Source organism: Paenibacillus sp. sgz302191, assembly GCF_057749925.1.
Genome location: NZ_JBYLHY010000010.1, coordinates 57,672 through 115,342, shown reverse-complemented (window position 1 = coordinate 115,342; position 57,671 = coordinate 57,672). Strand labels below are relative to the sequence as shown.

Here is a 57,671-nt window from a genome sequence, read left to right as displayed (position 1 = left end):
ACTGCTCAATTCCAATTCGATCAGCCATGAAGCGGCCCGTTGATTACTGGAGCGATTTTACTCGGTAATTCTCACTGCTGGCGGAAGGAGTCTTCCAAGTAACGCTCAAGTATAGATTCGATGAACACCGTGGCCCGGCGCGGGATACAGTGCTGCACGGCGGGTGGTCATGCGGCGGCTTGGCGGGCTGGTCCGGGGTGAAAACTGCGAAAGTCGCGACACTTTGTTAGTGTTAGGGGAACCAGTTGCGGCTCCAACGCGCACCTCTCCCGATGGAGGTCGTGGAACTGCATAACTGGGCAGGAAGCGGCTTGGCAGGGAGAAAACCTGCAAAAGTGCAGGTATTTCCTACGAAATAGGCTTGTTTTGGCGAAAAACCTGCAAAAGTGCAGGAATTTTTGCTGAAAGTGAGTCTGTGTCCCTGTATTCGGTGAAAAGCCTGCACTTTTGCAGGAATTCTTCGTGGCCAATGATCAAGGACGCAAATTCATGTATTTTTGCAGGTTTTCTTCGTTCATCTAGGCAGACTGCGGCAGGGGATTTCGATAATGGCAAAAAGCCTGCACAAATGCAGGAATGTTTCGTCTTCAGCGTAAGACCGAACGAAAATTTGCACTTTGCGGGCTTTCTCCGCGCAGCCAGGCAGCCAGGCCATCCGGCTCTGCGCGCGAGTTCCACTGCCTGACTTTCGCTGATTTTACGCGCTCAACTGACAGCGGGCAAGTTTTTAGAGAGTCTCTTTTCTGCGAATGGCTGGTGATATTGGTCATTCACAAGGTTTTTCATACTATGCCGGCGATGCCGGTCATCCATTTCCGGTCACCCGCAGGGCCGGATGTGGTCGACCGACCGCCGTCATGCAGCGCAGCACCGCACGTTGGGAGCTGCGCGCAGCGCGTCCGAGTCCGCCAGACCCGTACCGGTTTTCCCTGCGCTTGCAGGGCAGGGCGGACACGACGGTCCTCCGGGCGAGCAGCCACCCCCGCCTAGACGGCGAACGGCTCCAGCTTTTCCTTGACGGCCGGCCATTCGTCCGCAAGGATGCTGAAGAACATCATATCCGCGCCTTGGAAGGACTTTCGCAGCGTGCCTTCGCAGACGGCTCCGATTTTTTTCAGGGCCTGCTGCGAACGGATATTGCCCGCCGCCGTGCGAAATTGGATGCGGATGGCTTCCGCATCTTCGAAACCGTGGCGGAGCAGCAAGTATTTGCAGGTCTGATTGAGGCCTGTTCCCCAAGTAGAGGGGGTAAGCCAAGTGAAGCCGATCTCGAAGCTGCGGTGCTCGGCGGACGGGTTCAGGATGCTCGTACTGCCCATAACGGAATCCTGCTGCATAACCGTGTAGGTGATGCGATGGCCCCGTTCCGCATCCTCGATCGCTTGCCGGACGATTCTGCGCATATGGTCCGGCGTGGCTGCGCGGAAAGGCAAGTGATTCCAGATTGCGGCATCGGAGCCGGCTTCGAACAGCGCCTCGGTATGGGATATGTCAAGCGGAACGAGCTTAACGCTGCCGGCGGCAAGCGGAGTTTGCCTGATCGACATGAGCATGCTGTTTAATCCCCTCTCCGTGTTATGTATGACAATGATGCGGCTTATTCCATGACCGGTTCTTGAACAATATAGCCGACATTGCCTGCTATAGCCTTGGAAATGACGCAATTAGAGGAACAGCTTCTCGCAAGCTGACGCATCTGTTCGCGTTGTTCTTTGCTGCCGTCTACGGCAATGGTGGGATATAGGCGAAGCTCGGAGATTCGCACTCCGGAACGGTCCGACACCATGTCGCCTTCAACGGTGACTTCGAGCTTCGACAGCTTGATATTGGCCTGACTCGCAGCAATGTTCGTCGTAATTAAATAACAGGCAGCTGCAGCACCGGCGAGCAGCTCGCCCGTCCCCGTATTCTCGGGGACACCGCCCCAAACGGTGGGAAGGGAGAAACCGGTGTCAAGCGCGCCGGAAGACCCGCTCAGTTTCCCGAGAAGGGGCTGGAATTGGCTGATCGAGCTTTGAACTTGAAACGTATGCATGAACGCTTACCTCCTTTTTTTAAGCCATGGTGAACCGGCCTGACAGTTTGATTCGCCCCGCCTCGTCCGCAACCGTCCATACGCCTTCAATCAGATCGCCGGAGCGATCCGGCGGAATGGATTGATAGGAGCCGCAGACATAAAGCCGTTCGTCCGCAAAAACGAAGTCCACGAACGCGGCATGCCAGAAGCGGAGCTTGCGCCCGGGAAACCATTCGGTCAAGGCATGGCCGGACATGCCCATCACGAGCATTCCGTGGGCGATGATGCCTTGAAATCCGCTCAGGCGCGCGGCGTCGGGATCCGTATGAATGGGATTGAAGTCGCCGGATGCGTGAGCATACTCCTTGATGCGGGACATGCTGACGACCGGAAGCGGGAGGGTGGGAAGCCGAACCATGGATTCCGTGTTCATTGTCCCGCCTCCCGTCCTTGTTCAGCCAGTTGGGAACGGCTGACCAGAACAAGCCCTGACTCGCGGTTCGTCCAAACCGTCTCGAGCGTGAATGTCTTCATCCGATTTCTGGAGAGCGCCGAGACGACGCTTGTGACTCCGGTAAGCTCGTCGCCGGCGCACACATCGCCATGCCATTCGAACGATTGCCGGACATGCAGAGTTTGCGCCGGTTTCAGGCCCAGCCGCCGACAGATTTCGGCTTGGCCTGGGCCTGCCGCCATCTCGAGAACGAATGCGTAGGTCGGCGGTGCGGGAATATTCCGGTAGCCGCATTGCTTGGCTGTATCGCTGTCCGAATAGAGGGGGCTCGGGTCGTCGATCGCCTTCGCAAAAGCGCGGACCGCCGAAAGGTCTACACTGCAATGGAACGGTTCGAACACTGTACCTACAAGAGATTCTACGCCGGAAACATGCATTCCTTCTTTATTTTCCATTTTTTCCTGAAATCGATAATGAATCTTTCAGCACACGATCCAACTGACGTTCGCATTCGCGCTCCAACTCAATGATGGCCGCCAGCTTGCGAAGGTGGGGGGCGATATCCGATCTACCGGTCATTTTGGCTTTCATGGCGCCGTTGCGGAAGGAGTACCACATGTTGATCGTCTCATAAAGCGTGTCGCAGAACCGGCTGTCCAGGATGCGGCAGAACGTCTCGTCGTCCTTCATGGAATGAATAAATTCGGTAAACCCCTCGCGCGATTCGACCACATCTTTCATTCGATCCCAGATAGATACAAGAAAGTCGACATCCGGATTCATCTCCTGTACATCCTCGTACATACGCTCCAGCCCTTTGAGACCCGATGCATATTCCTCTCGAATCTCGCCGCGCATGTGGTTCAGGCAGCTGCGCAGCTGCGAAACGAGGAGTGCCTCGTCCAGAACCGGTACGACGGGCGCCGATAATTCATAGCAAAATCCTCTGTACTCATAACCTTTTTCGATAGTTTCGGCATCTACCCACCCGACTTGATGCGGCGACCAATCGACGATATGGAACCGGTTCGTCTCCTCATCGATGCCGTTGATCACAAAGAAATGGGTACCGAAGCTCTCAGAGCCGTAAAGTGCGTGCCAAGGCAGAAAATGCATGCGTGCCATCGTATACAGACAAGTGCCTCTTCCAACGATGTCCCGGACCAGCGGCTTCAGCGGCTCATCTTTGTAGCGAATGGCTTTGACCTGGAAAAATCGCTCCAAGTTCCGCCAGAGGTCGGACTGATGGTAGGTTTCGAGATTGCTTCTGCGCGGTTTGAGAGACGGCGACGAAGCGAAACTGTCAAGAGAGTGGTAATAAAAATTCCAGCTGTCTGAAAACAGCCATTTAAACGGCGCACCGTTCGCCTCCAGAAAAGACATCATCAATTGTTCGTTGCAATCCAGGAATTGCGCAACTTTCATAACCGGCGGTGAAAGCGGAAGTGTGCTTATCATGTCTGCTAACCTCCTAATGATAAGATCGGTTTCGGCAGTCGGGCGGCTGGGTCGATACCGGACGATCTATTTGTATGGGGAAATGTGAAGGACAATTACAAAAAATGTTATTTTTTATATTGGAATGATTTGGATATATCCTCATAGTCTAGACAAGGACAAAGAATTTGGAGGGACTGCCATGCTTGACGGAAAAATCGCCCTGGTGACGGGCGCCTCGCGGGGAATCGGGCGGGCCATTGCGCTGGAGCTTGCCTCTGCGGGTGCAGACCTGGTCCTGAATTACGCTTCAAGCGAAGCGGCTGTCCGCGAAGTGGTAAAAGAGATCGAGGCATTGGGGCGGCAATGTCTCCCAATTCAAGCGGACGTCGGATCGTCGGAAGAGGTGGAACGCATGATGAGCCGGGCGACGGAGTTTTTCGGCCGTATCGATGTGCTGGTGAACAATGCTGCCGTGATCCGGGACGGGCTTTTGTTAAGAATGGACGACTCCCAATTCGATGAGGTCCTCCGTACCAATTTGACCGGAGCTTTCTACTGCATCCGTTCCGTATCTCGCCGTATGCTGCTGCAAAGGCAGGGCAGTATCGTCAATTTGTCTTCAGCGGCAGGCTTCCTCGGGAGCCGCGGGCAAGCGAACTACGCCGCCTCCAAAGCGGGGCTCGCCGGATTGACCAAGACGGCAGCCCGCGAGCTCGCGCCGCTCGGCATTCGCGTGAACGCGGTTTCGCCGGGCTGGATTGATGCCGGTATGGCCGGCGACCGGGACGAAGCATGGCGTCAAGAGCAGGAGAGAAGCATTATGCTCGCGAGGCCGGGACGGGCGGATGAGGTCGCAAAGGCAGTCCGTTTTCTCGCCTCGGACGAAGCGTCCTATGTGACGGGACAGACACTTCGCGTGGACGGCGGTATGGTCGTCTAAGCGAACTTAGCGGAACGGGCGAATGTTCGTGTTGCCGTTTCGGACAGCAGTGCCTTATCGAGGAGGAGGAAAATGAAATGAATGAGACCATGGTTGAACAGTTTTTGTTTGAGTTCCTGAAAGGAAAGCTGAACCTTCCCGCCGAGCGGAGTCAAATTAATCCGGAAACGAAGCTTGGCATAGGCGGGCTGCAAATGGAATCGCTGGCGATTGTAGAACTTGCCGTCAATCTGGAAGCCCGATTCGGCATCGCGGTGCCTGACGAAGACCTGGACCGCATCTCGCGCTTCAACGTTGCGGAATTGACGGCGTATTTAAGCGGCAAGCAAGTGACGGCATAGTCGGCATGCGGCAGATGGATATCACGAAGGAGCAAATCAAGGAACTGCTGCTTGAGCGCAACCTGTTCAGAACGGTAACGGACATTCTGGCCTACGATACGGAGCTCGTGCTGGATTCGTTGACGCTTGTTTGGTTTTTGAACGGACTGGAGACCCGATACGGTTTGAACCTGCGGCTCGATGACGAGGATTGGGAGCAATTCCGTTCCATCAATGCCATCCACAGGCTGCTCCACCGAAAAAGCAGAGAAGCGGAAGGAGCTGAATCGCATTGAAGCAGCTGAGCCGGCCAGGCCGGCGGGTCGCAATTACCGGATTCGGCTTATTGACGCCGTTCGGTTATGGTGAAGAGGCCGTAAGACGTCATTTGTTTCGCGGTGAAGACCGGTTTGCGCCGGTGACCCGGTTTGATACAGACAAGTTCAAAAACGCCGTGGCAGCGGAATCCCGCTTTACCGGAAGGTTTCTGGAGCTTGGCATGGAGCTTGCGGAAGCGGCGCTGCGCATGGCTCGTCTCGACAGCGGTCATGTCGCAATTATGCTGGGCACAATGGGCGATTACGGCGAACTTAACCGCTTTTGGCATGAGCAGTTAGACGGAAATATGGAAACGAGAGGCGGCATGGAATGGCTGCCCGCCTACCATCTCGCAGCGATGGCGGAACGGTTCAAGCTTCATGGCAGACAGTGGGCGTATACGAATGCGTGCATCGCATCAAGCAGCGCTATCGCCGCCGCTTGCGAACTCATTGCCCAGGGCAAGGAAACCGCGGCGCTTTGCGGCGGCTACTCGCTCGTTACCGAGGAAATTTTTGCGAAGTTCAATTCGGGAAGGGCGTTTTCCCGGGACGGTAAAGTACGCGCGTTCAGCAGGGGTCGGACCGGCATGCTGCTTGGGGACGGCGGAGCGATGTTCGTGTTGGAAGACTTCGATCATGCCCGGCATCGCGGAGCCGATATTTTGGCGGAAATCGCCGGTTGGGGCGTTGCGAACGACGCTTTCCATGTTTGCCAGCCAGACCCGGAGGGAGGAGGCATGGCAAGAGCCATGATGAAGGCGATTCTGAGAGCGGGCGTCCATCCGGAATCCGTTGATTACATCAATGCGCATGGCACGGGTACGCCTCTCAACGACGCGAGCGAAACAAAAGCGGTCAAGCAAGTGTTCGGCTCCGCCGCTTACCGGATCCCCGTCACCTCCACGAAAACGATGACAGGCCACATGCTGGACGGTACCGGCGCAGTTGAGACGGCCATTACGATGATTGCCATGAATGCGGGCATCGTTCCGCCGACCGCCGGCTTTACCGATACCGATCCGGCTTGCGATCTCGACTACGTCCCCCATGCCGCGAGAGTGTCCGAGATTCGCTGCGCGGTCAACCTGAATGCGGCTTTCGGGGGCTTCAACAGCGCGATCTTACTTAAGAATGTCAAGGAAGGAGGGATATGGTGACCCGGCTTGCGATTACTTCGGCCGTTTGTCTGGGGCCCTGGGGCGACGATGTCAGTCGGCTCGAAGGGCGGAACTGGCAGGAACAGGCTCCCGCCGACGTTCCGCCCGTACCCGGATTCATCGAGTCGGCCTTTAACCCGCTTGTATATGCCGTCGTCAAACGCCTCTTTGATACTGGAGCTTTCTCCGCGGGAGAGCGGACATCGCTGCTTCTGGGCAGCTTGTTCGGCGACGCGACGACCAACGACCTGGCCAGCAAGCTGTTGATCCAGGGCAAACCGGACAATCCGATGCTGTTCTACCAGTCGGTTATGAATTCCATTGTCGGCTACATTGCGCGCGACATGGGCATCAGCGGAACGACCCTGTGTATGGCGGCGTTCGGGAACATGACGTCTGCGCTCTTGGAGCAGGCGGAACTGCTGCTTGCTTCCGGAGATGCCAGGCAGGTCATTATCGTCGGCGCTGAAGTGTCAGGGAGTGTGAAGACGGATAAGACGTGGAGCCTGCTTGACCCTTCCGGTACCGGGCATGACGCAGTCGTTGACGCAGCCGCCGCATTCGTCGTAGAGCTTGCAGCCGATGCGTCTGTGGACGGTCGCCCGATTCTGGCTGTCCTTGAGCTGGTCGGGTCAGGTGTTTCCGACTGCGCCGAAACCGCAGGCAATGCGCATGAAGCGCTGCCGCTGCGCCTTGGCGGCATACAGGGAATGATCGGCTTGGCGCTTGCTTTGCAGCGGCTTAACGATCTGCCGGCCCCGGCAAGCGTTTTGTTCCGCGACTACAGTATGGGAGGAGACCCGTATGACATCCGATTGGCACATCCCGCCGGATTGGGCTAAATCGCTCATTGCCCGGACCGACCCGGACCGACCCGCTCTGATTGCCGGGCAAACCGTTTCATACGGCCGGCTGCAGCGCGAGATCAACACATGGATTCCGGAACTGGAGAGACGAGGAATCGGCCGGGGGACAACTGTCGCCTTGCAGGTTAACCGATCGTTCACCTATCTCTATCTGGTCTATGCGCTCTGGAGTCTTGGCGCCGGCATCATAATCATTGATCCACGGCTTCAGCAAGACGAAGCGGATGAACTGCTGGACCGGTTTCGCCCGGGCTACCGTATTCGTGACAGGCTCAAGTCCGGGGGCGTGCCGGTTTTTAGGGAAGAGCTTGACGTTGACATCACCGCTTACGGACAGGATTACTGCCAAGGCGGGGCTGCGGTTAGGCCTTACGCGATTCTGCAATTCACTTCCGGTACGACGGGCCGCCCCAAGGCCGTCGTCCGTTCCGCCGCCTCCATTCTCGCGGAGCTGGATCGGCTGGCCGCGATCCCAAACGGCATCCGGCCGGACGATACCGTGGCCGTTCTCGCCTCGCTGCACCATTCCTTCGGACTGGTCGGCGCCGTCATGACGGCCCTTTCGACAGGTGCGGCTGTATTAATTCCGCCGGATCTGCAGGGCAAGCGCATTGTGCAGAGCATGGCGGCTTCGCGGACCACCGCACTATTTGCCGTACCGTTTCATTTTGAACTGCTGGCCGGCTTGGCCGAGACGGACGTCGGCAGCTTGCGAATCGCCGTCAGCGGCGGGGAGATGCTGCCGGAAACCGTGGCCGAGAAGTTTCGCGAACGGTTTGGCGTGCGGATAGGTCAAGCCTACGGAACATCCGAAACAGGCATGCTGGCCGCCGATTGGCATGGCGACTTTCCGGGTACTATCGGAGCATGTCTGAACGGCATCGAGTGGGAAATTCGAGATAGAGAACTGCTCATCGGGCTTTCGCAGTCCCCCTATGCGGACGAGGCAGGCAACGAGCGCTACAAGGAGGGCTGGCTGCATACCCGCGACGCGGTCGAGGTTGAGCCCGGCGGCAGGCTGCTTCACTTGCAGGGAAGGCTCGACTCGATACGGATTATCGGCGGGCTCAAGGTGGACGCGGTAGAGACGGAGAACAGCATCGGCCAGCATCCGGAGGTTGAGGAGGCACGCGCGGTTTTTACGGAGGATCAGCGGCTGGAAGTGTATCTTGTCGGGAAGCCGGGACTCGACATGTCCGAGCTGCTTCGGTGGTGCGCCGGCCGGATGGCCGCCTACAAAATCCCGCAAATGTTTCACCGGGTCCATTCGCTTCCCCGCACTGCCAGCGGGAAGCCGGTTCGCGATCCGGCAGCATTGGCGGGCTTGCCCCCCTGGCACGCCCCGGGAATAACGGAGTAAAGGAGGAGAGCTCATGTTTGAAATGGAATCGCGCACGAAGCAAATGCGCATGATGCGGTTGTTCAGCCGCAGCGGAGAGCGCATGTTTATGGTCCCGCTCGACCATGCGGTGACAAGGGGGCCCATCAGCGACTTGGCGGGCATGGCGGCGCTCAACCGAGCGATTGCCGCGAACGGGGCCGATGCCGTCGTTCTGCATAAGGGGCGCGTCCGGTTCTTCGATCCGGCCTGCTTCCAGCGGCTATCGCTTGTCATCCACATTAGCGCAAGCACCGTTCACGCCGAAGACGTCAACGCCAAGACGATTGTCGCATCGGTCGAAGAGTGCATTCGTCTCGGGGCGGATGCGATAAGCGTGCACGTCAACATGGGGGCGCCGACGGAAGCGGCGCAGCTGTCCGATCTGGCCAGAACCGCAGATGCCTGCAGCCGCTGGAATATGCCCCTGGTCGCGATGGTCTATCCGCGCGGCCCCCGCATCGCGAATCCGCAAGAGCCCGGCCTTGTCGCCCATGCGGTCAATTTGGCCACGGAGCTTGGCGCGGACGTCGTCAAAACCGTCTATACCGGCTCGGTCGAAACAATGAGCCAGGTCGTCCGGTCGTGCCCGATCCCGATCCTGGTGGCGGGCGGAGAAAAGAAAACCTCCCTGAACGACGTCGTTCAGTTTACCCGCGATGCGATCAAGGCAGGTACACGAGGCGTGGCTATGGGGCGCAACGTGTTCGAAGCGGGGCAGCCCGAAGAAGTCGTCAGGGCCGTGTCCGAGGCCATCGACAGCACGGCCGGCTTATTGCAGTGGGTCTAAAGGAGGAAAGGGAATGAAAGCCATTACCAACGAAATCGAAATAAGCATCGCCAAAAGTGCCGATCACATCTCGATCAGGAGCGGCACATCCAAATTTGCATGGTTTGATTTGCGGCAGGCCGGGGGTCCATCCGATCCCGATCCTATTCTTTCTCTCCTGTCGCACCTGAAATTCGACGGTGTGATCGCCGATGAAGCCCAGCTTGACCGGATTCCGGCCGGCTTGCGCAAAATTGTGTTCACGACAGGCATACCGACCGCCGAGGAGATCGAACGCTACAACCGGATCGGGGACGCCGTCCTCATTCTCGAACCGGAGGCCGTCGAAAGCGGCTGGTTCAAGCAGCATCGACATTCGATCGGCGTTACGGCAGGGACATTCGTGAACGTTACCGATCCTGCATCGCTGCAGCGGGCGGTCGCGCTCACGCACGAAGTGCAGCTGCTCATCGTAGAGTTCAGGGACGATACCAAAATTCCGCTGGAGATCGTACTGGCCGATGCCCAGAATACGGGCTGTGCTGTCGTTATGAAGGTGAGGGACAAGTTGGAGTCCAAAGTTGTATTCGGCGTGCTCGAATGCGGGGCAGACGGCGTCATCTTCGCTACGGACGACTGGAACGAGCTGTACGCGCTGCACGATGTCGTCCACGCGAATCGCACCCGGCCGGAGCAGCGGGTGGAGACACTCACCGTGGTGAGGACGTCCCATGTCGGTATGGGCGACCGGGCATGCATCGACCTGACGACTTACCTGGGCCTGGACGAAGGCATCCTGCTCGGCTCGTTCTCGAACGGCGGGCTGCTTGCCTGCAGCGAAACCCATCCTCTACCGTACATGCCTACCCGGCCGTTTCGCGTGAACGCGGGAAGCCTGCACAGCTACGTTCTCGCCCCTGACAATCAAACCTGGTATTTGTCCGATCTCCGCGCAGGCATGGAAATACTTGTCGTAGCCACGAACGGCAAGGCTCGGCGGGCCGCGGTAGGGCGGGTCAAAATCGAACGCAGGCCGCTGTTGTATATCGAGGCGGAAGCGGCCGACGGCACGCGGGTCAATACGATCATGCAGGAAGATTGGCATGTCCGCATTTTCGGCGCGGAGGGGCAGCCGCTCAACATTACGAATCTGCGCCCCGGCACGAAGGTGCTCGGCCATACGATGGCTTCGGGCCGTCATGTAGGCGTCAAAGTCGATGAGTTTATTCTTGAACAATAGGGAACGAAAGGAGTGGATGACGGTGAGCGAGACTTTTGTACCGTTGGACGTCCGGGAACGATGGCAGAACGACGAACGGCTGGGCTGCGGCAATTTTCTTTCCTTTGCACTTGAGGGAAACCCCGCGCCGGACCATCCGCTATTATGGCTGCACAAGCCGTTCGCTGCGTATGACGGCGCTTCCTATGAAACGCTTAGCCTGCGGGAACTGGAGGCGTTGGCCCGCCACTACGCGTCGCTCTATCACCGGCTTGGGGTAGAGTCAAGAGATTGCGTCGCCGTATACCTGGATGAGGGCATCGGCAGCATGGTTCATTATTTGGCGTTAACGTCATTGGGAGCTATTCCGGTGTTGGTGAACGGCGCGATGAAGCCTGAGATCGCGGTCCGATTCATCGGCCGCATCGGCGTCAAGGCGGTGTATGCCGATACCCGGCGCCATGCCGCGATTGCAGCCGACGCAGACGAGTCATGCGGTCTGCTGATTACCGACGAGATCGCGGCAAAAGCGGAAGGGGGATGGCAGGATCGAAGTCTGCCGCCCGTCTACCCTTATCGCCACGCGCCCCGGGATCCGGTGCTGATCTGTCATTCCTCGGGAACGACGGGAATGCCGAAGGCGATTACGTTCGAGCATCATCAATTTTTTGCCGGCATCCGCACCCGGCTGACAGTCGGCCGGGACTCGGAGCGCGTCCTGTCCGCGCTTCCGCATTCGCATTCGGCGGGCATTGCTTTCCCGATGTACTATATGCTGGTTGGTTCACCTCTCCTGATTATGGCCGATTTGTCGGGAGAGGCAGTCCTTGAGCAGGCTGAATCGTTCAAGCCGATGACCGTAATCGCCTTTCCGCAGACGTATGCGGAGCTCGCGGAGCTTGATCCGGCCAGCCGCAATACCGAGTCGATCGAGGTGTGGATGAACACGGGCGACAGCGCGCATGAGCGTCATATCCGTCCTCTAATCCGCGCCGGCTCGCACATCCGGAACGGCAAAAAAGAGAAAGGCTCGACCTTCCTTGACGGTCTGGGCTCATCTGAGATGGGCTTCACCCTGTTCCGCAAAATCCACTCTATTCGCACGGAAATTTACGACCGCTGTGTCGGCTATCCGAATGAATTCGTCGACGCGGCTGTGCTGAACCCTGAGGGAGAGACGCTGCCGCCGGGCCGGGTCGGCATGCTGGGCATCAAATCTCCGACGGTTACAAGCGGATACTGGAACCAATCGGAGCTTACTTATCGTTCTCGCCTGAACGGTTACTGGCTTACCGGCGATATGGTGTATAAGGACCAGCAGGGCATGTTCTACCATGTAGACCGAATCCAGGATACTATCCGGGGGAAGAACGGTCCGGTCTACAGCTTGCCGATGGAAGAAACGGCGCTCAACGCGCACGTTCTCGTCCGGGATTGCTCTGTCTTCGGCATTTCGGCGGAAGACGGGTTCGAACGGCCGGCGGCCGTGCTTCTCATAGCTGCCGGTTCCGGCTTATCGCCGGACGGATGGCTTGCTCTCGTCAACAGCACGCTTGAAAAGGCCGGACAAAGCCGGCTTGCGTTCCTGGCCGTAACCGAGGCCAAGGAAGACCTTCCGTGCGGCCCGACGGGCAAAATATTGAAGCGCGCGCTGCGCGAACGGTTTCGGGACGCGCTCCGGATTCCGAATGTGCTGCCGTCAGGGGACGCCGTCGCGTTCGATCCGGCCGACTCCGGCAGGCATGCGGCCTCGGCGGCGGAATAGGATACGTGCGAAATGCAGAAATATTTTTATTTCGCGGTAACGACGTTCAAGAGCATGAACGTGTATAAGCTCGATTTGGTGCTCAAGGTGGCCGGCTCCATCATATTAGTTACGGCCATGCGGGAGATTTGGCTGTCCATGTACAAATTTACGCCTCGTCTTGCCGCCGATACCGGCGTAGATGCCAAGACGATGGCCACTTACGCGATTGTATCCGTTATCGTCAGCATGCTGCTTGCACCGAACATGGCGGGCGAGATGGGACACAAGGTTTCAACCGGCACCATCGTGACCGATTTCATGAAGCCCTGGAACTGGATGCTGATGTATCTGGCGAAATCGGCCGCAAGTGCGGTGTTTTCCCTTCTTTTTGTCGTCGTGCCGCTTGGTATTGCGCTTTGGTTTATTTATCCGATCGACATACCGGACGCGGGACGGCTGATGCTGTTCGGGATCAGCGCCGCCATGGCTTTTATGCTATCGTTCTGCATTAATTTTTGCGTCGGCATTCTGGCTTTCCGCTTCACCCAGAGCTGGGGCTTCGATGTCATCAAGGAAGGCTTGGTCCGCGTCTGCTCCGGATTTCTGGTACCGCTCTGGTTTTTCCCGGAAGCCATCGGGGCCTTCCTGCACTGGCTTCCGTTCCAGGGCATTTATTATATACCGCTGTCCATCTATATCGGACAAAAGACCGGCGGGGAATTGGCCGGCGCTCTCGGCTTTCAGGCGGCATGGATGATGGCGCTCTTTCTGTTCGGCCAGGCCATGCTGTACTTCGAGAGGCGGCGGCTGGCCGCAGCGGGAGGGTAGTGCGGGTGATCATGTATGTAAAGCTGTACATAACGCTGCAGTGGGCAAATATCCGTTCACGAACGGCATACCCGGCCAATTTTTTGATCGGGACGATCAGCATCGCCATCATTTGCTTGGTCGACATGGTTCTTTCATGGGTACTGACGCAGCGCGTCCCGCAGATCGGGGGCTGGGGCTTCCATGAACTGCTGTTTATGCTGTCCGTCTGGAGGTTGACGCACGGTCTGTATATCGTCGTGTTCCAGCAGATTTCCGATCTCGACCGGACCTTGAGGGAAGGGGAGTTCGACCGCCTTCTGGTCAGGCCGCTGCCGCCGCTCTTCCAATATTTCACCCGGACCGTGGAAATCGGCGGGCTCGGCGATCTGGTCGTCGGCTGCGGCGGCTTGGCCTATGCGCTGCGCTATTTCGAAGGCTGGAACTTGATGCATATGGCGATGCTGATCGTTATGATCGTAAGCGCCGCAGCGATTGAATGGGCACTGTTCACACTCATTGCCTGCACGTCGTTCTGGACGCTTCAATCGCAGGGATTGCGGGGGATTTTCGACACATTCCTGTTCCAGTTCAGCAAATTTCCGTTAACTGCATACAGCAAATGGGTGCAGGTGCTGCTTACCTTTGTGCTGCCGGTCGGCTTTATTTCGTACTATCCGTCGCTGCATTTTTTTCAGGACAACAAGCCTATTCCGTTCTACACGGGACTCGTCTACGCGCCTCCGGTCATAGCCGTCCTGCTGTGCGGGTTGACGTATCTGGTGTGGCGCAGAGGCATCAATGAGTATAAAGGAGCGGGAACATGAGCGAAGTAATCGTGGCGGACCGATTAGTCCGCGAGTTCAAGGTTCCGGCTGCAGGAGGGGAGAAAAATCGGCAGACACGCGGCTTCGCCGGGTTGTTCGGATCGCGTAAAACCGTCAAGCGTGTCGTCGACGAGGTTAGCTTCTCGATTTGCAAAGGGGAATTCGTCGGCTACCTCGGTCCGAACGGAGCGGGAAAGTCTACGACGATCAAAATGCTTTCCGGCGTTCTTGTTCCGACCTCAGGCTCTGTCCAAGTGCTGGGCAGAGAACCTTACAAGCACCGGCAGGAAAACGCGCGCAGCATCGGCGTCCTGTTCGGCCAACGCTCCCAGCTGTGGTGGGATCTGCCGCTCGTCGAGTCCTTCCGCCTGCTCGCCAAAATTTATTCCATTCCTCGCCGGATTTATGAGGACAGATTGGCTACGTTCACGGACGTTCTTCATTTGGAGCACATCCTGCATATGCCGGTCCGGCAGCTCAGCCTCGGCCAGCGGATGTGCGGCGACATTGCCGCTGCGCTGCTGCACAGTCCGGAAATTTTGTTTCTGGATGAGCCGACGATTGGGCTCGATATCGTGGCCAAGACGAATATTCAGTCGTTTATTCGCAAAATCAATGAAGAACTGGGCATCACGGTCATTTTGACGACGCATAATTTGGACGATATCGAAAAACTGTGCAAGCGGGTTATCTTTATCGATCAGGGCCGGGTGATCTACGACGGCTCGACTTTGGAAATGGTGAGAGAATTTGGCGAGCACCGGTATCTGGTCGTCGATACGGGCGGTTGGAAACTCGGCGAGCCTGAGTGGCACGGACCCGAGATCGTCAGGACCGAAGAGCGAAAGCTGTGGTTCCGAATCGAAGACGACGCCCATATCGCACCGATGATCGGTATGTTGAACGAGCGGCTGCCGATCGTAGACCTCACGATCAAGGAGCCGGGGATTGAAGAAATCATCAAGCATATATACGAACAAAAAGCGTATCGAAACGCGTAAATTCAGGAGGTTATTCCATGAATGGGACGGAAAATCATATTTGTGTCGATTTGACGCCAACTTTCAACGGCAAAGGGATCACATGGGAAAAACTCGGCATCGAGGGCCGTTTGGACTTTCAGGGGCTGCACATTCACGGTGACATCGTCCCGAACGGGGAGACTGTGAAGGTAGGGGATACGGCGTTTGTGTTTCCAAAAACCGACAGTCCTGACAATGACCACATCAGCTGCGAGGGGCAATTGTTGGAGTTGGATGCCGTCCGCTGCAGACAAGCGGCGTTCCTCGGATTTTGTACGTGGGGGAATTTTAAAGGGCAGGCAACAATCCGCTATGCGGATGGGACGGAAGAGAAAAAAGAGCTTGCATTGTCGGACTGGATCCAGCCCCAAAAAGCGGAGACCGGATTTTTCCACGACGAACCGGCCTTCACATTCCCGTACTGCCATGAAAAAGAGATCAAAATAGACCGGGTTCACGGCTTTTATGTGGACCGGATTAAGCTGGATGAGACCCGGGCGATCCGATCGATCGAGCTGCCCGACAATCCGAACATGTACTTGTTTGCCATGACGCTTGAAGGAGTAGAGCCCCGTTGAGGAAGAACGCCTCAGGGCCAGGAGGACCCTGATTTTACCGGAGTGGACCCTGGATGATTCATTCCTTATTAGTTAAACCCTGGCTGTTACAGCCAGGGGTTTTTCTTTTTTCGGGGGAAGGGATAGGCTAACTTTGTTTCGGCTGAAAAGCTGCGAAGGCTTGATACTGTGCGGTTTTATTCCTGTTTATGGTCAAATCTTTTATTATTCTTTCATTTGGCTGTAGTATACTTAAAAAAGTTACGATTCAGAGATTTGAAATCACTAAAAATTCAGTCAAGAGGAGTAAAACAACAATGCTCGTAACAAGAATAAAGAAGGGGTTATTGCTGAAGTTCGCCATTATTTTAGCCGGGTGTGCGTTATTCTCCGTATTATCGCTTTTCTCTCCGCTTGCGTCCCCTGCGTCGGCAGCGTCTCCGCCTCCATGGACCTACTGTGCCGCCGACGGGAAATATTGTTCGTTTACCGGCACGAAACTCGTGGAATATGGTTCGACGTCGTTAATAGATGGCCAACAGCGTTACATAACTAAAAAGCTGACTTCCAAAACGTATACGCTAGCTGACGGTTCGTCTGTTGCAGGCGTATTTTGCGGTGAAAGCGAGTTTGCTCATGTAGAACCAGCAAATATATTTGGCAATGGTTGCTTATATCGCGACCCTGGCCCGGAGCTTGATGCCGCGTGGTCCGCATCTGTCGGCGAGGGCAATAAGACGGTTACGGTTTCTTTTACCGTTCCGGAGACGCAAGTGGGTACGCTTGCCGATCTGAAAAGCAAAATCAGCGTCAAAAGAACGGATGAGGCGATCTTTAAAGCGCTCGATTCGGAGGATTCCATCAGCAACTCCACATCAGGCGGGGCCAGCAAGCTTCAAATCAATTTTAAAAACCCGCTGATGGGGTTGGGCAACCAGATTAGAATAGAAGCAGGCGCACTTGCGGATATCGTAAGGGAACCTTTCAATGGGCCGATAGAGATCAACGATCTCGACGAGAATGACCTGGGCAGTTGGCAGTACGTGGGCAACAGAGGCTTATCGGTAGGCAAATCGTTTCAAATATCCCTGGCGTTCATTGACGGCACTCCCTATATGGCTTATGTCGATGGCATTAGCATCGGCGACGGGCTAGGCGGCAAACTTTACGTGAAAAAATACGATGCAAACACAAACAGTTGGACGCTTGCCGGGAACGGCGCGCTTTCTACAGGCTCAGTCAACTCGATGGCCACGTCCGTCTCGGACGGTATCTTGTATGCAGCTTATAACGATGCGGCAAACGGAAATAAGTTGTCCGTAAAAAAATACGATGGTAGCAGTTGGCTGCCTGTAGGCAGCGGAGATATTTCGACAGGCCTAGCGAGCGGGATTTCCTTGAAGGTCTCTAACGGCACTCCTTATGTTGCGTATGAGGATGGGTCAAAAGGTTATAAAATTACGGTGAAAAAATACGATGCAAGCAGTGGCGGTTGGGTGACGATGGGCAGCGAGGGATTTTCGCAGGATACCGTGTCGCAGATCTCCTTGTCGGTCTACGACGGCACCCCTTACGTGGCATATCGAAACGAGAAACCGGATCGCATACATGTTGGCGGAATATGGCAGGATATCACCGTTTACACAGGTGTGGCCAAAAAATTCGACAAAACGGGCGGAAGCTGGGTCGCTTTGGGCCAATTTGCCGATGGCGGAAATCAAAACACGTCCTTGACCGTAGACGGCGGCATCCCGTATGTTGCTTATGTGGATTGGCTAACCGGCAATAGCATCACGCTGAAAAAGTACGAGGGAAACGGTTGGACGAGGATAGACAACGGGAGTTTAAAAATAGTGGGAGATGGCGGGAATTTTGTAAATTACACTTCCTTCTATTTTTCCGGGGGGACTCTCTATGTGGCTTATGCGGGAAGTGACGCTAAAGCCACAGTGAAGAAATTTAACGGAAGCAGTTGGGTAACGGTGGGCGTCTCGGGGATTACGGAAAGCACGGCGCTTGGAAACTCTCTTTACCTCGATAACGGCGTTCCCTATTTGGCGAATTCCGTATTTATTATGGGTGGAGATCCCGCTATCGACAGGAAGCCGGGAGTTCAGAAATTTCTTTTGACACCGCCTGCGTTGACGGCGGATACGACGAGCAATGACACGGCAAGCGCGATCGACATTACGTTCCCGGATTTAGCGGCTTGGCGCAATGAAATTACTGCGGTGAGAGACGGAACGACCGTGATTTCGGCGGCGGATTATACGGTTAGCGCCGGGAAGATCACGTTGGGCCCGGGCGTGCTGGCAAAAGGAAACCATACGATCACGGTATCGACGAGACATTATGCGGATGCGACATTAAGTCAGATGATAACACCGAGATCGCCGACGTTAACGGCGGACACGACAGGCAACAATGCGGCGAACGCGATCGACATCACGTTCCCGGACGATGCGGCATGGCGCGGAGCGATTACGGCAGTAAAAGACGGCGCGGCAACAGTGCCGGCGGATAGTTACACCGTAAGCGCCGGGAAGATCACGATAGGCGCCGGCGTGCTTGTGGAAGGCAATCATACGATTACCGTATCCGCAACCGGCTATGCGGACACAAGCGTCAATCAGACGATCCAAGCGAACACAGCGGATTTGAGCGGCTTGAGCGTAAGCAGCGGTTCGTTAAGTTTTGCAGCGGCAACGACGAGCTATACACTGAGCGTTGCGAGCAGCGTTGCGAGCGTGACGGTCACGCCGACGGCGGCGGATGCAACAGCGAGCGTGACGGTTGCAGCAAATGGGGGAGCGAGTTCGGCTGTAACAAGCGGCCAGCCAAGCGAAGCGATTCCGCTGAGCGTAGGAGCGAATACGATTACAGTAGTTGTAAAAACGCAGAATGGCGCCATCACGAAAACCTATACGATCCATGTCATCAGGATCAGCAACGATGCGCTGCTGTCCGGCTTGACTGTAGATCAAAGCACGATTTCACCTGCGTTTGCGCCATCGGAACTTGAATACAGCGTGAATGTGCCCAACGCCGTTTCAACTCTCAATTTCACCGTAACCAAGGCGAATCCGGATCAAACGCTTACGGTTACAGGCGCGGCGAACGGCACAGTTACGGGCAACGTGTATACCTATACTTTTTCCAACTTGAATGTCGGGTCTAACCTGATCCCAATTATGGTGACCGCGCAGGACGGCATGACGATGAATACGTATTCTCTCACTGTGAACCGTGCGCCAATGGCAAGCAGCAATGCGGACTTGAGCGGTCTATCGTTGTCGAGCGGAGCGCTAAGTCCCGCTTTCGCATCCGGAACAACGGCCTACACTTCCAGTGTGGATAACGGCGTATCGAGTCTTACCGTAACGGCGAGCGTATATGACAGCAGGGCGGCGATGACCGTGAACGGAATTTCGATATCCAGCGGTCAAGCGAGCGGAGCTATCAGCCTGAATGTTGGCCCTAATCCAATCGCCATCGTTGTAACAGCACAAAACGGCAGCAGCAAGCTGTATCAGGTTACAGTGACGCGCGAGGCACCGGTTACTGCGCCAAGCGGTGGTGGAAGTGATGGAGGTGGTAGTGGTTCAACAGCACCAAGCAGCAATGCAGACTTGAGCGGTCTATCGTTGTCAAGCGGAGCGCTAAGTCCCGCCTTCGCATCCGGAACGACGGCCTACACTTCCAGTGTGGATAACGGCGTATCGAGTCTTACCGTAACGGCGAGCGTATATGACAGCAAGGCGGCGATGACCGTGAACGGAATTTCGATATCCAGCGGTCAAGCGAGCGGAGCTATCAGCCTGAGTGTTGGCCCTAACCCGATCGCCATCGTTGTAACAGCACAAAACGGCAGCAGCAAGCTGTATCAGGTTACAGTGACGCGCGAGGCACCGGTTACTGCGCCAAGCGGTGGTGGAAGTGATGGAGGTGGTAGTGGTTCAACAGCACCAAGTAACCCGCCGGTAACTTCCGCTGACGGTCATTTAACGCTTCCGATAGGAACAGCGGGCGAGGTTAGTTTGCAAAGCGAGGTCACGGTCTCTATCCCGGCAAATGCTTCAGCCCAAGAACTGAAAATAACGATAGACAAATTGCTAGAAACTCACAACCTGCTAACGAATAAAGAAGTTCCGGTCAGCCCGATTTTCGAGATTTTGAAAAATTTCTCAGGTAACTTTAGCAATCCGGTAACGCTGACTTTTGCTTTCGATCCGACAAGCTTGAGCAGTGGCCAAAGGGCCGCGGTATTTTATTTTGACGAAGCGAAGAAGGAATGGGTGGAAGTCGGCGGCGTAGTAAACGGCAATCACATCCGTGTAGAGGTGGAGCACTTTACGAAATATGCGGTGTTCGCTGTAGGTCAAGCGGCGGCAGGGCCAAAGAAAGATTCTTTGACCGGTACGAAACTGAATTTTAGCGATATATCCGGACATTGGTCTGAGGCCAGCATCAAGCGAGCGGTTAGCGGCGGAATCGTAACGGGTTATTCGGACGGCACATTCAAGCCGAATCATACCGTTACGCGTGCGGAATTTGCCGTCATGCTGATGAACGCGCTGAAGCTGCAAGGAGAAGGAGCGCCGCTGACTTTCACAGATGCAGCGAAGATCGGAGCTTGGGCGCAGCAAGCAGTCGCGCAGGCGGTGCGAGACGGCATTATTAAGGGCTATGAGGATGGCAGCTTCCGTCCGGATAAAGAAATTACGCGAGCAGAGATGGCGCTGACGATCGCTAAGGCACTGGGCAAATCTGTCGAAACGAATGCAGCAACAGGCTTCGCGGACGACAAGGACATTCCGGCATGGGCGAAGGACAGCGTTGCTTATGTGAAGCAAGCAGGTATTGTGCAAGGGAAAGGCGATAACGCATTCGCCCCTCAAGACCCTGCAACAAGGGCAGAAGCTGTAACGATTCTATTGAATATGCTGGCACAAAAGAGCAAGTAAAGTACAGTCTTCTTCAAAAGGCTTCTCCTATGCGGCAATAAGCCATAAGGAGAAGCCTTTACATTGCCATGATTTTGAGTTAATTGTACCGTGCATGCATGCGGGCTATACATCGGTCATGATTGATGCTTCCATGCACGCTTTTGAGGAAAACGTAAAGAGGACGAAAAAGGTCGTTGAAATAGCAAAAGCCCTGGGATTCATGTTAAAGCAGAACTGGGAAAAGTCGGCGGGGTAGAAGATGATATTGTGGTTGAAGAAGCGGATGCTATGTTGGCGGATTCGAAGGAATGTGCAGAATTTATTGAATTGACGGGAGTTCCTACATTGGCTCCAGCGATTGGTACGGCACACGGGATTTATAAAGGTGAACCGAGGATTGCCTTTGACCGGATTGCCGAGATCGCGAGGAGCGTATCGGTTCCACTTGTATGGCATGGGGGCTCCGGTATTCCTGCGGAACAAGTGAAGCAATGAGAATGATCAGGGAAAATCTCCGCTCTGCAGGCTGCACTAAATCTCTCGCGTCAGAGGCGATAGCCACAATCTGCCTGGCTGCACGAAGAAAACCTGCAAAAATACATGAATTTGCGTCCTAAATCGCTGGCGAAGCTGAATTCCTGCAAAAGTACAGGCTTTTCACCGAATAGATGGACTCCGGTTCACTCTCAGCGAAAATTCATGCGCTTTTGCAGGTTTTTCACCAAAATAAACCAATTTCAAAGAAAAAACCTGCACTTTCGCAGGTTTTCTCTCTGTCAGGCTGATTCCTGACCAGTTGCGCAGTTCCATAACATGCGCTAAGAGAGGCGCGCGCCCGGAAAAAGCGGCTGTCCCCCTAATTAGGGTCGGGCAGATTAAAGAGCGAAAAAGTTTCCGCTCTTTTCTTTTGCCGGGAGCGGAGCTTGGTATACCGAGCCCTCGAAAATTGCCATCTCAGCCCTGCAGCGGGAGTTCTCTAACCCAAGAGGCGATGGAGCGGATATCGTCGGGTGTGGTACGGCAGCAGCCGCCGATGATCCGGGCTCCCTGGTTGTACCAGGTTTGTGCGCTATCGCCGAAGCACTGGTCATCGGATGTCCCTTGCCAGCTCCGTGTGACCGCAACGTATTGCTCGCCGGAGTTGGGGTATACCAGAATCGGCTTGGAGGTATGCTGGCGGATTTCACGAATAAGCTCCGCAATGTATTGGGGCGATGTGCAGTTTACGCCTATGGCCGCGATTTGATCGCAGCGGTCCAGCCATTCGGCGCATTCGCCAATGGTGTCCCCATTGCTGATATGTTGTCCATCCTTGGCGCTGAAGCTGACCCATGCGTATGCATCAGGAAATTGCTGCAGCGCGGCGGCAATTGCTTTGGCTTCCGTCAAGCAGGGGATGGTCTCGCATGCCAGAAGATCGGCTCCGGCTTCCAACAATGCTTTCATACGAGGACGATGAAACTCAGTAAGCTCCTGTTCGTTCACCGAGTAGTCCCCGCGATACTCCGAACCGTCCGCCAAATAAGCCCCGTAAGGGCCGACTGAAGCGGCCACTATCGGTTTCGGCCTGCTGTTTTTATGCTCCCATGCCTGCCAAAAACGATTCCTGGCCTCTACGGCAAGGCGCACCGAAGATTGAATAAGCGCAACCGCTTCCGCTTCGCTTAAGCCGCGTTGAACAAAGCCGCCAATCGTTGCCTGATAGCTGGCGGTAATGGCGCAGTCGGCACCGGCCGCGAAATAGTCGAAATGAACCTGCTCTATGACACCGGGGTTCTCAAGCAGGATTTTGGCGGACCACAGGGAATCGTTGATGTCGCAGCCGCGGCGTTCCAGTTCTGTGGATAAAGCGCCGTCCAATATCATAACGGGAAACCGGTCAAGAATATGTCGTATCGGGTTCACTATCTACACCTCACCAATGGACAGAATATGAACCATCGTAACAAATATTTATACAATATACAATATATAAAAAGTAAAAAAACCAGCATATCGGCTGGCCCGATGTACTGATTTTTCTCATTCTAAATCATATCCGTATAGTCGATTTTCCAATGCACGTTCTTGATGAACGCTTCAACTCCTTGCGCATCCTTCGCTTTGAAATATTGGATGATTTGCCTATGCTCTTCATTCATCTGGGAAAGGACGGAAAACAATTTTTCCTTGTCGCTGCTCAAATAAATTTGTCTTACAAAGCTTTGCTGCAGCGAATGCAGCAGTTCGACCAGGGAGCTGTTGTTGCATTTCAAATGGTATACATGATGAAATTGATTTTGATAAAGCTGATATTCGGAGTAATCCTGCTGCTGAATGGCAAGATCGATTTTATCGACCAATTGGACCATTTGGGCAATGTCCTCATTTGTGAGATGCGCAGCGGCCAATGAAGCGGCCAATCCATCGAGCGCGGCGACAATTTGGAAGACGTCCAGCTTCTTCTTGGTATCCAGTTCCTTGACGATAAAGCCTCTTCGCGGCATGTTTTCGAGCAAATTTTCCGATGCCAGTTGAATGAGCGCTTCTCTGACCGGCGTACGGCTGACACCGAGCTTTTCACAGATGGAGGCCTCATTTATTTTCTGATTGGGAAGAAGGGAGCCGTTCTGGATTTTCTCCGCAATATAATTGTAGACGTGATCCTTCAAAGATTGATAGCGGTTGGCCGAAATGATCATTCACCCTCTCATGAAATTACAAATAATACAATATACGATATACGTAAGTTCTACGATCCATAGTAACATTGTGAATTGCTTTATTCAAGTGGAGTCAAACCGATTTGAAAACGCTTTATTTTTTTGTTGATTTTCAAAATACGGCGTGCTATGATCTAAATCACAGAGAATATAGTATATTGTATACAAATTTGCAAAAGCTAAAATTACCCTATATATCGGGAAAAGGCTGTGTAATGAACATATGTTGTGCGCTATTTTGTATACAATATATTTTAAAACATTCAAAACATAAGCGAGGGTGAGCGACGTGCGAGAGGAATGCGATATGCAAATAAATATGGGAACGAAGGCGGTATGGGCCGGGGAGAGAGATTTTAGAGTCTACGGGGCAACGCAAGTCCCGGTGATGATGAGCGTTGCTTACGATTATGAAGATGTGGACGAATGGTATGAGGTGGCGATGGGCCATAAACCGGGCTATACGTATAATCGGATGTCCAACCCGACGGTCCGCTCCTTGGAAGAGAAGGTAAGGCTGCTGGAGGGAGCCGAGAATGCGTACGCTTTTTCCTCGGGTATGGCGGCGATTAGCAGCACATTGTATACATTTTTGAAGCCCGGTGACCGGGTCGTGTCCGTTAAGGATACGTATGGGGGAACGAATAAAATTTTCACGGAATTTCTGCCGCGTATCAATGTGCAGGTGACGCTCTGCAATACGGGAAATCATGAAGAAATCGAAGCGGAGATAGCCAAAGGCTGCCAAGTGGTTTATCTCGAGTCCCCGACGAACCCGACGTTGAAGATAACGGACATCCAGCGTTTGGCTAAGGCTGCAAAAGCCGTAGGCGCATTGGTGATGGTAGACAATACATTTGCTACGCCAATTAACCAAAATCCGCTTCGCCTCGGTGTCGACCTGGTCATCCACAGCGCGACCAAATATTTGAGCGGACATGCGGATGTGCTGGGCGGCGTCGTGTGCGGGTCCGAAGCGCTGATGGAGAAAATCTACCATTATCGCGAGATTAATGGGGCGACATTGGATCCGTGGTCGGCCTTCCTCATCATTCGCGGGATAAAAACCCTTCATCTGCGCGTACGGCAGCAGGCGCAAAGCGCGATGGCGATGGCGAAGTTACTGCAGCGGCACCCGCTCGTGGAGAGCGTGAATTACCCGGGTCTCGAAACGCATCCACACCATGATATCGCCAGGCGTCAGATGAAAGGGTTCGGCGGCATTCTGAGCATTGTGCTCAAGGGCGGGATGGAGGCCATCAAGCTGCTGCTCCTCAAGCTGCAGTATGCGAATCGGGCCGGCAATCTGGGGGCGGTCGAAACGATATACGGGCCTGCGAGAACGACAAGCCATGTGGAATGTACCTTGGAGGAGCGTCAAGCGCTCGGGATTTCGGAAGGCTTGCTGCGGATTTCGGTCGGCATCGAGGATACCGAGGATTTGATTGCGGATTTGACACAAGCATTGGCTTATGTAGAGGCTCAAATGCCGGTTAGCGTTCACAACAAATAGGGGGAGAACAACGATGGAAATGAAAATCGCGCTGCTTGGATTCGGAGTTGTCGGTCAGGGATTGGCTGAAATTTTGCAGGAAAAAGGACAGGAGCTGGCAGACAGCCTCGGCTTCCAAGCCAAAATAGTCGCTATCTCCGATTTGATGAAGGGAGCCGTGTACCATCCCGACGGGATTCAGATCGCGGAAGCGCTCCGCGCCGTCAAGGAGACGGGCAAGCTGGATGCTTATCCGGAGACGCCCGGCCTGATTCGGGGCTTGGACAGCTTCAAGACGATTCGGGAGACGAACGCGGATACCGTCGTGGAACTTACTTTTACGGATGTCAAGACGGGTCAACCGGCCATCGATCACTGCCGCGCGGCGTTCGAATGCAAGAAGCACGTGGTCATGAGCAACAAAGGCCCCGTGGCACTTGCCTATCAAGAGCTGTCGAAGCTGGCGCGCAATAATGGAGTCCGTTGGGGCTATGAGGGTACCGTTATGAGCGGAACCCCGGCGCTCCGGATGCCGATTACTACGTTGGCCGGCAATCGGATCGATGAGATCAAAGGGATTTTGAACGGGACGACCAACTACATGCTGACCCGGATGGAGGAAGGGATGAGCTACGAGGAGGCATTGTCCGAGGCTCAGTCGTTAGGTTACGCCGAAGCGGATCCGACCAGCGATGTGGAAGGCTACGACGCTCAATACAAAATTACGATTCTCAGCAATATCGTAATGAATGCGCCGCTCGAGAGAGAGGATGTCCCGTGCGAGGGGATCAGCAAGCTTACCCAGGCGGACATTCGGCGGGCGAAAGCGGAAGGGAAACGGTGGAAGCTGATTGCCCGGTGTTATCGCGAAGGCGAACGCCTCCTGGCCAAGGTAGGCCCGGAAATGGTGCCGCTCGATGATCCGCTCGCCGGTGTCGGTGGTGCCGTCAACGCCATCACTTATTATTGCGATCTGGCCGGCCCGATCACCTTGATGGGAGCGGGAGCGGGGCGCAAGGAGACAGGCTTCTCCATCCTGATCGATCTTATCAATATTCATCGCAACCAATTGTAGTATGCGCATCAGTCAATGACCGCTATCAATAGACAAAAGGATGAGGTGCTGTAGATGATATTGGAAACGATAGCTAAGAAACATCAAATGTATTTGGCCGGACAATGGGTGTACCGCGAAAATACGATGCCGGTTTGCGATCCTCAGGATAACCGCTTGATTGCGACCGTACCGGCCGCTTCCCGGCTTGACATGCTGTATGCCATCGAGGAAGCGAAGGAAGGATTTCGCGTCTGCTCCGAGCTGCCGACCCATGAGCGTATGGCCATTTTGCACCGGGCTGCGGACTGGGTCCACGAAAACCGGGAGCTTTATGCGACTATCATCGCATCGGAAGGCAGCAAGACGATCCGCGAGGCGCGCAAGGAAGTCAGACGGTGCGTAGAAACGCTGCGCATCAGCGCGGAGGAAGCAAGAAGGCTGAACGGGGAGACGATTCCGTTCGACCAAATGCCCGGAAGCGAGCACCGGCTCGGATACTATTACCGTTTTCCTGTCGGAATCGTCGGGGCGATTACCCCGTTTAACGATCCGTTGAATTTGGTGGCCCACAAAGTGGGGCCGGCGATCGCCGCGGGCAACGCCATTATCGTAAAACCGGCGCCGGCCACTCCGTTAAGCGCTCTCATGCTTGCGGAGGCTTTTGATAAAGCGGGACTGCCGCACAAAGTACTGTCCGTCATTACGGGGAACGCCGCGGAAATCGGGGAAGTGCTGGTAACCCATCCGGAAGTGAGAATGATCTCCTTCACAGGAGGGTTTGCAACCGGCAAATTGATTATGCAAAAGGCCGGCCTGAAAAAAATGAGCATGGAGCTGGGCTCCAACTCGCCGGTCATCGTTTTGAACGATGCGGATGTGCATGAGGCGGTGGAATCGAACGTATCCGGCGCCTTCTGGGCCGCAGGGCAAAATTGCCTCGGCGTCCAGCGCATTTATGTTCAAGAGGAACTGTACGATACGTTCGTCGCCCGATTCGTGGAGAGAACCCGCCGGTATAAAGTCGGGGATAAGAGCCTGGAAGATACGGATATGGGACCTATGATCAACGAACTGGAAGCGAGGCGCGTGGAAAAATGGGTGCAGGAGGCTGTGGACAGCGGAGGCAAGCTGCTCTGCGGAGGCAAGCGCGACGGCGCTTTCTATGAGCCTACGGTTATGGTGGACGTGCCCAAAGATTGCCGGATCGTGAAGGACGAAGTGTTCGGCCCGGTGGTCACGATCTTCAAGGTGGCGAATCTGGAGGAGGCGGTCCAGCAGTCCAACAGCGTTGATTTCGGCCTGCAGGCAGGTATTTTCAGCCGCGATATCGATAAAGTTTTTCAGGCGGTACGCAAGCTGGATGTGGGGGGCGTCATGGTGAACGACAGCTCGGATTACCGCATCGACGCCATGCCGTTCGGCGGAGTGAAGAGCTCCGGTATCGGCAGAGAAGGCGTGAAATTTGCCCTGATGGAAATGACCGAGCCGAAGGTCGTTTGTTTCAAGATATCTCAGTAAGCGGCTTCATATTTTGGGCTGTAGGGGAGAAGAATCATGGCTATACGGATGGAGAACGATTTTTTAGGGGAAAAAGAGGTGCCGGCCGAAGCCTACTACGGCATACAAACGATCCGCGCCTCCGAAAATTTCCCTGTCACCGGTACGCCGGTGAATAAGCATTTGATCCTCGCTTTAGCCGAGATCAAGAAGGCAGCGGCGCTAGCCAATATGGCGACGAACCTGCTGCCCCGGACCATCGGCACGGCTATCGTGCAAGCCGCGGAGGAGGTCATCGAGGGCAAGCTCTCCGACCAATTTATCGTCGATGCCATTCAGGGAGGCGCAGGCACCTCCATCAATATGAACATGAACGAAGTATTGGCTAATCGAGCCCTGGAGCTCATGGGCAAAGCCAAGAGCGATTACTTTCATTGCTCGCCGAACGGTCACGTGAACATGGCCCAATCCACGAATGACACGGTACCTACGGCACTCCGGATTGCCGCTTACCGTCTGGCCCGGAACTTGATCGATACGGTGGATTCGCTGGAATCGGTGCTGCTTCACAAGGCCAAACAATTCGACGGTATCATCAAAATGGGACGCACCCACCTTCAGGATGCCGTGCCGATACGGCTGGGGCAGGAATTCGGCGCTTATGCCCGAGTCATCGGCCGGGATAAAGCAAGAATTCAAATGGCGGCACGGGGCCTTCTCCGCATTAATCTGGGGGCCACGGCCGTAGGTACGGGCTTGAATGCCAAGCCGGAGTATATCGCTTTAGCCTGCTCGTATTTGGCGGAGCAAACGGGCATCCCCGTCCGGCCTGCCGACGATTTGGTGGATGCCACGCAAAATACGGATGCTTTTACCGAGCTTTCCTCAACCTTAAAAATTATGGCGGTCAACTTGTCGAAAATATGCAATGATATCCGTCTGATGGCTTCCGGCCCGATGACGGGACTGGGAGAGCTTCGGCTCCCCCCGAGACAGCCGGGCTCCTCGATCATGCCCGGCAAGGTAAACCCAGTGCTGCCCGAAATGATCAATCAAATTGCCTTTCAAGTGATCGGCAACGACCATACGATTTGTTTGGCATCCGAGGCAGGACAATTCGAACTTAATGTGATGGGACCCGTAATCGCTAGTAATTTGCTTCAATCCCTGTTAATCTTAACTAACGGATTGGCCGTATTTCAAAGGCATGCTTTAGCAGGGATCGAAGCGAATGAGGAACGCTGCAAGTCTTATGTGGACAAGAGCTTCGGCGTCATTACCGCTCTCAACCCCCACCTCGGTTACGAAACGGCGGCCCGAATCGTGAAGGAAGCGCTCCAAACGGGACAAACCATTAGACAGATCATTTTGGAGAGGCAACTGCTGACCGAGGTTGAATTGGAACAAGTACTGAATCCTTATGAAATGACGACACCGGGAATTGCCGGTTTTCAATACTTTGAAAACTTGGAAAAGGGAGCGAACAGAGGATGAACAACACGAGCGACAGCACTCAAAACAATTTGAAACGCACAATGAAAAGCAGGCATTTATTCATGATTTCTCTCGGGGGAGTTATCGGAACGGGTTTATTTCTTAGCACAGGGTACATTCTTAATCAAGCGGGTCCCGGAGGAGCCATTCTCTCTTATTTGGTAGGCGGCCTGATTATGTATTTGGTCATGCTGTGTCTCGGAGAATTAAGTGTGGCAATGCCGACTACAGGCTCATTTCCGGCCTACGCGACCAAATTTATCGGACCCGCAACAGGCTTCACGATCGGTTGGCTGTACTGGCTGACCTGGGTGGTCACGGTAGGCTCCGAGTTTACAGCGGCCGGACTGCTTATGCAGCGGTGGTTTCCCGATATTTCCGTATGGGTCTGGAGCGCAATTTTCGCCGTTTTGCTGTTTGCTCTGAACGCGTATTCGGCCAAGTTTTTTGCGGAATCCGAGTTCTGGGTTGCTGGCTTTAAAGTTATTGTTATTGTTTTGTTTATCATATTGGGCGGGGCGGCCATGTTCGGACTGCTACCGATGAAAGACCAGGCGGCTCCGATGCTGCACAATATTTTGGATCAGGGCGGCTTGTTCCCGAACGGGTTATTGCCGGTGCTGTTCGTTATGATTTCCGTTAACTTCGCTTTCTCGGGGACGGAGCTTATCGGGGTTACGGCCGGCGAAACGGAAGACCCGGATAAAAGCATCCCGAGATCGATTCGTACGGTCGTATGGCGGACGATGGTTTTCTTCATTGGCGCCATCATCGTGCTGGCAGGTCTTATTCCTTGGAAGGAAGCCGGGGTTATCGAGAGCCCGTTCGTACTCGTTTTTGAAAAAATCGGTATTCCTTATGCCGCCGATATCATGAACCTGGTCATTTTGACGGCTCTCCTGTCGGTAGGAAATTCCGGACTTTATGCCTCCACGCGGATGCTTTGGGCGCTTTCCCAGGAGAGTATGGTCAGCCCTTGGCTCGGCCGGGTAACGAAACAGGGCATTCCGTTTAACGCGTTGATTGTCAGTATGATGGTAGCCTGCTTGTCGTTGCTTTCCAGCGTTTACGCGGCGGATACCGTTTATGTCGTTCTCATAGCTGTTTCCGGCTTTGCCGTAGTGGCGGTATGGATGGGAATCGTCGCATCCCAATTCATGTTCCGCAGACAATTCCTTAAGCAGGGCGGCAGCCTGAACGATCTGAAATATAGGACGCCGCTATACCCGATTGTACCGATCGCTGCCTTCATCCTGTGCTTGGCCTCTTGCATCGGCTTATACTTCGACCCTGCCCAACGCATCGCCTTGTATTGCGGAATTCCTTTTGTAGCGGCATGCTATCTTATTTACTATGTAAAGAACAGAAAAAAAACGCTTAATAAGGGGTGAGCTTGATGGCGGGAATGGCAAGAGGAAGCACAACGATTGTAATAAGGCTGGAAATGAGAAAAGAACTGGTAGCTTTCGGCCGCATTGCAATGGCTATCGGACAAGCGGGGGGCGATATCGTTGCGGTCGATGTCGCACAATCGGGCAAAGCGAAGACGATCCGGGATATTACCGTACAAGTGGGCGATGACAGCCTCACAAACGAAATTGTAAGCGCAATCAAAAATTTGGAAGGGGTACAGGTCATCCATGTTTCCGATCAAATTTTTCTCTCTCATCTGGGCGGGAAAATAGAAACGGTCCCCAAAATCGCGATCAAAAACCGCGAAGATCTTTCGCGGGTATATACCCCAGGGGTAGCGCGGGTGTGCATGGCGATCTACAACGATCCGCCCAAAGCGCACTCGCTTACGATCAAAAGAAACACGGTCGCCGTCGTTTCGGACGGATCGGCCGTGCTGGGGCTCGGGAACATCGGCCCGGAGGCCGCGATGCCCGTCATGGAAGGAAAAGCCATGCTGTTCAAGCAAATGGCCGGTGTCGATGCATTCCCGATTTGTCTCGACGCGCACAGCACCGAGGACATTATTCACATTATTAAAGCGCTCGCTCCTACGTTCGGGGGCATCAATTTGGAGGATATATCCGCCCCGCGCTGCTTCGAAATCGAACGGAGGCTGATCGACGAGCTGGATATTCCGGTGTTCCACGATGACCAGCATGGGACCGCTGTCGTCATTCTGGCGGGTCTGCTCAATGCGGCGAAGGTCGTCAAAAAGGATTTGACCCGCTGCAAAGTGGTCGTTTGCGGTATCGGTGCGGCCGGCATTGCCTGTACGAAGATGCTGCTGGCTTTGGGGGTAACCAACCTCATCGGGGTGGACCGGGAAGGTGCGATTGCTCGGGGGCAGCATTACGATAATCAGGCTTGGCAGTGGTATGCCGATCATACGAATCCGCAAAATTTGAAGGGACCGCTGAGTGAAGTTATCCGAGGAGCCGATATTTTCATCGGCGTGTCGGGTCCCAAAGTGCTGAGCGCCCAAGATGTGAAACATATGGCGGCGGATCCGATCGTATTTGCGATGGCGAACCCGACGCCCGAAATTATGCCGGAGGAAGCCGCGCCGTACGTGCGTGTTATGGCAACCGGCAGATCGGATTTCCCGAACCAGATTAATAACGTGCTGTGCTTTCCCGGACTGTTCCGAGGCGTGCTCGATTGCCGCGCTTCCCGGATAACCGAAGAAATGAAGCTGGCCGCCGCGAAAGCGATTGCCTCCGTCGTTAGCGATGAAGAACTGGATGAGTCCTACATCATCCCAAGTGTGTTTAATCAAATGGTCGTGGAAAAAGTACGGGAGGCCGTCATCGACGCGGCCTATCAATCCGGGGCCGCCAGACGGAACATGATGCGGGAATCTGCGAAGGAAGACGCCGCGGTCTTATCTGCAAGCGGTGGGTATGCATGAATGAGCATATAAAGAATGGTGCGGCCATCACCCTGGGCTCCGCCATTATGGGTTTTGGCATCAACTATTTTAATACGGCGAATGGTCTGGCGGAGGGAGGCATTACCGGTGTCAGCCTGCTGCTGAAGTACATGTTCGGCTGGGAAACGGGGATTACGAATTTCCTGATGAATCTCCCGTTGTTCTTTATCGGCTGGAAGGTGCTGGGACGAAGAGCTTTTCTTTACACGGTTTTTGCCACACTGATGTTTTCTTTATTCGTATATATGTTTAAAAATATTCATTTTGCCATGCACGACCTGCTGCTGGCCTCTCTATACGCCGGCGCGACAGTCGGAGTAGGCTTAGGCATCGTCTTCCGGTACGGAGGGACCAGCGGAGGAACGGATATTATTGCCCAGATGCTGAAAAAGGTGTTCGGCTGGCCGATCGGCAGGACCGTGTTTTTGTTCGACAGTATTACGATTGTGCTCTCACTCATCTATTTGGACAGAGAACGTGCGATGTACACGATCGTCGCTGTTTTTATCGGCTCCAGAGTCATCGATTACGTGCTGGAAGGAACGCTAAAAGGCAAAGCGGCTATTATTGTGAGTCGTCGGGCGGAAGAGATTTCCGCACGAGTTCACGATGAGCTTGAAAGAGGTACGACCTTTTTGTACGGCAAGGGCGGCTACAGCTATGATGAGAAAACGATTATTTACTGCGTAGTCGGCCGCTCCGAAATTGGCAGGTTGAAGAAGCTGGTCCATACGATCGACCGGGAAGCTTTTGTCACAGTAAATGATGTGTTCGAGGTTTTCGGAGAAGGCTTTAATCCGATGCACGAAAAAGGATAGTTGGAGATTTGCGGAAGTAAGCTGACGGTTTCTGCGCGGCGGCCTTCCGCTTTTTTTTGTTCAAAAACCGCGGTGCACTTATTTTCTTATCTCCGCTTACACCAAACAAACTGTAAATACATATAAATGCCTATAAAGTTTTTCATTGCTCATGTAAAGAGGCGAGTATAATTATGGTTTCGTATATGGATTACACATCACCGTCAGCTCAATTCGCATTTGATGTCAATACCAGTCCCTTGTTTATAAAGGATAAAAACAATTTAATTAACGTACTAGGCATCCAACAGTTAAATACATTGGAAAATGTGTCCTTGCTGGACATTTTTTTAAGCGCTAATAACGTTGTGGAACCTCACTATCACCAAAATGCAGCCGAGTTAGTCTATTGTATTTCCGGAGCTGCGACTGTATCGATGTTGAACCCCTTTACCAAACAAATTCTCAATTACTCCATTACACCGGGACAGGTTGCCAACGTTCCGCAAGGTTGGTGGCATTATGAGATAGCGACAACGGATAAAACACATCTTTTGGCCATTTTTAACGCACCGACTCCGGAGGTGATTTTAGGTTCCGATCTGCTCAAATTTACTCCTGCAAATATTATGGCACATACGTATTGTCTTGACGAAAATCAATGGAAACAAGCAATCGCCCCCGTACAGCCTACAACATATATCGGTCCATATAAAAATTGCATTAGTAAAAATGAAAATATGCCCCGTCGCTCCAATCTACAGTATCAACAACTACCATATAGTCACCATCAACAGCGCCAAAATCCATATATATCCAGGCGCAATCCATATTGGGGCTAGTTCATAAGGGAGGGAGAAGTGTATGTTGCAGTTTAAACCGCATCCCAGTCATACCGCCATTGTAATTACAGACCCGCAAAATGATTTCATGAGTCCAGGGGGAAGAGGCTATCATCTAACAAAAGATACGATTGAGCAAAACAACACGATACAAAACCTTGAACTCTTAATGAGCACTGCCTTGAATAAAGGGTATCAGCTTTTTATATCCCCCCATTATTTATACCCTCATGATTATGGCTGGCAATTTACCGGATCCGAACAAAAGATGTTATTAGGTCTTGGAATGTATCAAAAAGCAAATGAATACACACCACCGTCTGTAGGAGCTGATTTTGTTCCTTCTTTCAAACCTTACATTTTTGACAGGAGAACAATCGTTTCAACTCCGCACAAGGTTGCTAGTCCGCAAACAAATGACTTGGTATACCAGTTGCGACAACATAGAAAAGAGAAGACAGTTATTGCAGGAGTACTTTCCAACATTTGCGTAGAGTCCCATATGAGGCATTTAATCGAAAATGGGTTTGAAACCGCTGTTGTATACGATGCGACAGCAGCTACTAGTGAAAGGGATTTCCAAGCAGCCGTTACCAATTACAAGGCATTTGCCGCCGCTACTTGGACAACACGGGAAGCTATTTCCCATTTATAAGAGACATTACATGCAGGTGCAGTTACGTGTCATGAATGACAATAATACAAAAGGATCGCTTTCTCGGCTTATTGTGATGTTTCCACACTTCGGCCAAGCTCTAAAGCTTGGCTTTTGTGATTTCATCTTGTAAAGCCGGTAGACGACGATGCTCTTCTCTCACTTCTTGCAAATAGAGCGTCCATTCCTCTGTCTGATTTAGCAGAAGATAAATGGATTTCAATTCAGTTAACCACGCCGCGGCATGTTGATAGCTGGAGCGGCTTTTCTCGGCAATTCTCTTCTCGGCAAATTGGCGAAGTACCGGAAGAAGCCTTATCGGATCATGCTTTTTGACCGCTTCGAACAACCGCCGTACAGAATCGCTCAGCCTATCGGATGTATCCAGGCGCCTTTCTTGATAAACCGACCAGGCTCGGTCCAGCTCACCAATGTGCAGATGCATATCAATTAACAGAGTTTCGAATCCACGACGTTTCAGGCTAGCAACATGAGCCATCCATTTTTTCGCCTGACGGTCTCTTTCTTCCGGGGGAGTTTCGTTCAAACAGACCTGGAATAGCTCCAGTGATGGCAGTGTTTCGAACCAATGGACACGGCACGAAATCGCTTCCGCTTGGCGTTCGGCCTGTTCATATATCGCGACCAGCCATTCAAAATAGTGATTTACTTGCTGTTCGGATACGTAGTGGAATCGAATCGCGCGGAAAGGTTCGGACGATTGCCTCTGAAGCTGCTCTTGCATTTGGCCGGTGATGAATTGAAGTCGAGTGATCGCTTCATCCAAGCGATGAAAACGTTCGTAATAACGGACAAAACAGGCGGAAGTGTCCGCATCGAATGCGTTGAGCATGGCTTCCGCGCGTTCCGCCTCTGCTTCGCGGTCTGATTCGAGGCTGATCTGAACCCACCAACGGATCACCTCCGGTTCGATTGCCTCCGCAGCAGCGGTATCACGAAACAAATTCGGCTCGAAACGGGTAACATAGTTCTTTAACCGCTCATAATGCTCACCGCCAAATAAGCAGTAACCGAGCGTTTGTCTCCATGCCGCCCAATCCTCTTCTTCCTCGCAAAGTCCGACTATCCAGTCGATCAATTCTAGGAAAAACGCGCTTTTGTTGCTGATGGGGGCAGACGAATCCCGAATAATCTTGATGAGTTCTTCCGATTTGGGCCAAAAAGACACACATTCATCCTGCAAATCCTCGCCGCCCATGTCTTCATCTCCATTTTCTTGTGCCCAATCATCCAAACGCTGCAGGGTAAGCAGCATCCCAACGGAAGCATCGATCCATTCGCCGTCGGCAGCCATTTCCAGCAGCTCCGCAAACCAGCGCTCAAGCTGTTCCAGACCGGCGGTATAATCCCAGCGTCCTTCATCAGAATAATCATGATAGCCTCGATAACTGCGTTCATAACGATCTTCAAACAAAGCAGCACATTGATTGAACTCATCTTGAATGATCGGTTCAAAATGCTTTTGTGCTTTAAACCAGTCATCAGGCGTCCATTCAATCGACTTCGCCAGACGGGCCTCTCGCTCCTTCACTTTCCATACTTGATGAAGAGCGGATCGGACATGCTCATTTTGTTCCGCTAGACGCAGTACCGTATGCTGCAATTCAGTCCATGTCATTTCTTTCACCATGCTTGTTATGTGATCCAGGATATTGGTCAAGTTCATCACCTTTCGTTCATCGTCTGTTTTCTCAAGTCTAGCAGCTAGCGTCAAGGAAATGAAGAGTTCTTTTAGTGGCGATCAAAAGCACGATAAGCAAACTACAATTGCAGGGCCTTCGTGGTCAATGCCAACATCGAATACACCATCGACGACTGGGAGATGAGCAAGTGATTCCCCGTCTTCGTTTCACCGTCTTTTTTCATTGTAGCAGGGAAGGGGAATGTAGAAAATGGCAAAGTTTTGTGCTGTCTTGCGCAGCCGTTCTATATATTGTTCCGTAAGCTGCGTTCCTTCGCCCAGCATCATGGTGCCGTTTTGGTTCAATACTGGCTTGGCCAATGTTTGTCCGGGGCGAAGTGATTGTACGGTCATTGCAATCATAGTAGATCCTTCCTTCCTCTCGGGAATGATTATGGACACACGGTTGCTTGTTCGATCGACAATTGCGGAATTTCGAGAAATGCGTCTACATAAGTTCTGTCGAAATGACGGCCGCTCTGTTTGCACAGTTCTTCCCTTGCCTGCTCGGGTGTTTTGACCCGATTGTAAGGTCTGGGCTGAACCATGGCGTCATAAGCGTCGATAATGGCGCACATGCGCGCCCACGGCGGTATATCCGCGCCGCGAAGCCCGTCGGGATAACCTTGTCCGTCCCAACGCTCATGATGGGAACGTACGGTATCCAGCATCTCTTTGTTTTTCCAGCCGAGTCTGTGTCGAAGAAGCTGTACTCCCAGCTTGGGATGCTCGCGCATCAGCGCCTTTTCCGTTTCATCAAGCGGCTCACGCCTGAGCAGCAGCTCCTTGGGCAGAAACAGCTTGCCGATATCGTGAAAGCTGCAGGCCGCAGAGAACATCTCTATTTCTTGATCCGACATTTTGACAACCTTCGCCATTGCTTTGGCCAGCATGCCGACACGAACACAATGCGCGAACGTGTCGGGATCCTGCCTTAATACCAATGCCAGCAGATCCATCCGAATTCGATTTGCCATCATTTTTGACCACTCCTGTTTCTGTGTGCACATAAGTATTTCAGCTCTGTCGTGCAAGTCGAACAATAGTGATTGTTCGAATGCCAGTAGAAAGGAGACCGAAAAAAATATGCAGGCGCGAACTCACAACCAACCTGTATCCATTGATATTTCAGGCATGAACGACGAACAAGTGGTTCAAAGCTTTCTTGCCGGTTACCACCGTCCCAACACGATCCGCAATTATGGTCGTGCACTCAGTTGTTTCCGGTCATTCATTGGAGTCAAGCCTTTCAGCGAGGTTACTTGGCATGATTTGGAGCAATACAAGACCGCACTCATGAAGGGCACGATCGCGAGCAAGCCGCTGACCGCATCCGCCGTAGCAAGTCTGATCTCGCCGCTCCGTTCCTTCTACAAATGGGGAAGCAACGCCAATATTGCATTATTCAGGCACGATCCTTCGCTCTCCATCCGTCTTCCGAAAATTCAGGTAACCAGCGGTAATCATTTTCTTAACCAACGGGAACTGATGAGCCTGCTGGCGCATTTGAGCCAAAAAAATATGCGGGAATGGATGATGGTGCTTTATATGGTCATTTTGGGGCTGCGGGTTTCGGAGCTTGTGCAAATGAGGTGGAGCGATTTCCATACTGATTTCGAAGAGAGCAGTGCGTGGTTGACCGTAACGAACGGAAAGGGAGGAAAAACCAGACAAATAAAAATGCCTGAGGCGCTATGGAAGCTGCATAACGACCCGGCAATCCGGGAGAAAATACAAGCGGAAGGTTCAGCTTCGGACGAAAACAGCCGCATCTTTCCCATTACGATTCGCCAGGTGGAGCGGATCGTCAAGCGGGCTTGCAAGGAAAGCGGTATTACCAAGCAAGTGACGCCACATTGGCTTCGCCACACGAACGCAACTCTGGCATTGCTGGGCGGCGCATCGCTTCAGCAGGTGCAATACACGCTCGGCCATGTGCAAATTAACACAACGCAGCGTTATTTGCATACGGTGGAACTGATGAAAAAAAGCGCTCCCGATTTTGTTGCCGAAAGTATGCGAAATATGATGAAAAATGCCTTGTTATGAATAGCAATCTGCTTTATAATTGGTAACAATATAGGTACAGCGTCTGATGAATGTCGAACAATCACTATTGTTCGACATTTTATTATGTCCTATTCAACTCTTATTATGCATCTTTCCGGAGGCTTTTTCGAAAAAAAATAAATAATTTCCGCTGTTCAGCAAAACAAATTTCAATGAATGAAACCGCGTTGACTGATGAAATTCGGTATAAATAACATCAAGTTTATTTTCATGTAACACTTATAAAACATTCTAGGCGACCTCTTTAAGATGGTAGCCTGTTTTTCATTTTACAATTAAATCATTGTCATACATATATTTCTATGGTAAAATTTTACTTAAAATTACAGAAAAAGCATATAGAGATAGAGTTGGAGGAGAGATATGTATACGAAGCAATTTCAAACGTTAGTAGATGCCATACGAGACAGAAGTAAAATAACTGACCGTGGCATTCTTTTTATTGATGCTGATAAAATAGAAACTTTTATATCGTACAGTCAATTATTTGATGAAGCTCGAGGATATTTAGGCTATTTACAAGAAATAGGAATGAAACCAAAGCAAGAGATTATTTTTCAAATACAAGAAAACAAACGATTTTTAGTAGCATTTTGGGCTTGTATACTTGGTGGAATGATACCCGTGCCAGTAAGCGTTGGTGAAGATGAAGAACAGAACTTGAAAGTATGCCGTATTTGGGATTTGCTAAACAACCCATTCATGATTGCATCTGAGAAGGTACTGGATAAAATGAAAAAATTCGCTTTAGAACATGAATTATTGGATTTTCATCATCAATTAGAAGCTAGAACGGATATTATACAAGATAAAGTATATGATTATACATCTGTAAAATGTTATGAACCTAAGCCGGAAGAGTTGGCATTTATTCAATTCTCTTCCGGATCAACAGGTGATCCCAAAGGCGTTATGCTCACGCATCGAAACTTAATTTACAATAATTGTGCTGCTATAAATGATGCAAAAATCAGTTCAAGTGATTCTTTCCTCTCCTGGATGCCGCTTACCCATGATATGGGGTTAATTGGATTCCACCTCGTGCCGCTCGTGACAGGTATAAATCAGTACTTGATGCCAACCGAATTATTTATTCGAAAACCCGTTCTATGGATGAAAAAAGTAAATGAACACAAAGCAACCGTGCTATCCTCTCCTAACTTTGGCTATAAGTATTTCTTGAATTTCTTTCGTGAAGAAAAAGCAGCGGAATGGGACTTGTCATGTGTCAGAATCATTTATAATGGTGCCGAACCTATATTACCCGAAGTATGCCATGAGTTTTTAAACGTATTGTCAAAGTATCACTTGAGGAACACGGCAATGTTCACTGTTTATGGATTAGCTGAGGCCTCTGTTGCAGCTGCTTTTCCAAACGTAGAAGAAGAATTTACTGCTGTGCATGTACACCGGGATCATCTGAACTTCGGAGAGCATGTGATTGAATTAGACAAAGATGCTGAGCATGCAGCATCGTTTGTTTCAGTTGGAAAGGCTGTTGATTATTGCCAGCTTAGAATCTGTGACCAGGAAGATACAGTTGTCCCCGATTATGTTATTGGAAAAATTCAAATCAAGGGGGATAACGTTACCCAAGGTTATTATAATAATCCGCAAGCAACAAAGACATTGTTATCTCCAGATGGTTGGGTGAATACAGGGGATCTGGGTTTCATCATGAATGGGAATCTTGTCGTAACCGGGCGGGAAAAAGATATTATTTTCATCAATGGTAAAAATGTATACCCCCATGATATTGAGCGCGTAGCGATTCAATTGGATGGTATCGACTTAGGAAGAGTTGCAGCTTGCGGTGTTTATGATTCTACGAGCAAAGGTGAAGAAATTGTTGTATTTGTGGTTTATAAAAAAACGATCGAACAATTTCTACCCCTTATTAAAGAAATCAAAAAACACTTGTATATACACGGAGGATGGAGCGTCAAAGATGTCTTGCCCATTAAAAAACTACCAAAAACAACGAGTGGGAAAATACAGCGATATCAGTTAGCTAAGCAATATGAAGCAGGTAAATTCTTAACAGAGTCCTCATTCATCCATGAATGGAACATGAAGGATCAAACAAAAGAAACGGCTCCTGTGTCTGTTCATGTTTTAGAAACTGAATTAATTTCACTATTTTCTGAAGTGTTGGCAGGGAAGAAGATTGGTATTGGGGATAGTTATTTTGATATGGGCGCAACTTCATTGCAACTGGCTCAAATCGCTGAACGTATAGAACAAAAATATGGAGAAGAGCTTGCTATTACTGACCTCTTTACATATCCGTCTATATCCGAATTGGCAAAATATCTTGCTAAAAACGATGACGAAACTATGCAAGTCAACAAAATCATTGGAGATCATCCATCATCAAATGATATTGCTATTATTGGCATGTCTCTAAATGTCCCGGGAGCATCGAATACGCATGAATTTTGGAGTACTTTAGAGAATGGTATGTATTGTATTCATAATTATCCTGAAAAACGGGTAAAAGATGCAACGGATTATTTACAATCCATTCGAAGTGAAATGAATGAAAGTCAGTTTATTAAGGGCGGTTATTTGGATCAAATTGATCAATTCGATTATTCGTTCTTTGGTTTAACGCCGAAAACAGCACAATTTATGGACCCGAATCAAAGAATGTTCTTACAAACGGCATGGCATACGATTGAAGACGCAGGATATGCAGGTGAAGGAATCAATGGAAGAAATGTAGGCGTGTATGTGGGTTACTCTAAAGTGGGATATGATTATGAACGGCTCGTGACGGCCAGTTATCCCGAGGAACTTAAAAATTATATTATTGGAAATTTACCATCCGTACTGGCGAGTAGAATCGCCTATTTTTTGAATTTAAAAGGCCCTGCGATTACGATTGATACCGCTTGTTCTTCCTCACTTGTTGCTGTTCATATGGCGTGTAAAGGATTGCTCGCTGGAGATTGTGAAATGGCAATAGCAGGCGGCGTTCGAACGGCATTATTACCTATGAGTATTGGATTGGATATGGAATCTCCAGACGGATTAACAAGAACGTTTAGCGAAAATTCCAACGGTACTGGATTTGGCGAGGGTGTCGGAGCTGTACTATTGAAACCATTGCAGCAAGCCATTAACGATGGGGATTATATCTATGGTGTGATTAAAGGAAGTGCGATTAATCAAGATGGCAAAACGGTGGGAATTACTGCACCTAATCCTGAGTCACAGACGAATGTGATCGAACAAGCGTGGAAGGAAGCTGGAATTTCTCCAGATACGCTTAGTTTTATTGAAGCACATGGAACAGGGACTAAATTAGGTGATCCCGTTGAGTTTAATGGTCTGTGTAAAGCTTTTGAGAAATATACGAATCGGAAACAATTTTGTGCTATCGGATCTGTAAAAACAAACATCGGGCATTTATTTGAAGCAGCGGGCATAGCCGGGTTAATAAAATCTATACTCATGTTTCAAAATAAGAAAATTCCGCCATTGGTTCATTTTGATAGGCCTAATCCATTGGTTAAATTTGAAGCTTCACCTTTTTATGTGAATCAAAAGTCAATGGCTTTTGGTGAGGAAGGTAAGCCCCTGCGATGCGGGGTTAGTTCTTTCGGTTTCAGCGGTACAAATGCGCATGTTGTACTCGAAGAATTTGTGCCTTTGAAAACAGAACATAAAATTACGGTTCAAGAGCCTAATCTATTTGTTCTGTCTGCAGCGAATGAACGGGCACTTGATGAACTGGTGAGAAGTTATCAGCAATATACAACTGATCACAGTGATGTTTCCATTCAACAAATTTGTTATACAGCGAGTACGGGAAGAGCTAGTTTAGATTATCGTTTGGCCATCATTATAACCAGTACACAAGAACTAAATGAAAAATTAAAACGAATCGTACGAGGAGAGCGTAATCTGACAGATGTTTATTTTGGCTATGGAAAAAAAGATAAAAAGTTTATTTCCGATAGTCTATATAAACAGGCAAAAGCAGAATCGTTGAAGCAATTAGCCGAGTTATTTACACAGGGGGCAGTGATCGATTGGGAGAAATTTTATGGCCATGAAGTCATTCGAAAAATTCCATTGCCGTTATATCCATTTGAACAGAGGAGGTGTTGGGTTGAAGTGAAACATCCGATACCAACGGGATACATTTCAGAGAGGAATGAGGTCCAAATGGAGATGAATACAAAGGATATTGAATTGAAAATTAAAACAAGTATAAGTCGTGCTTCTGGAATTAAGTTGGATGAATTAGATGTTCATGCTCATTTTCTCCAAATGGGATTGGATTCCATTATTCTCATGCAAATCAAGAAAGAAATATTAGAAATGTTCAGTTTGGATATTCCCATGGAAATGTTTTTCGAAACTCTTACCAACATTAAGTACTTAGTTAAATATGTGTCTGAGCATATAAATGATAAAAATGTTGAGGAACACAATGAAAATCATGCAGTCGTGAACAATACGGTTGCGGTACAATCATCCGCGAATGTTTCGGAGCAAATTGTGATTTCTGCCATTCATCTGATGGAATCACAATTAAAAAGTTTGAATCTATTGTTAGGCGACCAAATCAATGCTGTTCAAGTCAAAGAAACCGCTGAAATGAACGAAATGAAAGATATGAAAAATATGAAAGATATGAAGGAAATCAAACAAGTTACGGAATCGAAGGAAGCGAAACCATTCATACCTTATCAAGTATTAAAAGTTCATGAAGAGAGCGGGTTTTCACATCCCCAGAAGCAGTATGTCGAACAATTTATTTCCAAGTATACCGCAAAAACAAAAGGCTCTAAGTTAAAAACAGGTCAAACTCGTTTTGCCCATGCGAATAATCGCAATGTATCCGGATTTCGTTCTTATTGGAAAGAAATGGTGTATCCGATTATTTCTATACGTGCGGACGGTTCAAAGATATGGGATATGGATGGGAATGAGTATTTGGATCTGACCATGGGATTTGGTGTAAATCTATTCGGTCATAATCCTTCTTTTATCCAAAATGTAATTGCGGACAGTATTCAAGACCAATTGCCTCCATTAGGTCCCATGTCAGACTTGGCAGGAGACGTCGCAGAAAAAATTTGCGAGTTGACAGGTGTAGAGCGTGTCGCATTTTATAATTCAGGTACAGAGGCAGTCATGGTTGCGCTGCGTTTAGCGAGAGCGGCAACGGGGCGTTCTAAAGTCGTATTGTTTTCAGGATCCTATCACGGAACGCATGACGGTGTGCTGGGTGTGGCGAATCCGGAGGATGTTGTATCTTCTGCGCTTCCAATGGCTCCCGGCATTGCAAAAAGCTTTATGAATGATTTGATTATTCTTAATTATAACCATCCACAAACACTGGATATCATTCAAAGTCTCGGTGATGAACTGGCTGCTGTACTTGTAGAACCGGTGCAAAGCCGAAGACCTGATGTGCAGCCAAGGCAATTTTTACAGCAGCTTAGAGAGATTACAAAACGATTTGGAGCAGCACTTATTTTCGATGAGGTCATCACTGGGTTTAGAATTGGTTTGGGTGGAGCACAAGAATGGTTTGGCGTTCAAGCAGATCTGATTACTTATGGAAAAGTTATAGGTGGCGGCATGCCTATTGGAATCGTTGCAGGCAAAGCCGAATTTATGAACGCTGTGGATGGAGGAACTTGGAATTTCGGCGATCAGTCCTATCCTGCAGCTGCGGACAAGAAAACTTTTGTCGGTGGAACATTTTGTACACACCCGCTTACGATGAGAGTATCGTTAACGGTGCTGCAGTATCTTCAATCCGAAGGAGGGAAATTATATAAGGACCTAAATGAAAAAACGGATTATCTTGTAAAAGAGTTAAATGAGTTTTTTAAAAAATCCAATGTACCTATACAAATGGTAAACTATGGATCGCTTTTTAGATTTATTTCATTTGGGGATCTGGAGTTGTTTTTCTATCATTTAATTTATAAAGGTTTATATATTTGGGAAGGTCGCAACTGTTTTATATCTACCGTGCATACGATGGATGACATGAATACCATCATTAAGTTTGTGAAAGAAACGATCTATGAACTTCGCGAGCTTGGATTTATACCTGGTGACTCGCCTATTCCGGAATATCAACTTTCTTTAGAGCAAAAGCATCTTTTATTGACTTCACTACATGGGGAAAATGCGAATGCGGCATTAAATCAAAGTGTTATTTTAAAGATGACAGGGAATGTAGAACCTTCAACACTGAATCAGGCAGTGAATCGGATAGCACATCGTCATGATGCTTTGAGAACGGTGATTCATGCAGATCGTGAAACACAACAAGTTAGACCCGTAATTGAATTTCAGTGCGCATGTATGGATTTCTCACAGTATGTCCATGAGATCCAAAAACTGGAAATTTCCAATTGGTTATCTAACGATGCGAGTAAAGCATTTGATTTACAGTCTGGGGAGCCTCTATTTAGAATCAGTTTGCTTAAACAGGCAGCGAATCAATATCTTATGGTACTTACATTTCATCACATTATTGCAGACGGTTGGTCGATTGCTGTATTCATTCAAGAGTTGGAACAAACCTATTCTGCTCTTATTCGAGGGGTTCCAGTTTTATTACCTGAAGCCACTTCATTCCGTGAATATTTAACATGGCAGCAGCTTGAACATGAAAAAGGTACATTTACACAAGGGATTCAGTTTTGGAAAGAGCAATTTTCCTTATCATTCCCCAAATTAATTTTACCAACGATGCAGTTCCAGGATGTTCAAAAAGGTTATTCAGGGGAAAGACATTCGATGAAGTTGGATCGTCAATTAACCGAATCACTGAGAACTTTAAGTATAAATAATAAGAGCAGCTTGTTTGTAACCATGTTCGCCGCGTTTCATTTATATTTGCATCGACTAACAGGTCAGTCTCAACTTGTGATTGGCGTTCCTACGGCGGGTCAGTCCCATATGAATACAAATGTGCTTATTGGCAATTGCGTCAATATTGTACCTGTTCACAATACCGTGCAAACGGATCAGTCCATTTTAGACAATATCCTTTATATCAAGGAAACGTTAGCTCGCGTAATGAAACATCAGCATGTTCCGTTGACGATCGTATCCGAACAACTTCCCAATATGCCGGCGCCGGATACCCGCATTTTATTTAATATGGATAGAACGATTCATCGTCTTCAATTTGAACATATAGAGACCGAATTTATGTCGTATCCCATTAAACGTGTTCCTTATGATTTATTTCTTAATATTACGGATGTCAGCTATGAATTGATCCTGGATTTTGATTATAATACCGATCTCATTGGACATGAGATGATGAAAATGTGGTCTGAAGGATTTATTGGCTTGCTGCAAAATATGGCGAATCATCCACAGGCTGAAATTTCGTCTTTAACGTTATTTTCACCTGAACAACAAGATCAATTAAATGAAATGTACAACCGTTTTGCATATGAGCGCGTTCTTAGCGCCAATCAAGCAGCCGTGTTTGAAAATCCGGCCAATGATACGGAGAGAAAGCTGGCGCTGATCTGGGAGGAACTATTATCCGTGGATCAAGTGGGGAGAAATGATCATTTTTTTGATCTCGGAGGGAACTCGCTCAAGGCGACGGTGATGCTTTCAAAGGTACAAGAGCAGTTCCATCACAAAATTTCGATTGTACAATTTTTTAAGAATCAACATCTTAAGGAACTTGCCAGTCTGATTACGGGCGAGAAAGAAGAAACTTTTATGCCTATTAAGGCATTGGAAGTAAAAGAATTCTATGAAACATCCTCAGCACAACAGCGGATCTATTTTCTGGATCAATTTGAGCCGAATAGCCTATTTCAAAACATGTGCGGGCACATCACGGTCACAGGAAATATAGATGAACATAAATTGATTTCATCATTGGAACAAATGGTGCAACGTCACGAAGTATTTCGCACAAGTTTTCATCTTGTTGACGGAGAACTTTACCAAAATATTGCCCCATCGGTTGATTTTGAAGTGAAAAGGTCTCAAAAAAGTCCTAGTCAATTTGAACAAGATGTGAAGGAGTTTGCAAGACCATTTGATTTGTCAAAGGCTCCATTAATACGTGCCGAATTCATTCGAGTAAACCATGATCATGCAGAAATACTCATCGATATGCATCATATTATTTCGGACGGGTATTCCGTTGGTATTCTCGCTAATGAACTCATCGATGATTATGACGGAAGAAGCATGCCTGAAATTGAAGTTGAATACAAAGACTTTGCAGCTTGGCAGAAACAATTTTTGGCGGGAGAGTCTTATAAGCAGCAAGAAACATATTGGCTGGATCAATTTAAAGGGGAGATTCCGAACCTTAATTTGCCTACTGATTTTGTTCGAACACCTTCTTTAACTTCGGCAGGGTCAAGATTGTCATTCGTTTTGGATCCATATTTGAAGAATTCGCTGGATAAGCTTGCCAAACAAACGGGAACCACTTTATTTATGGTTTTATTGGCAGCTTATAATGTGATGCTTCATCATTATTCGGCTCAAGAAGATATTATTGTAGGTACGCCAACTTCAGGAAGAAACCATCCTGATGTCGAAAAAATGATAGGTGTCTTTATTCAGACGGTAGCCATTAGATCACAGCCGGCGGGGAATAAATCGTTTCGATGCTATCTCGAAGAAATAAAAAAACTATCCCTGGATGCATTGGATAACCAAGACTATCTGTTTGACAACCTTGTAGAGAAGTTAAATACGCATCGTGATACAACCGGGACAGCGATCTTCAATACGATGTATATCTTTTTAAATACAGAGTTGAATCAAAGGCAAGAAAATGATTGCAAGTTTAAAGTTAGAGAATTAAATGTCGGTATATCGTTGTATGATTTAATGTTCATCGTTGAAGATGACAGAGAGTGCCTGGAAATGCACTTTAATTATAAGACGGAACTATTTGAACGGGACACCATTGACAGGATGAAAACGCATTTTATCAACATCCTCAGAGACATTATGATCGAACCGGATGTTGTCTTGTCAGACATTCAAATGGTGTCTGAAAGTGAGCAAAACTATCTTTTAAATGAATGTAACGATACAAAGATAGATTATTCGCGGGATAAGACAATCCAGGAATTATTCGAAGCGCAGGCGGAGCGGACCCCCGATCAATTGGCCGTTGTATTTGGAGATCAGCAATTGACGTACCGTCAACTGAACGAACGTGCGAATCGGTTGGCGCGTACGCTAAGAGCGGAGGGAGTATATGCGGACCAATTAGTAGGCATCATGACAGAGCGTTCTATTGACATGATGGTTGGCATCTTTGGAATTTTAAAAGCGGGAGGGGCGTATGTGCCGATCGATCCGGATGCTCCGGAAGAGCGTATCCGGTATATTTTACATGATTCGGGAGCAACGTTGTTAGTCACGCAAAGGCATCTTAAGCAGTCTGTATCTTTCAATGGCAAAGTTATTGATTTGAACGACAAAGAAGCCTATGCAGATCATATGTCGAATTTGGAGTCCGCAGGAGATTCCAAGCAGTTGGCTTATGTGATCTATACTTCAGGTACAACAGGCAAGCCGAAAGGCGTGATGATTGAACACCGTCAGGTTCATCACTTGGTTAAAGCGTTGTATAGCCAGGTTATTGATGATCAGCATAAAAATTTGCATATCGCTTTACTGGCGCCTTACTATTTCGATGCATCTGTCAAGCAAATTTTCGGCGCACTGCTATTAGGCCATACCTTATATATCGTGGACAAGGAAACGATACTGGATGGACAAGATTTAATGAATTACTATCAACACAATCAAATTGATTTAACAGACGGTACGCCTGCGCACTTGAAATTACTTTTAAAAGCAAAAAACGTTCAAAGGATATCGTTAACATACATGCTGATTGGCGGGGAGGCTCTTCCTCAGCAAAGTGTAGCTGAAATAACATCATTATTTTCGCTCAACCAAATAGCGCCGCCAACCATTATCAATGTATACGGCCCGACAGAATGTTGCGTGGATGTTGCTGTGTTCAGTGTGATTCCAGAGCAGCTTGATTCGGAGAATAGCCGGGCTTACGTGCCGATTGGCCGAACATTAGGAAATAACCGTCTGTATATTTTGAATAGACATGAAAAAGTACAGCCTGTGGGAGTCGTAGGAGAATTGTGTATTTCCGGCGATGGGGTAGGCAGAGGGTACTTGAATTTACCTGAGCTGACAGCGGAGAAATTTGTAAGTGATCCGTTTGTCCAGGGAGCAAAAATGTATAAGACGGGAGATTTGGTGAAATGGCTTCCGGATGGCAACATCGAGTATTTGGGACGAACGGATCATCAAATAAAAATTCGCGGATACCGGATCGAAGTAGGGGAAGTCGAAGCAGCACTGTTGCATATAGAGTGTGTGAAAGAGGTCATCGTCATTGCACATGAGGATGTGAACGGGGACAAATCTTTATGTGCATACTTCACAGCGGATTACATGCTGACGGTTAAAGAGTTGAAAGAAAAACTGTCAAATGTTTTACCGAATTACATGGTTCCATCCTACTTTATACAATTGGATCACATGCCTCTGACATCGAACGGAAAAATGAATCGCAGATTGCTTCCGGTTCCAGAAGAAAACATACAAACGGGAAGCGAATATGTAGAGCCCCGTACGATGGTGGAAAAACAGCTGCTGGCCATTTGGCAAGACGTGCTTGCCGTAAAAAAAATCAGCGTAAAAGATATTTTCTTTGATGTAGGAGGCAACTCTTTACGAGCGACAAAGCTGGTGTCCAAAATCAATCGAAAAATGAATGTCACTATATCTGTAAGAAACGTCTTTGAATGGCTCACGATCGAACAGATGGCTCAGTCCATTGACCATATGGAGCGGAATGTATTAGCATCCATCCCCAAAGCTGAGGAGAAAGAATACTACCCTATTTCTTCGGCGCAAATGAGAATGTACATTATGAGCATCAAAGGCGGCAAAGAACTCATTTACAACATGTCAGGCTTCTTTATGATCGAAGGATCGCTTGATCGTATGAGATTAGAAGAAGCGTTCCAACAATTAATTCATCGTCATGAGTCTCTTCGGACGGCATTTAAAATCATACACGGAGAGCCTAAACAAATTATACATCCTGAAGTGAATTTTGGAATTGAATGGATAGAGTCAACGGAAGAAGATATCGAAAACCAAATTCAACAGTTTGTTCGCGCATTCGATCTCGGCCAAGCGCCTCTTATGAGAACGGGGCTTATTGAACTTGAGCAGGAGCGTCATGTATTGCTTGTAGATATGCACCATATCATTTCAGATGGGTTATCCGTCAACATTCTAATGACTGAGCTTAGCCAGTTGTATAAGGGAGCCGAGCTTTCACCTCTTCGAATTCAATACAAGGATTATACTGAATGGCAGCAGGTTCAACTTCAAAGTGACCGGATGAAAAAGCAGGAGAAGTACTGGCTTGATGTCTTTAGTGAAAAGATTCCTTTATTGGATATGCCAACAGACTATGAGAGACCTGAATCCCTAAGCTATGAGGGAGATGTATTCGAAATTGCTATGGAGGAAGAAATTTTTGCAGGCTTAAGAAAAATGGAAGCTCTGACAGGAACGACGCTGTATATGATTGTATTGGCAGCCTATACCATTCTTTTGTCCAAATACAGCGGACAAGAAGATATCATCGTTGGAACGCCGATTGCCGGAAGGACCCATGCAGAATTGGAACCGGTTATGGGGATGTTTGTGAATACACTTGCTGTTAGAAATTATCCTAGGGGAGAACAAACATTTACGGAGTACTTGCTTGAAGTTAAAGAAAATATGTTAAACGCCTATGAAAATCAAGATTATCCTTTTGAGGAATTGATCGAGAGAGTCCAAATAATCAAAGATGCCCGGCGCAATCCGTTGTTTGACACGATGTTCGTATTGCAAAATACCGATGCAGCGGAGTTTCAAATGGATGGTGCAACATGTAAACCTTATGCTCAAAATAATAGGGTATCCAAATTTGATTTAACATTATATACAACCGTTTCTGATCATAAACTGGAAGCCGCTTTTGAATATAGTACAACCTTATTTGAGAAAACAACGATTGAAGCGATGTCAAGAAATTTGTTGTTACTTTTAACATCCATTTGTCAAAACCCTCATATCGAAATTAACAAAATCAAGCTGGTTGAAGAATTAATGAATCGGGATACGCTAACAGATTTAATTGAAGTGGATTTTTAATATAACATACAAATGTGGATCGGGGTGACGTATGTCAATTTTTAAAAAACAAGAATCTTTTTGGGCAAGTCGGTTTGAAGATGGTGATTATCTTATTCATTTGCCCTATTGTAAAACAACTTCAAAGCATTCAGGCGATACGGATAATCACAATTATATATATAAACCTTTGTCATACGACGTTTCACATAAAATCAAGTCCATCTCGAAAAACGCTCATATGGCGATTTATACGATATTATTAACCGGAGTTAATTGCCTGCTTTATAAATATACGAGTGAAACAAAGATGATTATTGGCATGCCGACGATTGATGAAAAGAACAATGACCTTTCGCTTTCGAATAAGTTCTTAATTTTAAAAAATCATATAAATAGTACGATGTCATTTAAATCCTTATTTAATCAAGTGAAATTAGGTTTAAGCGAAGCCATCCAGCATCAAAGAGTACCTTTCAGAAAAATGGTCGAACATTTAAATATACAATATGATTCGAACCACTTACCTATGATCCATACCATTGTTTCTTTAAATGAAATTCATTCATCCCTTGATGAAAACAACGTAAAAGCAGCAGCTACTATTTTCCATTTTGATCTGGAGAATGAGTTCATTCATCTGAAATTATTTTATGATAAGGATCGCTATGATCAAGATTTTATGGTTCAAGTTATAGAACATTTAGACCGATTGTTTTCCGTTGTTTTAAACCAACCTGACCTGGAGCTAAGTAAAGTAGAAATGCATTCAGAGCTTCATAGAAACAAGCTTTTATTTGATTTTAACGATACAGCGGCGGAGTATCCAAAGAACAAGACGATGCATCAATTATTTGAAGAACAGGTGGAACGAACACCGGATCATGCAGCTGTGGTATTTGAGAATAAACAACTAACGTACAGAGAATTAAATCAACAATCGAATCGATTGGCCCGGACGCTTCAATCTAATGGTGTGCAAGCGGGGCAGTTAGTTGGGATTATGGCGGAACGCTCGCTCGAGATGATCGTAGGCTTATTCGGTATTTTAAAAGCTGGGGGAGCTTATGTTCCAATCGATCCGGAATATCCGGAAGAACGTATTCATTTTGTATTAGAGGATTCAAAAGTGAAATGGTTGCTGCTGCAAAGTCATTTACAGAAACCGGAAAATTTTGAAGGGACATGCATCGTCCTTGATGATGAAGAGAGTTACAATACCAATCATTTGAACTTGGAGCAATCAGCGAGTCCGCGTGACTTGGCATATGTGATCTATACGTCAGGAACAACAGGGAATCCTAAAGGAGTTATGATCGAACACAGCAGCATTGCGAATTCCATTCAGTGGAAATCGGAATTTTATAAATTTACTGGAGAAGATCGGGTATTGATGCTGAATCCATTCGTTTTTGATTCGTTTATTACCCATTTTTTTGGTCCGGTTATATCTGGATCGACGGTATATGTGTTAAACCAACAACAATGTAAAGATGCTGCAGCAATCAATACCATGATAAAAAAGCAGGGAATCACGCACATCCAAAGTCCGCCTAGTTTTTTGATGACCCTATTGGAAAATGTGAACGCAGAAGATTGGATTTCAATGAAAAATGTCGTCGCTGCGGGTGAGAAGATTATACCTGCCTTAATACACAAATTGCAGCACATCAATGCGCACATCGAAGTTTGCAATGAATATGGTCCAACCGAAAATAGTGTCGTATCCACGGTTCTTTCTATCAATTGCGCGGATCAAGACATCTCAATCGGGAAGCCTATTGCGAATAATAAAGTCTATATATTAGGGGAACAGAATGGATTACAGCCTATTGGGGTACAGGGAGAATTATGTGTAGCAGGAGCAGGGCTCTCTAGAGGTTACTTAAACCGTCCAGACCTGACGGCGGAGAAATTCGTAGATGATCCGTTTGTTTTGGGAGCAAAAATGTACAAGACGGGTGACCTCGCAAGATGGTTGCCGGATGGAAACATTGAATATATAGGAAGGATGGACCATCAAGAGAAAATTCGCGGATACCGGATCGAACTTGGCGAAGTGGAAACGGCACTTTTAAACATAAGCATGATCCAAGAGGCAATCGTCATGGCCAGAGAAGATGAAGCGGGAACAAAGCAATTATGTGCATACCTGGTAGGTAAGGAAGCAATAACGATAGGAAAACTGCGGGAAGAGCTGTCCCGGCAGCTGCCAAACTACATGATTCCGTCCTATTTTGTACAACTGGACCAGATGCCGCTTACGTCTAATGGAAAAATTAACCACAAAGCGCTGCCTGCTCCAAAAGAAAATATGTTGAAGGGAATGGAGTACGAAGCACCGCGAACTATGGTGGAACAACAACTCGCATCCATCTGGGAAACGGTACTAGGCGTTGAGAAAATTGGGGTTTTGGATAATTTCTTTGAGCTTGGAGGGGATTCGATTAAATCGATTCAAGTTTCTTCGAGATTATATCAAGCGGGCTATCAGGTACAGATGGATCATTTGTTTAAATATCCAACCATAGCAAGCTTAATTCCATATGTTCAACCGATTAGCGCGATGTCAGAACAGGGGATCATAACTGGAAACGTGATGCTGACTCCAATTCAGCATTGGTTTTTTGAGCAATATAAGGTGGATGCCCATCACTATAATCAATCTGTTATGTTATATCGGAAGGAAGGTTTTCACGAAGCCACCCTTCGCCGCGTATTAAATAAAATTTGCGAGCATCATGATGCGCTTCGTATCGTATACCGCCCAACGGAACATGGTTATGAAGCATGGAATGAAGGGGTGGAAAAACAACCGTTACATACGTTTGAAGTGATGGATTTCACCCCATTAACTGATCCTTCTCAACAGATAGAGAATAAAGCAAATGAAATTCAAAGTAGTATCAACTTGGGTAAGGGACCCTTGATGAAGGTAGGCTTGTTTCAATGTGCAGATGGAGATCATCTGTTGATTGTTATTCACCATTTGGTCATCGACGGGGTTTCATGGCGAATTTTGATAGAAGACATCTCGAGGGGATATGAACAATTATGCAATGAAGAACCGATTCAACTACCTCAAAAAACAGATTCATTCCTATTATGGGCAGAACAACTGAAATTGTATGCGGACAGTGATGCCATAAAACAAGAGCTTGAATATTGGGATGAAATCGAACAAACAGCATATAAGCCGTTGCCTAAAGATGATAGACAGGATTATGCGCTGGAAAAAGACAGTGAAGAAATAACTTTGGAATGGACAGCAGCAGAAACGGAGCAGTTATTAAAACAAGCGAATCGTGCCTATAAAACGGAGATTAACGATTTGCTGTTAAGCGCATTAGGCATGTCTATTCATCATTGGACTGGCATGGATAAAGTTCCGGTCAATCTGGAAGGACATGGAAGAGAACAAATTATACCGGATCTCGATATTACGCGTACGATCGGTTGGTTTACTAGCCAGTATCCTGTTGTACTGAATATGGAAGCAAGCTCAAATTTGTCCCGCCTCATCAAGACAAACAAAGATAATCTTCGCAAAATTCCCCAAAAAGGCATTGGTTATAGTATTTCAAGGTATTTAACGGGGAATCGGAAAGAGGTTCCATTTACATTGAATCCTGAAATTAGTTTCAACTATTTGGGACAATTCGATCAGGATATTCAAAACAGTGCGATGCAGATATCCCCATACTCGGGCGGTGCAACAGCAAGCGAAAACCACACAAGAAATCATCTTATTGACATAAACGCCTTAATTGTAGAAGGCAAATTGTCGCTTTCACTTCGGTATAGCCGCACGCAATATCGAAAGGAAACGATGGAGTCATTGACAAAATTATTTAGAGATTGTCTCCAAGAAATTATCATGCACTGCGTGACGAAAGAGAAACCGGAATTAACACCAAGTGATGTTTCGTTAAAAGGAATCACCATTGAAGAATTAGAAGGATTTGTACAGCAATCCGCACACATTGGTGAAATAGAAGATATATATGCGTTATCGCCTATGCAAAACGGAATGTTTTTCCATAATCTGCTTCATTCAAGTTCTGAAGCTTATTTTATTCAAACGACGCTTGATCTTCATGGGTCTTTGGATGTGGAAGCTTTCACGAAGAGTTTGGATCATATGATGCAACGAAATACCATATTAAGAACTAATTTTCACAGCAAATGGAAGAATAAACCACTGCAAGTCGTATATCGACATAAACAGAATGGACTTATATATGAAGATTTGCGTGAAATGAACGAAGAAGAACGTGAAGCGTATGTGGCGTCCTATACGAGAGAAGATAAAATCAAAGGTTTCGACTTGTCTCAAGATGTGTTAATGCGTATCTCGATCTTGCATACCCATGATAAAACATATCGTTTTATTTGGAATTATCATCATATTTTGATGGATGGATGGTGTCTATCTCTTGTTATAAAGGAGTTATTCGAAGGATACTTTGCTATTCAAGAACAAAGAAAACCTGAGGAAAAGGGAGCGATCCTATACAAACAATATATCGAATGGTTGGAAAAGCAAGATCATGAACAATCTTTGAAATACTGGAGTGACTACTTAAAAGGTTATGACGAGCAAACGGCTCTGCCGAAAGAAAATACAATAACGAAGAGTGACGAGTATCGTTCAGAGAATATGATTTTTACACTAAGTAAAGAGTTGACTAGGCAAATGACACAAGCAGCCAGTCAGAATCAGGTTACGCTGAATACGTTCATGCAGACAGCATGGGGAATGTTACTGCAGCAGTATAATGGCAGTGAAGATGTTGTATTCGGGAGTGTGGTATCGGGCAGACCGGCGGCGATCGTCGGTGTTGAAAGCATCATTGGCTTATTCATCAATACAATCCCCGTACGTATTCAGGCCCAAGGAAATGAGACATTTATAGAGCTCTTGAAGCGGAATCAGGAACAAGCTGTCGCTTCGCATCATTACGATACGTATCCATTATATGAGATTCAAGCTGTAACACAACAAAAACAAAATTTGATCGATCATATTCTGGTATTCGAAAATTATCCCGTACAAGGCATTATGGAACAGTTTGGAGATCAAGAGAAGACAGCTCTTCAGATTACAAATGTAGAAGCGGATGAACAAACGAATTATGATTTTAACCTGATTATCAAACCAGGTGAAGAAATGAAATGGATGTTCTATTACAATGCAAACGTCTATGATCGGGCAAGCGTAGAACGCATTCGCGATCATTTGATTCAAGTGTTGGAGCAAGTGATCAACAACCCGCATATCCGTATAAATGAAATGGAATGGACAACAACACAAGAGAAAACGCAAATTTTAGAAGTATTTAATGATTCCATGGCTGAATATCCATTGGACAAGACGATTCACGGGCTGTTTGAAGAGCAAGCTGTGCGAACTCCTGAACAAGTGACGGTTGTATTTGAGGATCAACACTTGACCTATAAAGATCTGAACGAGAAAGCCAACCAATTGGCAAGAACGCTCAAAGTCAAAGGGATTGAGGCGGATCAGTTAATTGGGATCATAGCTGAGCGATCGTTAGATATGATCATTGGCATCCTCGCGATTTTGAAAGCCGGCGGAGCATATGTGCCAATTGACCCCGAATATCCGGAGGATCGTATTCGTTATATGCTTGAGGATTCGGGAGTACATGTATTATTGCTGCAAAGTCATTTGCAGGAACGCATATCTTTTGCAGGAAAGGTTGCCTACCTGGATCATCCCGAGTTTTATCATGAAGACAATTCAAACTTGGGAATCACCGCTGCACCAACGGGATTGGCATACGTCATTTATACTTCAGGAACGACAGGTAAACCAAAAGGTACGTGTATTGAACATAAAAATGTCGTTCGTTTATTGTTTAATAGTAAAAATTTGTTTGACTTTGATGCCTCAGACACATGGACGTTGTTTCATTCCTTTTGTTTTGATTTTTCCGTGTGGGAAATGTATGGGGCATTGCTCTATGGCGGAAAATTAGTCATCGTGCCGCAAATGACGGCAAAAAGTCCGGAACAATTTTTACAATTGTTAAAAGATGAGCGAGTGACGATATTGAATCAAACGCCAACGTACTTCTATCATCTTCTTCAAGAAGAGCTGAAAGATCATGGAGGAGAGTTGAAATTAAGAAAAGTGATTTTTGGAGGAGAGGCCCTCAATCCAGCGGTATTAAAGGATTGGAGGGTAAAATATCCATTCATACAGTTGATTAATATGTATGGAATCACCGAAACAACGGTTCATGTAACATATAAAGAAATAACCGGGATCGAAATACATGCAGGAAAAAGCAATATTGGAAAACCGATCCCTACTTTGCAAACGTATATTTTGGATAAACAACTACGAATTCAACCGATCGGCGTGCAGGGAGAGTTGTATGTAGCAGGTGAGGGGCTTGCCAGAGGTTATCTGAACCGACCTGATTTAACAGCAGAGAAATTCGTTGATAATCCATTTGTTACAAAAGGGAAAATGTACAGAACGGGAGATGCCGCGAGATGGCTGCCGGATGGAAATATTGAATATCTGGGACGGATTGATCATCAAGTGAAAATTCGCGGTTACAGAATTGAGCTTGGCGAAGTGGAAACAGCACTCTTGAAAATAGACTCCATTCAAGAAGCGGTCGTTATTGCCCGGGAACATGACGATGGAACGAAGCAATTATGTGCGTATTGGAAAGGCAACAGCCCACTAACAGCAAAGGAAATTAGAATGGCATTATCTCAAGAAATCCCGGATTATATGATCCCGTCTTATTTTGTTCGATTAGAGCAAATACCGTTAACGTCAAATGGAAAAATTGACCGAAAAGCATTGCCTTCTCCAGAAGAAAGCATGCAAAAGGGAACAGAATATATGGCGCCACAAACCCATATAGAACAAACGATAACATCTGCTTGGGAAGCCGTGCTCGGCGTTCAAAAGATTAGCATCCTGGATAATTTCTTTGAACTTGGGGGCGATTCGATTAAATGCATTCAAGTTTCCTCACGCTTGTTCCAAGCTGGATATAAAGTGGAAATGAAGCATTTTTTCACATATCCGACAGTAGCGGAGTTAAGTTTACACGTTAAATCAGCGAGCACCATTTCTGAGCAAGGGGAAGTTACCGGACAGGTGATGCTGACACCGATTCAACGCTGGTTCTTTGATCAAAATATGGCGGACGCACATCACTACAATCAGGAAATGATGTTCTATCGAGAACAAGGTTTTGAAGTCAGTTTCATTCACAACGTGATGAATAAGATTGTTAAGCATCATGATGCTCTTCGTATCGTTTACCGTCAAGCGGCTGAAGGCGGATATGAAGCGTGGAGTCGGGGGATAGAGGAAGAACAATTATTCAGTCTTGAAATCGTTGACCTTAAAAAAGAAGTAAACCCTGCACCTATCATTGAAAATAAAGCGAAAGAAATTCAGTGCAGTATAGATCTGTATCACGGGCCTCTCATAAAACTA

35 protein-coding genes and 2 pseudogenes (1 of these 37 only partly in view) are annotated in these 57,671 nt (G+C 48.7%); 27 read left to right on the top strand and 10 right to left on the bottom strand.

Annotated features, from left to right (window positions below; translation table 11 throughout):
* Window positions 1-986: 986 nt before the first annotated feature.
* The 5 genes from AC3G2T_RS16510 to AC3G2T_RS16490 are packed head-to-tail and all read right to left on the bottom strand — an operon-like array spanning window position 987 to window position 3,929.
* On the bottom strand, window positions 987-1,553 hold the full coding sequence (locus tag AC3G2T_RS16510; protein ID WP_488436191.1) for a GNAT family N-acetyltransferase: 567 nt from the start codon (window positions 1,551-1,553) through the stop codon (window positions 987-989).
* Between the two features lie 44 nt (window positions 1,554-1,597).
* Window positions 1,598-2,035 (bottom strand): OsmC family protein, encoded by a 438-nt coding sequence (locus AC3G2T_RS16505; protein ID WP_488436190.1) that lies wholly within the window; start codon window positions 2,033-2,035, stop codon window positions 1,598-1,600.
* Between the two features lie 19 nt (window positions 2,036-2,054).
* On the bottom strand, window positions 2,055-2,450 hold the full coding sequence (locus AC3G2T_RS16500; RefSeq protein ID WP_488436189.1) for a MaoC family dehydratase: 396 nt from the start codon (window positions 2,448-2,450) through the stop codon (window positions 2,055-2,057).
* On the bottom strand, window positions 2,447-2,926 hold the full coding sequence (locus AC3G2T_RS16495; protein WP_488436188.1) for an FAS1-like dehydratase domain-containing protein: 480 nt from the start codon (window positions 2,924-2,926) through the stop codon (window positions 2,447-2,449). Before AC3G2T_RS16495 ends, AC3G2T_RS16500 begins: the two co-directional genes overlap by 4 nt.
* Entirely contained in the window at window positions 2,916-3,929 is a 1,014-nt protein-coding gene (locus AC3G2T_RS16490; protein WP_488436187.1) for a hypothetical protein, read from the bottom strand. Before AC3G2T_RS16490 ends, AC3G2T_RS16495 begins: the two co-directional genes overlap by 11 nt.
* Before the next feature lie 181 nt (window positions 3,930-4,110).
* Between AC3G2T_RS16490 and AC3G2T_RS16485 the strand changes: the two genes are divergently transcribed.
* The 15 genes and pseudogenes from AC3G2T_RS16485 to AC3G2T_RS16415 all read left to right on the top strand — a co-directional run.
* Window positions 4,111-4,851 carry a beta-ketoacyl-ACP reductase gene (locus AC3G2T_RS16485; protein WP_488436186.1) on the top strand — a complete coding sequence of 247 codons (741 nt, stop codon included), beginning with the start codon at window positions 4,111-4,113 and terminating at the stop codon, window positions 4,849-4,851.
* A gap of 77 nt (window positions 4,852-4,928) precedes the next feature.
* On the top strand, window positions 4,929-5,192 hold the full coding sequence (locus AC3G2T_RS16480; protein ID WP_474681861.1) for an acyl carrier protein: 264 nt from the start codon (window positions 4,929-4,931) through the stop codon (window positions 5,190-5,192).
* A 14-nt stretch (window positions 5,193-5,206) separates the two neighbouring features.
* Window positions 5,207-5,467, top strand: coding sequence for a hypothetical protein (locus tag AC3G2T_RS16475; protein WP_488436185.1), 261 nt, complete (start codon window positions 5,207-5,209; stop codon window positions 5,465-5,467).
* Window positions 5,464-6,648: a beta-ketoacyl-[acyl-carrier-protein] synthase family protein gene (locus AC3G2T_RS16470; protein WP_488436184.1), complete on the top strand. Its 1,185-nt coding sequence runs from the start codon at window positions 5,464-5,466 to the stop codon at window positions 6,646-6,648. Before AC3G2T_RS16475 ends, AC3G2T_RS16470 begins: the two co-directional genes overlap by 4 nt.
* Complete coding sequence (locus AC3G2T_RS16465) at window positions 6,642-7,490, top strand: hypothetical protein (protein ID WP_488436183.1); 849 nt, start codon at window positions 6,642-6,644, stop codon at window positions 7,488-7,490. The genes AC3G2T_RS16470 and AC3G2T_RS16465 overlap by 7 nt, the downstream gene beginning before the upstream one ends.
* Window positions 7,453-8,874, top strand: coding sequence for a class I adenylate-forming enzyme family protein (locus AC3G2T_RS16460; RefSeq protein ID WP_488436182.1), 1,422 nt, complete (start codon window positions 7,453-7,455; stop codon window positions 8,872-8,874). Before AC3G2T_RS16465 ends, AC3G2T_RS16460 begins: the two co-directional genes overlap by 38 nt.
* A 13-nt stretch (window positions 8,875-8,887) precedes the next feature.
* A complete protein-coding gene (locus tag AC3G2T_RS16455) occupies window positions 8,888-9,682 on the top strand; it encodes a 2-amino-3,7-dideoxy-D-threo-hept-6-ulosonate synthase (protein ID WP_488436181.1) in 795 nt (264 codons plus the stop codon).
* A 13-nt stretch (window positions 9,683-9,695) separates the two neighbouring features.
* The gene (locus AC3G2T_RS16450) at window positions 9,696-10,901 is read left to right on the top strand and encodes a 3-dehydroquinate synthase II family protein (RefSeq protein ID WP_474681855.1); all 1,206 of its coding nucleotides are present in this window, start codon (window positions 9,696-9,698) and stop codon (window positions 10,899-10,901) included.
* A 22-nt stretch (window positions 10,902-10,923) separates the two neighbouring features.
* Window positions 10,924-12,645: a class I adenylate-forming enzyme family protein gene (locus tag AC3G2T_RS16445; RefSeq protein WP_488436180.1), complete on the top strand. Its 1,722-nt coding sequence runs from the start codon at window positions 10,924-10,926 to the stop codon at window positions 12,643-12,645.
* A 12-nt stretch (window positions 12,646-12,657) separates the two neighbouring features.
* The gene (locus AC3G2T_RS16440) at window positions 12,658-13,455 is read left to right on the top strand and encodes an ABC transporter permease (RefSeq protein ID WP_474681853.1); all 798 of its coding nucleotides are present in this window, start codon (window positions 12,658-12,660) and stop codon (window positions 13,453-13,455) included.
* Window positions 13,456-13,466: 11 nt separating this feature from the next.
* Window positions 13,467-14,261 carry an ABC transporter permease gene (locus AC3G2T_RS16435; RefSeq protein ID WP_474681994.1) on the top strand — a complete coding sequence of 265 codons (795 nt, stop codon included), beginning with the start codon at window positions 13,467-13,469 and terminating at the stop codon, window positions 14,259-14,261.
* The gene (locus AC3G2T_RS16430; RefSeq protein ID WP_474681852.1) at window positions 14,258-15,262 is read left to right on the top strand and encodes an ABC transporter ATP-binding protein; all 1,005 of its coding nucleotides are present in this window, start codon (window positions 14,258-14,260) and stop codon (window positions 15,260-15,262) included. The genes AC3G2T_RS16435 and AC3G2T_RS16430 overlap by 4 nt, the downstream gene beginning before the upstream one ends.
* Window positions 15,263-15,279: 17 nt before the next feature.
* A complete protein-coding gene (locus AC3G2T_RS16425; RefSeq protein ID WP_474681851.1) occupies window positions 15,280-15,861 on the top strand; it encodes a hypothetical protein in 582 nt (193 codons plus the stop codon).
* A 296-nt stretch (window positions 15,862-16,157) separates the two neighbouring features.
* Entirely contained in the window at window positions 16,158-20,804 is a 4,647-nt protein-coding gene (locus AC3G2T_RS16420) for a cadherin-like beta sandwich domain-containing protein (RefSeq protein WP_488436179.1), read from the top strand.
* A 61-nt stretch (window positions 20,805-20,865) separates the two neighbouring features.
* Window positions 20,866-21,278 (top strand): annotated as a pseudogene (locus AC3G2T_RS16415) (class II fructose-bisphosphate aldolase); the annotation flags it as partial.
* A gap of 462 nt (window positions 21,279-21,740) precedes the next feature.
* On the opposite strand, the gene mmuM reads toward AC3G2T_RS16415, so the two are convergent.
* The gene (gene mmuM, locus AC3G2T_RS16410; RefSeq protein ID WP_488436178.1) at window positions 21,741-22,691 is read right to left on the bottom strand and encodes a homocysteine S-methyltransferase; all 951 of its coding nucleotides are present in this window, start codon (window positions 22,689-22,691) and stop codon (window positions 21,741-21,743) included.
* A 122-nt stretch (window positions 22,692-22,813) separates the two neighbouring features.
* Entirely contained in the window at window positions 22,814-23,467 is a 654-nt protein-coding gene (locus AC3G2T_RS16405) for a GntR family transcriptional regulator (RefSeq protein ID WP_474681848.1), read from the bottom strand.
* 328 nt (window positions 23,468-23,795) lie between these two features.
* Between AC3G2T_RS16405 and AC3G2T_RS16400 the strand changes: the two genes are divergently transcribed.
* From AC3G2T_RS16400 to AC3G2T_RS16360, 9 genes and pseudogenes are all read left to right on the top strand, one after another.
* Window positions 23,796-25,001: a cystathionine gamma-synthase family protein gene (locus AC3G2T_RS16400; RefSeq protein WP_474681847.1), complete on the top strand. Its 1,206-nt coding sequence runs from the start codon at window positions 23,796-23,798 to the stop codon at window positions 24,999-25,001.
* Window positions 25,002-25,011: 10 nt separating this feature from the next.
* Window positions 25,012-26,055, top strand: a pseudogene (locus tag AC3G2T_RS16395) (homoserine dehydrogenase); the annotation flags it as partial.
* Window positions 26,056-26,109: 54 nt separating this feature from the next.
* Window positions 26,110-27,555 carry an aldehyde dehydrogenase family protein gene (locus AC3G2T_RS16390; RefSeq protein WP_488436177.1) on the top strand — a complete coding sequence of 482 codons (1,446 nt, stop codon included), beginning with the start codon at window positions 26,110-26,112 and terminating at the stop codon, window positions 27,553-27,555.
* Window positions 27,556-27,591: 36 nt separating this feature from the next.
* Window positions 27,592-29,028 carry an aspartate ammonia-lyase gene (locus AC3G2T_RS16385; protein WP_474681845.1) on the top strand — a complete coding sequence of 479 codons (1,437 nt, stop codon included), beginning with the start codon at window positions 27,592-27,594 and terminating at the stop codon, window positions 29,026-29,028.
* A complete protein-coding gene (locus AC3G2T_RS16380; RefSeq protein WP_488436176.1) occupies window positions 29,025-30,419 on the top strand; it encodes an amino acid permease in 1,395 nt (464 codons plus the stop codon). Before AC3G2T_RS16385 ends, AC3G2T_RS16380 begins: the two co-directional genes overlap by 4 nt.
* Before the next feature lie 5 nt (window positions 30,420-30,424).
* Window positions 30,425-31,891, top strand: coding sequence for an NAD-dependent malic enzyme (locus AC3G2T_RS16375; RefSeq protein WP_488436175.1), 1,467 nt, complete (start codon window positions 30,425-30,427; stop codon window positions 31,889-31,891).
* Complete coding sequence (locus AC3G2T_RS16370) at window positions 31,888-32,730, top strand: YitT family protein (protein ID WP_488436174.1); 843 nt, start codon at window positions 31,888-31,890, stop codon at window positions 32,728-32,730. The genes AC3G2T_RS16375 and AC3G2T_RS16370 overlap by 4 nt, the downstream gene beginning before the upstream one ends.
* A gap of 173 nt (window positions 32,731-32,903) precedes the next feature.
* Window positions 32,904-33,551, top strand: a complete 648-nt coding sequence (locus AC3G2T_RS16365) for a cupin domain-containing protein (RefSeq protein WP_488436173.1) — start codon at window positions 32,904-32,906, stop codon at window positions 33,549-33,551.
* Between the two features lie 22 nt (window positions 33,552-33,573).
* Window positions 33,574-34,206: a cysteine hydrolase family protein gene (locus AC3G2T_RS16360; protein ID WP_474681840.1), complete on the top strand. Its 633-nt coding sequence runs from the start codon at window positions 33,574-33,576 to the stop codon at window positions 34,204-34,206.
* Between the two features lie 100 nt (window positions 34,207-34,306).
* Here AC3G2T_RS16360 and AC3G2T_RS16355 read toward each other — a convergent pair whose 3' ends face one another.
* From AC3G2T_RS16355 to AC3G2T_RS16345, 3 genes are all read right to left on the bottom strand, one after another.
* Entirely contained in the window at window positions 34,307-35,887 is a 1,581-nt protein-coding gene (locus AC3G2T_RS16355; RefSeq protein ID WP_488436172.1) for a hypothetical protein, read from the bottom strand.
* Window positions 35,888-36,076: 189 nt separating this feature from the next.
* Window positions 36,077-36,271 carry a hypothetical protein gene (locus AC3G2T_RS16350; RefSeq protein ID WP_488436171.1) on the bottom strand — a complete coding sequence of 65 codons (195 nt, stop codon included), beginning with the start codon at window positions 36,269-36,271 and terminating at the stop codon, window positions 36,077-36,079.
* Between the two features lie 29 nt (window positions 36,272-36,300).
* On the bottom strand, window positions 36,301-36,888 hold the full coding sequence (locus AC3G2T_RS16345; RefSeq protein ID WP_488436170.1) for an HD-GYP domain-containing protein: 588 nt from the start codon (window positions 36,886-36,888) through the stop codon (window positions 36,301-36,303).
* A gap of 106 nt (window positions 36,889-36,994) precedes the next feature.
* Here AC3G2T_RS16345 and AC3G2T_RS16340 point away from each other — a divergent pair, with 106 nt between their 5' ends.
* From AC3G2T_RS16340 to AC3G2T_RS16330, 3 genes are all read left to right on the top strand, one after another.
* The gene (locus AC3G2T_RS16340; RefSeq protein WP_488436169.1) at window positions 36,995-37,957 is read left to right on the top strand and encodes a tyrosine-type recombinase/integrase; all 963 of its coding nucleotides are present in this window, start codon (window positions 36,995-36,997) and stop codon (window positions 37,955-37,957) included.
* A 384-nt stretch (window positions 37,958-38,341) separates the two neighbouring features.
* Entirely contained in the window at window positions 38,342-50,200 is an 11,859-nt protein-coding gene (locus AC3G2T_RS16335; RefSeq protein WP_488436168.1) for an amino acid adenylation domain-containing protein, read from the top strand.
* 31 nt (window positions 50,201-50,231) lie between these two features.
* A protein-coding gene (locus AC3G2T_RS16330; RefSeq protein WP_488436167.1) for an amino acid adenylation domain-containing protein crosses the window boundary here: on the top strand, window positions 50,232-57,671 show its 5' portion. It continues 2,385 nt past the right edge of the window; 7,440 of the gene's 9,825 nt are visible here — the first part of the coding sequence; it begins with the start codon at window positions 50,232-50,234; its stop codon lies beyond the right edge, outside the window.

Bases quoted from the DNA above. Each gene is read 5' to 3' on its own strand.
- AC3G2T_RS16510 (WP_488436191.1), bottom strand. From the start codon at position 1,553: ATGCTCATGTCGATCAGGCAAACTCCGCTTGCCGCCGGCAGCGTTAAG.
- AC3G2T_RS16505 (WP_488436190.1), bottom strand. From the start codon at position 2,035: ATGCATACGTTTCAAGTTCAAAGCTCGATCAGCCAATTCCAGCCCCTT.
- AC3G2T_RS16500 (WP_488436189.1), bottom strand. From the start codon at position 2,450: ATGAACACGGAATCCATGGTTCGGCTTCCCACCCTCCCGCTTCCGGTC.
- AC3G2T_RS16495 (WP_488436188.1), bottom strand. From the start codon at position 2,926: ATGGAAAATAAAGAAGGAATGCATGTTTCCGGCGTAGAATCTCTTGTA.
- AC3G2T_RS16490 (WP_488436187.1), bottom strand. From the start codon at position 3,929: ATGATAAGCACACTTCCGCTTTCACCGCCGGTTATGAAAGTTGCGCAA.
- AC3G2T_RS16485 (WP_488436186.1), top strand. From the start codon at position 4,111: ATGCTTGACGGAAAAATCGCCCTGGTGACGGGCGCCTCGCGGGGAATC.
- AC3G2T_RS16480 (WP_474681861.1), top strand. From the start codon at position 4,929: ATGAATGAGACCATGGTTGAACAGTTTTTGTTTGAGTTCCTGAAAGGA.
- AC3G2T_RS16475 (WP_488436185.1), top strand. From the start codon at position 5,207: ATGGATATCACGAAGGAGCAAATCAAGGAACTGCTGCTTGAGCGCAAC.
- AC3G2T_RS16465 (WP_488436183.1), top strand. From the start codon at position 6,642: ATGGTGACCCGGCTTGCGATTACTTCGGCCGTTTGTCTGGGGCCCTGG.
- AC3G2T_RS16460 (WP_488436182.1), top strand. From the start codon at position 7,453: ATGACATCCGATTGGCACATCCCGCCGGATTGGGCTAAATCGCTCATT.
- AC3G2T_RS16455 (WP_488436181.1), top strand. From the start codon at position 8,888: ATGTTTGAAATGGAATCGCGCACGAAGCAAATGCGCATGATGCGGTTG.
- AC3G2T_RS16450 (WP_474681855.1), top strand. From the start codon at position 9,696: ATGAAAGCCATTACCAACGAAATCGAAATAAGCATCGCCAAAAGTGCC.
- AC3G2T_RS16440 (WP_474681853.1), top strand. From the start codon at position 12,658: ATGCAGAAATATTTTTATTTCGCGGTAACGACGTTCAAGAGCATGAAC.
- AC3G2T_RS16435 (WP_474681994.1), top strand. From the start codon at position 13,467: ATGTATGTAAAGCTGTACATAACGCTGCAGTGGGCAAATATCCGTTCA.
- AC3G2T_RS16430 (WP_474681852.1), top strand. From the start codon at position 14,258: ATGAGCGAAGTAATCGTGGCGGACCGATTAGTCCGCGAGTTCAAGGTT.
- AC3G2T_RS16425 (WP_474681851.1), top strand. From the start codon at position 15,280: ATGAATGGGACGGAAAATCATATTTGTGTCGATTTGACGCCAACTTTC.
- AC3G2T_RS16420 (WP_488436179.1), top strand. From the start codon at position 16,158: ATGCTCGTAACAAGAATAAAGAAGGGGTTATTGCTGAAGTTCGCCATT.
- AC3G2T_RS16405 (WP_474681848.1), bottom strand. From the start codon at position 23,467: ATGATCATTTCGGCCAACCGCTATCAATCTTTGAAGGATCACGTCTAC.
- AC3G2T_RS16400 (WP_474681847.1), top strand. From the start codon at position 23,796: ATGCAAATAAATATGGGAACGAAGGCGGTATGGGCCGGGGAGAGAGAT.
- AC3G2T_RS16390 (WP_488436177.1), top strand. From the start codon at position 26,110: ATGATATTGGAAACGATAGCTAAGAAACATCAAATGTATTTGGCCGGA.
- AC3G2T_RS16385 (WP_474681845.1), top strand. From the start codon at position 27,592: ATGGCTATACGGATGGAGAACGATTTTTTAGGGGAAAAAGAGGTGCCG.
- AC3G2T_RS16380 (WP_488436176.1), top strand. From the start codon at position 29,025: ATGAACAACACGAGCGACAGCACTCAAAACAATTTGAAACGCACAATG.
- AC3G2T_RS16375 (WP_488436175.1), top strand. From the start codon at position 30,425: ATGGCGGGAATGGCAAGAGGAAGCACAACGATTGTAATAAGGCTGGAA.
- AC3G2T_RS16370 (WP_488436174.1), top strand. From the start codon at position 31,888: ATGAATGAGCATATAAAGAATGGTGCGGCCATCACCCTGGGCTCCGCC.
- AC3G2T_RS16365 (WP_488436173.1), top strand. From the start codon at position 32,904: ATGGTTTCGTATATGGATTACACATCACCGTCAGCTCAATTCGCATTT.
- AC3G2T_RS16360 (WP_474681840.1), top strand. From the start codon at position 33,574: ATGTTGCAGTTTAAACCGCATCCCAGTCATACCGCCATTGTAATTACA.
- AC3G2T_RS16350 (WP_488436171.1), bottom strand. From the start codon at position 36,271: ATGATTGCAATGACCGTACAATCACTTCGCCCCGGACAAACATTGGCC.
- AC3G2T_RS16345 (WP_488436170.1), bottom strand. From the start codon at position 36,888: ATGATGGCAAATCGAATTCGGATGGATCTGCTGGCATTGGTATTAAGG.
- AC3G2T_RS16340 (WP_488436169.1), top strand. From the start codon at position 36,995: ATGCAGGCGCGAACTCACAACCAACCTGTATCCATTGATATTTCAGGC.
- AC3G2T_RS16335 (WP_488436168.1), top strand. From the start codon at position 38,342: ATGTATACGAAGCAATTTCAAACGTTAGTAGATGCCATACGAGACAGA.